This is a genomic window from Nostoc sp., assembly GCF_036917275.1.
Lineage (GTDB): Bacteria > Cyanobacteriota > Cyanobacteriia > Cyanobacteriales > Nostocaceae > Nostoc.
This window is the reverse complement of sequence record NZ_JBALDF010000072.1, coordinates 1-57,671: the sequence shown is the minus strand read 5'-3', so window position 1 is coordinate 57,671 and position 57,671 is coordinate 1. Positions and strand designations below refer to the sequence as shown.

Annotated in this window: 48 protein-coding genes and 3 pseudogenes; 27 read left to right on the top strand and 24 right to left on the bottom strand. The window is 42.9% G+C overall.

The genetic code is table 11. The features are described from left to right. Positions 1-207: 207 nt before the first annotated feature. Positions 208-744 (top strand): P-loop NTPase family protein, encoded by a 537-nt coding sequence (locus V7K35_RS28705; protein ID WP_335083772.1) that lies wholly within the window; start codon positions 208-210, stop codon positions 742-744. Positions 745-797: 53 nt separating this feature from the next. Here V7K35_RS28705 and V7K35_RS28700 read toward each other — a convergent pair whose 3' ends face one another. Together V7K35_RS28700 and V7K35_RS28695 are read right to left on the bottom strand one after the other, a co-directional pair. Further along, on the bottom strand, positions 798-1,352 hold the full coding sequence (locus V7K35_RS28700; protein WP_335083771.1) for a deoxycytidylate deaminase: 555 nt from the start codon (positions 1,350-1,352) through the stop codon (positions 798-800). Next, positions 1,352-2,848: a thymidylate synthase gene (locus V7K35_RS28695; RefSeq protein ID WP_335083769.1), complete on the bottom strand. Its 1,497-nt coding sequence runs from the start codon at positions 2,846-2,848 to the stop codon at positions 1,352-1,354. Before V7K35_RS28695 ends, V7K35_RS28700 begins: the two co-directional genes overlap by 1 nt. A gap of 284 nt (positions 2,849-3,132) precedes the next feature. Here V7K35_RS28695 and V7K35_RS28690 point away from each other — a divergent pair, with 284 nt between their 5' ends. Next, entirely contained in the window at positions 3,133-3,348 is a 216-nt protein-coding gene (locus tag V7K35_RS28690) for a high light inducible protein (protein ID WP_335083767.1), read from the top strand. A gap of 144 nt (positions 3,349-3,492) precedes the next feature. Then, positions 3,493-4,074, top strand: a complete 582-nt coding sequence (locus V7K35_RS28685) for a thioredoxin family protein (RefSeq protein ID WP_335083765.1) — start codon at positions 3,493-3,495, stop codon at positions 4,072-4,074. A 70-nt stretch (positions 4,075-4,144) separates the two neighbouring features. Here V7K35_RS28685 and V7K35_RS28680 read toward each other — a convergent pair whose 3' ends face one another. Then, the gene (locus V7K35_RS28680) at positions 4,145-4,657 is read right to left on the bottom strand and encodes a hypothetical protein (RefSeq protein WP_334792650.1); all 513 of its coding nucleotides are present in this window, start codon (positions 4,655-4,657) and stop codon (positions 4,145-4,147) included. A 1,302-nt stretch (positions 4,658-5,959) separates the two neighbouring features. Here V7K35_RS28680 and V7K35_RS28675 point away from each other — a divergent pair. Both V7K35_RS28675 and V7K35_RS28670 read left to right on the top strand, forming a co-directional pair. Beyond that, positions 5,960-9,424: an efflux RND transporter permease subunit gene (locus tag V7K35_RS28675; RefSeq protein WP_335083763.1), complete on the top strand. Its 3,465-nt coding sequence runs from the start codon at positions 5,960-5,962 to the stop codon at positions 9,422-9,424. Positions 9,425-9,517: 93 nt separating this feature from the next. Continuing rightward, positions 9,518-10,879, top strand: coding sequence for an efflux RND transporter periplasmic adaptor subunit (locus V7K35_RS28670; protein ID WP_335083761.1), 1,362 nt, complete (start codon positions 9,518-9,520; stop codon positions 10,877-10,879). 621 nt (positions 10,880-11,500) lie between these two features. On the opposite strand, the gene V7K35_RS28665 is transcribed toward V7K35_RS28670, so the two are convergent. From V7K35_RS28665 to V7K35_RS28645, 5 genes are all read right to left on the bottom strand, one after another. Continuing rightward, positions 11,501-12,508: an aldo/keto reductase gene (locus V7K35_RS28665; protein WP_335083759.1), complete on the bottom strand. Its 1,008-nt coding sequence runs from the start codon at positions 12,506-12,508 to the stop codon at positions 11,501-11,503. Between the two features lie 140 nt (positions 12,509-12,648). Continuing rightward, entirely contained in the window at positions 12,649-13,485 is an 837-nt protein-coding gene (locus V7K35_RS28660) for an SDR family NAD(P)-dependent oxidoreductase (protein WP_335083757.1), read from the bottom strand. Between the two features lie 65 nt (positions 13,486-13,550). Then, positions 13,551-14,330, bottom strand: a complete 780-nt coding sequence (locus tag V7K35_RS28655; protein ID WP_335083755.1) for a carboxymuconolactone decarboxylase family protein — start codon at positions 14,328-14,330, stop codon at positions 13,551-13,553. A 46-nt stretch (positions 14,331-14,376) separates the two neighbouring features. Further along, the gene (locus tag V7K35_RS28650; RefSeq protein ID WP_335083827.1) at positions 14,377-14,877 is read right to left on the bottom strand and encodes an aldo/keto reductase; all 501 of its coding nucleotides are present in this window, start codon (positions 14,875-14,877) and stop codon (positions 14,377-14,379) included. After that, positions 14,877-15,653 carry an SDR family oxidoreductase gene (locus V7K35_RS28645; protein WP_335083753.1) on the bottom strand — a complete coding sequence of 259 codons (777 nt, stop codon included), beginning with the start codon at positions 15,651-15,653 and terminating at the stop codon, positions 14,877-14,879. The genes V7K35_RS28650 and V7K35_RS28645 overlap by 1 nt, the downstream gene beginning before the upstream one ends. Before the next feature lie 443 nt (positions 15,654-16,096). Here V7K35_RS28645 and V7K35_RS28640 point away from each other — a divergent pair, with 443 nt between their 5' ends. Next, positions 16,097-17,080, top strand: a complete 984-nt coding sequence (locus tag V7K35_RS28640) for an AraC family transcriptional regulator (RefSeq protein ID WP_335083751.1) — start codon at positions 16,097-16,099, stop codon at positions 17,078-17,080. A gap of 120 nt (positions 17,081-17,200) precedes the next feature. Here V7K35_RS28640 and V7K35_RS28635 read toward each other — a convergent pair whose 3' ends face one another. The 4 genes from V7K35_RS28635 to V7K35_RS28620 all read right to left on the bottom strand — a co-directional run bounded on the left by V7K35_RS28635 (position 17,201) and on the right by V7K35_RS28620 (position 20,114). Next, on the bottom strand, positions 17,201-18,169 hold the full coding sequence (locus tag V7K35_RS28635; RefSeq protein ID WP_335083749.1) for a glutathione S-transferase family protein: 969 nt from the start codon (positions 18,167-18,169) through the stop codon (positions 17,201-17,203). A 181-nt stretch (positions 18,170-18,350) separates the two neighbouring features. Continuing rightward, complete coding sequence (gene gatC / locus V7K35_RS28630) at positions 18,351-18,641, bottom strand: Asp-tRNA(Asn)/Glu-tRNA(Gln) amidotransferase subunit GatC (protein ID WP_334798175.1); 291 nt, start codon at positions 18,639-18,641, stop codon at positions 18,351-18,353. 91 nt (positions 18,642-18,732) lie between these two features. Then, positions 18,733-19,254, bottom strand: a complete 522-nt coding sequence (locus V7K35_RS28625) for a photosystem I assembly protein Ycf3 (RefSeq protein WP_298919396.1) — start codon at positions 19,252-19,254, stop codon at positions 18,733-18,735. 158 nt (positions 19,255-19,412) lie between these two features. Continuing rightward, the gene (locus V7K35_RS28620) at positions 19,413-20,114 is read right to left on the bottom strand and encodes an SOS response-associated peptidase (RefSeq protein WP_335083747.1); all 702 of its coding nucleotides are present in this window, start codon (positions 20,112-20,114) and stop codon (positions 19,413-19,415) included. Between the two features lie 200 nt (positions 20,115-20,314). Here V7K35_RS28620 and V7K35_RS28615 point away from each other — a divergent pair, with 200 nt between their 5' ends. The 9 genes and pseudogenes from V7K35_RS28615 (at position 20,315) to V7K35_RS28575 (ending at position 32,128) form a co-directional block, all read left to right on the top strand. Next, positions 20,315-20,941 carry a glutathione S-transferase family protein gene (locus V7K35_RS28615; RefSeq protein ID WP_335083746.1) on the top strand — a complete coding sequence of 209 codons (627 nt, stop codon included), beginning with the start codon at positions 20,315-20,317 and terminating at the stop codon, positions 20,939-20,941. Between the two features lie 57 nt (positions 20,942-20,998). Further along, positions 20,999-21,366: pseudogene (locus tag V7K35_RS28610) on the top strand (IS4 family transposase); the annotation flags it as partial. Between the two features lie 875 nt (positions 21,367-22,241). Beyond that, entirely contained in the window at positions 22,242-24,095 is a 1,854-nt protein-coding gene (locus V7K35_RS28605) for a glycoside hydrolase family 2 protein (protein WP_335083744.1), read from the top strand. Next, entirely contained in the window at positions 24,074-25,174 is a 1,101-nt protein-coding gene (gene galT, locus V7K35_RS28600) for a galactose-1-phosphate uridylyltransferase (protein ID WP_335083742.1), read from the top strand. The genes V7K35_RS28605 and galT overlap by 22 nt, the downstream gene beginning before the upstream one ends. Positions 25,175-25,434: 260 nt before the next feature. Beyond that, entirely contained in the window at positions 25,435-27,240 is a 1,806-nt protein-coding gene (locus V7K35_RS28595; RefSeq protein ID WP_335083740.1) for an AAA family ATPase, read from the top strand. 169 nt (positions 27,241-27,409) lie between these two features. After that, a complete protein-coding gene (locus V7K35_RS28590; RefSeq protein WP_335083738.1) occupies positions 27,410-28,522 on the top strand; it encodes a M24 family metallopeptidase in 1,113 nt (370 codons plus the stop codon). Between the two features lie 5 nt (positions 28,523-28,527). Next, positions 28,528-29,586: a galactokinase gene (galK, locus tag V7K35_RS28585; RefSeq protein ID WP_335083736.1), complete on the top strand. Its 1,059-nt coding sequence runs from the start codon at positions 28,528-28,530 to the stop codon at positions 29,584-29,586. Positions 29,587-29,816: 230 nt separating this feature from the next. Then, positions 29,817-30,626, top strand: a complete 810-nt coding sequence (locus V7K35_RS28580) for a phytanoyl-CoA dioxygenase family protein (RefSeq protein ID WP_335083734.1) — start codon at positions 29,817-29,819, stop codon at positions 30,624-30,626. Positions 30,627-31,111: 485 nt separating this feature from the next. Next, entirely contained in the window at positions 31,112-32,128 is a 1,017-nt protein-coding gene (locus V7K35_RS28575; protein ID WP_335083732.1) for a glycoside hydrolase family 43 protein, read from the top strand. On the opposite strand, the pseudogene V7K35_RS28570 reads toward V7K35_RS28575, so the two are convergent. Then, a pseudogene (locus V7K35_RS28570) lies at positions 32,125-32,292 on the bottom strand (DUF4383 domain-containing protein); the annotation flags it as partial. The gene V7K35_RS28575 and the pseudogene V7K35_RS28570 overlap by 4 nt on opposite strands. Positions 32,293-33,225: 933 nt before the next feature. Here V7K35_RS28570 and glf point away from each other — a divergent pair. The 4 genes and pseudogenes from glf to V7K35_RS29865 all read left to right on the top strand — a co-directional run bounded on the left by glf (position 33,226) and on the right by V7K35_RS29865 (position 38,510). After that, positions 33,226-35,661, top strand: a complete 2,436-nt coding sequence (gene glf / locus V7K35_RS28565; RefSeq protein ID WP_335083731.1) for a UDP-galactopyranose mutase — start codon at positions 33,226-33,228, stop codon at positions 35,659-35,661. 212 nt (positions 35,662-35,873) lie between these two features. Next, entirely contained in the window at positions 35,874-38,081 is a 2,208-nt protein-coding gene (locus V7K35_RS28560; RefSeq protein WP_335083729.1) for a family 1 glycosylhydrolase, read from the top strand. Between the two features lie 107 nt (positions 38,082-38,188). Then, a pseudogene (locus V7K35_RS28555) lies at positions 38,189-38,303 on the top strand (NAD-dependent epimerase/dehydratase family protein); the annotation flags it as partial. A 21-nt stretch (positions 38,304-38,324) separates the two neighbouring features. Further along, a complete protein-coding gene (locus tag V7K35_RS29865; RefSeq protein WP_442939776.1) occupies positions 38,325-38,510 on the top strand; it encodes an ATP-binding cassette domain-containing protein in 186 nt (61 codons plus the stop codon). A gap of 26 nt (positions 38,511-38,536) precedes the next feature. Here the strand turns inward: V7K35_RS29865 and V7K35_RS28550 are convergent, their stop codons facing one another. Further along, positions 38,537-38,821, bottom strand: a complete 285-nt coding sequence (locus V7K35_RS28550) for an ArsR/SmtB family transcription factor (protein ID WP_335083727.1) — start codon at positions 38,819-38,821, stop codon at positions 38,537-38,539. Positions 38,822-39,149: 328 nt separating this feature from the next. On the opposite strand from V7K35_RS28550, the gene V7K35_RS28545 reads away from it, so the two are divergent. Both V7K35_RS28545 and V7K35_RS28540 read left to right on the top strand, forming a co-directional pair. Next, positions 39,150-39,998: a CmcJ/NvfI family oxidoreductase gene (locus V7K35_RS28545; protein ID WP_335083725.1), complete on the top strand. Its 849-nt coding sequence runs from the start codon at positions 39,150-39,152 to the stop codon at positions 39,996-39,998. A gap of 544 nt (positions 39,999-40,542) precedes the next feature. Then, complete coding sequence (locus V7K35_RS28540) at positions 40,543-41,505, top strand: TauD/TfdA dioxygenase family protein (RefSeq protein WP_335083723.1); 963 nt, start codon at positions 40,543-40,545, stop codon at positions 41,503-41,505. Between the two features lie 147 nt (positions 41,506-41,652). Here V7K35_RS28540 and V7K35_RS28535 read toward each other — a convergent pair whose 3' ends face one another. The 3 genes from V7K35_RS28535 to V7K35_RS28525 all read right to left on the bottom strand — a co-directional run bounded on the left by V7K35_RS28535 (position 41,653) and on the right by V7K35_RS28525 (position 43,986). Next, the gene (locus V7K35_RS28535; protein WP_335083721.1) at positions 41,653-42,204 is read right to left on the bottom strand and encodes a DUF2231 domain-containing protein; all 552 of its coding nucleotides are present in this window, start codon (positions 42,202-42,204) and stop codon (positions 41,653-41,655) included. A 34-nt stretch (positions 42,205-42,238) separates the two neighbouring features. Beyond that, positions 42,239-42,982 (bottom strand): LmeA family phospholipid-binding protein, encoded by a 744-nt coding sequence (locus tag V7K35_RS28530; protein ID WP_335083719.1) that lies wholly within the window; start codon positions 42,980-42,982, stop codon positions 42,239-42,241. Between the two features lie 431 nt (positions 42,983-43,413). Continuing rightward, on the bottom strand, positions 43,414-43,986 hold the full coding sequence (locus V7K35_RS28525; RefSeq protein ID WP_335083717.1) for a Uma2 family endonuclease: 573 nt from the start codon (positions 43,984-43,986) through the stop codon (positions 43,414-43,416). A 165-nt stretch (positions 43,987-44,151) separates the two neighbouring features. Between V7K35_RS28525 and V7K35_RS28520 the strand changes: the two genes are divergently transcribed. The 4 genes from V7K35_RS28520 (at position 44,152) to V7K35_RS28505 (ending at position 48,110) form a co-directional block, all read left to right on the top strand. Beyond that, on the top strand, positions 44,152-44,718 hold the full coding sequence (locus V7K35_RS28520) for an HD domain-containing protein (protein WP_335083715.1): 567 nt from the start codon (positions 44,152-44,154) through the stop codon (positions 44,716-44,718). A gap of 578 nt (positions 44,719-45,296) precedes the next feature. After that, positions 45,297-45,833 carry a hypothetical protein gene (locus V7K35_RS28515; protein ID WP_335083713.1) on the top strand — a complete coding sequence of 179 codons (537 nt, stop codon included), beginning with the start codon at positions 45,297-45,299 and terminating at the stop codon, positions 45,831-45,833. Between the two features lie 221 nt (positions 45,834-46,054). Continuing rightward, complete coding sequence (locus tag V7K35_RS28510) at positions 46,055-46,891, top strand: CheR family methyltransferase (RefSeq protein ID WP_335083711.1); 837 nt, start codon at positions 46,055-46,057, stop codon at positions 46,889-46,891. A 439-nt stretch (positions 46,892-47,330) separates the two neighbouring features. Beyond that, the gene (locus tag V7K35_RS28505; protein WP_334793206.1) at positions 47,331-48,110 is read left to right on the top strand and encodes a hypothetical protein; all 780 of its coding nucleotides are present in this window, start codon (positions 47,331-47,333) and stop codon (positions 48,108-48,110) included. Positions 48,111-48,204: 94 nt separating this feature from the next. On the opposite strand, the gene V7K35_RS28500 is transcribed toward V7K35_RS28505, so the two are convergent. From V7K35_RS28500 to V7K35_RS28475, 6 genes are all read right to left on the bottom strand, one after another. Further along, entirely contained in the window at positions 48,205-48,711 is a 507-nt protein-coding gene (locus V7K35_RS28500; protein ID WP_335083709.1) for a DUF1993 domain-containing protein, read from the bottom strand. Between the two features lie 243 nt (positions 48,712-48,954). Beyond that, positions 48,955-49,557, bottom strand: a complete 603-nt coding sequence (locus tag V7K35_RS28495; RefSeq protein ID WP_335083707.1) for a cytochrome c oxidase subunit 3 — start codon at positions 49,555-49,557, stop codon at positions 48,955-48,957. A 92-nt stretch (positions 49,558-49,649) separates the two neighbouring features. Then, complete coding sequence (ctaD, locus tag V7K35_RS28490; protein ID WP_335083705.1) at positions 49,650-51,311, bottom strand: cytochrome c oxidase subunit I; 1,662 nt, start codon at positions 51,309-51,311, stop codon at positions 49,650-49,652. Positions 51,312-51,325: 14 nt separating this feature from the next. Further along, positions 51,326-52,237: a cytochrome c oxidase subunit II gene (locus tag V7K35_RS28485; protein ID WP_335083703.1), complete on the bottom strand. Its 912-nt coding sequence runs from the start codon at positions 52,235-52,237 to the stop codon at positions 51,326-51,328. A 45-nt stretch (positions 52,238-52,282) separates the two neighbouring features. Further along, positions 52,283-52,900 carry a DUF2231 domain-containing protein gene (locus tag V7K35_RS28480; protein ID WP_334793201.1) on the bottom strand — a complete coding sequence of 206 codons (618 nt, stop codon included), beginning with the start codon at positions 52,898-52,900 and terminating at the stop codon, positions 52,283-52,285. After that, the gene (locus V7K35_RS28475; RefSeq protein WP_334793200.1) at positions 52,897-53,397 is read right to left on the bottom strand and encodes a DUF2231 domain-containing protein; all 501 of its coding nucleotides are present in this window, start codon (positions 53,395-53,397) and stop codon (positions 52,897-52,899) included. Before V7K35_RS28475 ends, V7K35_RS28480 begins: the two co-directional genes overlap by 4 nt. 837 nt (positions 53,398-54,234) lie before the next feature. Between V7K35_RS28475 and V7K35_RS28470 the strand changes: the two genes are divergently transcribed. Next, entirely contained in the window at positions 54,235-54,807 is a 573-nt protein-coding gene (locus V7K35_RS28470; protein WP_335083701.1) for a chemotaxis protein CheB, read from the top strand. A gap of 4 nt (positions 54,808-54,811) precedes the next feature. Beyond that, positions 54,812-56,941 (top strand): hybrid sensor histidine kinase/response regulator, encoded by a 2,130-nt coding sequence (locus tag V7K35_RS28465; RefSeq protein ID WP_335083700.1) that lies wholly within the window; start codon positions 54,812-54,814, stop codon positions 56,939-56,941. A 46-nt stretch (positions 56,942-56,987) separates the two neighbouring features. Here V7K35_RS28465 and V7K35_RS28460 read toward each other — a convergent pair whose 3' ends face one another. Further along, a complete protein-coding gene (locus tag V7K35_RS28460; RefSeq protein WP_335083698.1) occupies positions 56,988-57,359 on the bottom strand; it encodes a DUF2237 family protein in 372 nt (123 codons plus the stop codon). Positions 57,360-57,671: the final 312 nt, after the last annotated feature.

Genomic DNA, 57,671 nt, shown 5'->3' with positions numbered 1-57,671 from the left:
GTTCTGAAAACTTGGACGCCTTATACCTCGTTGCAAGCAATCTCGGAAGAAATTTTTCTTTTTCTGCATAAATGAATTCACTCTTCTTGAAAAGAAAGTAGACAAGGGGTTTTTCTTTTTTCCCTAAGTCCCCAAATCTGCCTTCCCAAGAGTCCTCTTCGGTCAGTAGAAAACCTTAATTTATTGTATTTTTTTGAACTTAACCCTATGGTTGCCCAGCTAGAAACTCCAAGTATCAATTCAACCCTTCCCTTACCATATCCAGTTGAAGGACTAGTGCAAGTTTTCACTAGCTCCCATCGCAACTTTTTTACGAGCGTTATGGCTCAATCACTGAGAATAGCGGGACAAGGAACGCCAGTATTAATAGTGCAGTTTCTTAAAGGAGGTATTCGTCAAGGACACGATCGACCCATACAATTAGGGCAAAATTTAGATTGGATTCGCTGTGATTTGCCTCGTTGTATCGATACGCCACATTTAGACGATACGGAAAACGAAGCCTTACAAAAGCTGTGGCAGTATACACAGCACATAGTGGGTGAAAGTAAGTATTCTCTCGTAGTCTTAGATGAGTTAAGTTTAGCGATTAACTTTGGTTTAATTCCGGAAAGTGAAGTTTTAGCCTTTCTGGCAAAACGCCCTCCCCACGTTGATATCATTCTCACAGGGCCAGAGATGCCAAAATCTCTCTTGGATGTGGCAGATCAAATTACAGAGATTCGCCGGAGTTATCGACCCTAGACAATCTCAGGATTTGAGATTTCGGATTTTATAATCTTCAATCAGAGGGTGTGTTAAAGTTCGTGGACACACCTTACTGTTCTAGCAACAGATGTCGGATTGAGGAGAAATTGAGCGGCTTGTTGTGCCGTTACTTGAGATAACTGAATCTGTTTGAGGGTGACTAAACCTTCATTGACAAAGGAATCTCTTACTAATACTTTCTCGCCGCTATTGAAAGAAGTTTCATAAAACACTTCCTTAATCCCTGCGGAGATAATTAATTTCAAACAAGACAGACAAGGTTCTAGGGTAACGTAAATACTTGCACCATCTGTTGAAGTACCATGCTTTGCAGCTTGTGCGATCGCATTTGCTTCCGCATGTATAGCCCTTGAGGGTAAACTTTTGCTAGCATCACAGCTACTTAACCCTGGATAACAGTATCCCTGAGCCGTACAATGGGCGGAACCTGATGGTGAGCCATTGTAACCTGTTGCCACCACCTGCTTATTTTTCACAATCACAGCACCTACTCGAACAGCCAGGCACGTTGAGCGAGTCGCTGCAAGTTTAGCCAACATCAGAAAGTATTCATCCCATGTTGGCCTTTGCTCATCACAAACCATTATTTACTATCCTGAATGTATTTAGCCCCTGTTTTCAAACACTCAGAGGCTCTCTGTAATTCCATACCCAAATATCCAGCATGATCTGCACGTATTGAAGGCGAAGCAGCGCAAATTTCTCTAAGTAATTTCAAGGCATCTTTACCGGAATAGCAACTTACAACCTCACCACTACCGGGAGTTGTTTGTGTAACAACTATTTCCTTTTCTGCAATCTCGACTAAAAAATTTCCCGCAGGATCGTAGTAATCTATTTTTCTACAAATGTTAGCATACTGTTGTTTGATCAGTTGCTCGGCGTTGCTCCAAGTATCATCATATATATGAGCAGACTGACTGATGGTAATAAGTGGCCCCATTTTCAATTCATATTCAGAACGTTTAGCAATTTCATCCCTAATATGTCGTTGCAAAGCCCTCAATCCCATTGCATTTGCAGGCCATGCAGCAAACATATCATTACTTCTAAGAGTTGCAGTTAGTGATAATTCATTATCAACCACTCTCAACCAAATATGATTAAGACAAGGGCTACCACCTTTTTCATGGTCTTTTACATCCCATAAATTCATCACTGCACTAGCAGCATCAATTTCTCCAATTAACTTTTGAATCACCTGGTCAATTTGGTCACGCTCAAACCAAGAACGTAAACGTTGACCATATGTATATTTCAACCCTTCCCTAGAAGGTGCATCATCTAAAATCTGCGAAACATATTCTTTAAGAAAAAAAGGGTCAATTGGCAAATAATTCGGCTCAGGAAAATAAAAGTTAGCAGGCTCATCAGTAACAATTGCCATTAAATCAATTAATTCTTGCCATTGCCCATCATAGCCAGTTGGTCTAATTGTTCCTGTTGTCTTAATCCGATGAATGATTTTTACCCAAGTTTCTGCTATAGTCTTACCCTCAATTCTGTGACCGTATCTCGGGCCCGGTAAGACAGTTGGCTTAACAGTAGGCATGGGAAATTCTATTGGCAAACCCCATGCAGCAAGCGCTTTCTGTTGGACATATGACTTAATTAGACTAACGGCTTCAGAGATGGATTTGGTTTCTTGCTCCTTTACTGAGTCGCGCAGGTGTTCTAAAGCACTAGCTTTCACTTCAAGATCAATATATCCAGCGATAGAAGAGCGAATTACCCAGCAAGGCAACCCAGTATCACAAACACTTTCTTCAAAGCCTTTGCGGAAAAAGTCCAGCAAGCACTGACATGCACCCGCGTTATTGTCTTCCTTCGTAGCGTTGAGAACAACTAAATAGCGGACGTGGGGATTCAACAGCAAATTGCGAATTAGTAAGTTTATCCCTCTTGTAGGTGAGTATAGTTGCCCAATTACAGCATAATCTTCGGGTTGTAGGTGTTTAGCGATCGCCTGCTTCACTGTCCACCCTGTAATCACTGCTGTTTGCCCATGTCCATAGATTAACTGGTTGGGCTTGTGCTGTGCTTGGTAATGAAATTGGGTTACTTGACCCGTTCCTGTCATCGTTGGTTAAAAGTAAAACCTAACTAGTTTAACATCCAATCACAATTAACACTAATTTGGAAAGTTGATTCTTGAGATTGACCTGAGATGCAAGAGAACCACAAGCGATCTGTTTACCAGTTAGTTGAATTTCTCATAAATATTATGAGCGCTCTTTTCCTTGCTACAGCTAGGGTTATGCCTCCCACAGGTACTTACTCTACAACCCGATCACTATTTTTAGTTTACAAATATTAATATTTTTGTTACAGTTATTTACATAAAGAGAAGACAGGGAAAAAACCATGCGTACAAACACTGCTATAATTGACGACCAAGGCAAGCTGAACAACTTTGCGATCGAGCCAAGGGTTTATATAGATGAGCAAGGCGATCGCACTGGCTTCACTCCTTTTGCAGAACTGCTCAACGGTCGTTTAGCAATGATTGGTTTTGTCTCTCTGATAGCATTAGAAGTATTCACAGGACACGGCATCGTTGGTATTTTGACAAGCCTGTAAAAACTGATTCCTGTAACATAACTCTCAATAAATTAAGAGACGGTAAATTTACCGTCTCTTAGATTTATGGAAAACTTAGTGGTAGAGTAAAATATACTGATAGCAAAAGCCGTTAGTTATCAGCGTCGAGTTATCAGGTAAATTATGGTTTTAACTGCTTCAACGATGTTGCCGCTAGGCACGAAAGCACCAGATTTTGATCTACCGGAAGTGGTATCTGGAAAGGCAACTTCACTTTCAACCTTTGCAGATAAAAAAGCGCTGTTGGTAATGTTCATTTGTCGGCATTGCCCATTTGTCAAGCACGTCCAAAAAGAGTTAACGCAGTTAGGAAAAGATTATTTTACAGGTGATTTAGCGATCGTCGCTATCAGTGCTAACGATGCACACAATTATCCAGATGATGCGCCAGAGTCGTTACAAGCATTTGCCACAGAACAAGGGTTTAATTTTACCTTATGCTATGACGAGAGCCAGGAAACGGCAAAGGCTTACACAGCAGCTTGTACGCCTGATTTTTTTGTATTTGATGACCAACGCCAACTTGTTTATCGGGGACAATTAGATGATAGCCGCCCCAGTAATGGTAAACCCGTGACAGGCGCAGATTTACGCGCAGCCATTGAAGCAGTGCTGGCGGGTAAACCTGTTACAAGTGAGCAAAAGCCAAGTGTTGGTTGCAATATTAAATGGAAACCTGGAAACCAACCCAATTATTTTGGTTGAAAGGGACTAGATATTGGGTATTGGGAAATCTTCTTAGTCCCCAGTTTCTAATCCCCAGTCCCCATGACTATCAGTGTTTAATTTCCAAATTCAGTATGTAGCATCCTAATTGAACTTTTTCGGACCATAATTCATATTCCAGACGCAAATGCTCTGGTAAAGGATGTCCGTTGAGAATTAAATTACTAGTAAAATTTCGTAAACGAATTGGATTGTTAGGTTGCAATGATTCAGTTGGCAACCAATAGCGACTAATACCATAAACGCCCTGTTCCCAAAAGTGACGATAACTCACTTGAGCATTACCTTGCATAGTCATGATGACCCGATAAGGGGAAATCTCCAGCCACAAAATTCTGGGACTGTTAGGAGCGTAAGCTTTACTCTTACTTTTGAGAAGTGTGTCCTCTGGACTTAGGACACTCTCTACTTCGCAGCTAATTAAGGGTGGTGCAGTTAATAGCAAATGGAACCGATTAGTATCTTTTTGATACAATGTCCCGGCAGTTTCAACAACAGACCAGATTGGTAAGTCAGTGGAAATAAGCGATAAGCACACGGGCTTGCGGTGATGGGTCAGCATGGGAGCGATAAGGGCTAATAGCTATTGAACAAAGTGAAATGAACACTCTAGCTGTCTAATAGGTCAGGGTAAGAAACTAAATAGTAAAACAAGCTTAATATTAATGAATCCGTTGATTTGTTAAGCTACACAAATCCGGATAGAAACAGGTAGAATGTCAGCTTAGACAGCAAAAACAGTACTTTTCTAGAGACCTAATTCGTAAGTAAAGCTTGTAAATATTCTAAGGCTATAGCCTCAAAACAGTGGGACTCGTTGTAGATGCTAAGAAACCTTCTTAAGGGAGACTTTCGGAGATTGGAGTAAGTTTTATACAGCAAAAAGCGATAGATACTAGTACCGCAAGACGGAAGTCAAAAGTCACTTGTACTGAGCGGAGCCGAAGTAAAAGTGACTCATTCAAAAGAATTATATTCCTTGCTCTTGCGCCATTTTGAATGGTTGGTTTATTTACGCGCCTGCTGTACTAGGCAGGAAGTCACCAGCAGCGACTTTGTTTTTCTCTGCTGAACTTCCAGTATATTCAAAAGCCAGTGTATCCTAATGTCGGCTTCTGTTATAACCGTAGAAACTCACGAAGAAAAACTCATGAAGACCTTTCTCACAAGTTAATTATTCAGCGGTCCTCTTTGGGCTATCTTTACAGGGTCGCATCCAGGTGGCTGGGGATCTTCACCATGCTCTAATGTTGGGCGAGCCGAAGGTGAAACCGAAATTCAGTAACTTCTCTCAGGAACGTGGATTAAATAAAATGCAAAACTTCATCCTGTATCTAGCTTCCCTCTCCAATATATCGGAGAGGGATTGAGGGTGAGGTAAGCTAGGGACATAAATTGTATGTTATTTAATTCTTGTTCCTTAGGAGAAGAACCCCGTAGCACTGCTAGTTGTTTTCAAGCTATGAATGCCAAAATTTCGGAACTTTGGGGCTGAACGAGAATTCACCCAGAAACCAAAAGCTTAACCGAACCCTATTGAAACAACACCTGTTTGTTTAATGTTAAGAAATATTTCGTTAATAGCATCTATGACTGGTGACGTGGATCACAAAGGATAAAACGCGTTACATTTATTTACGATATCTTCAGTACACCTTTATATATCTAATGTTTCATCACTCTAGAAAACGAGAAATCAGATGCCATTTTTAAATATAAGACAAGAAATGGGTTTGAGTTTTTATTTTCTAATACAATGCACAAAATTGTGACTTTTTGACAAAAGCCACTTGTAAGAAGGATTCTAAATTATTCTCTCACAATAGTGATGATAGAGCGTTAAACCTATTTAAAAGGAAATTGCATGTGGATCGTCAAAATTGCTTTACGTCTTCCGTATACATTCGCGATCGCTGCCTTGATGATTGTGATCCTGGGTGTAGTAACGATATTTGGCACAGCGGTTGACATTTTTCCCGCAATCAACATTCCGGTTGTCAGTATAGTTTGGACTTATACTGGTACTACATCTGAGGAAATGGCACAGCGAATCGTGACAATTAGCGAACGCGCCATGACCACAACTGTTGGTGACATCGAACACATTGAGTCTCAATCTTTAAGTGGTGTTAGTGTCGTCAAGGTTTTCTTCCAACCGAGCGTCAATATAGCCTCAGCAGTCGCTCAAATTACCTCTGTCAGCCAAACAATTCTCCGCCCTTTGCCACCGGGGATCACGCCGCCATTCATCATTCAGTACAACGCTTCTAGCGTGCCGATTATCCAGATGAGTGTCAGCAGCAAAAACTTGCCGGAACAAGCGCTCAATGACTTTGCTACCAACTTTGTCCGCACCCAGTTAGCAACAGTGCAAGGGGCGAGTGTACCTTTGCCCTATGGTGGTAAACCTCGGCAAATTATGGTTGATATCGATCCCCAAGCGATGTTGGCTAAAGGCGTTTCTGCCCAAGATGTGACTAATGCTGTCAGCGCTCAAAATCTGGTCTTGCCCGCAGGCAACATGAAGATAGGCGCTCGCGACTTCGCCGTACAAATCAACAATAGTCCAAATGTAGTGGCAGCCCTCAACGATTTGCCAATTAAGCAAGTCAATGGTAATGTGACTTACATTCGTGATGTCGCGCAGGTACGGGATGGCTTTGCCGTGCAAGCCAACATAGTACGTGAAAATGGCAGGCGATCAAGTTTACTTAGTATCCTTAAGAGTGGCAATGCCTCCACTATTGATGTGATTGATCGGGTAAAAAAAGCTTTGCCTCGCATCCAATCCACCTTACCCCCAGGACTGAATTTAGCGTTTTTGTTCGATCAATCTGTATTTGTTAAAGCTTCGATTCAAGGCGTTCTCAAAGAAGGATTGATTGCCGGGTGTCTCACCGCGCTGATGATTTTGATTTTCTTGGGAAGTTGGCGCAGCACTGTCATTGTAGCCGTATCGATTCCCCTCTCGATGCTGGTTTCGATTATTGTGATGAGTCGTTTAGGACAAACTTTCAATATTATGACTTTGGGTGGTTTGTCCTTAGCTGTCGGTATTCTCGTAGATGATGCCACAGTCGAAATTGAAAATATCCACCGAAATCTTGGACAAGGTAAACCAATCAAGCGAGCAATCTTGGATGGAGCGCAGCAAATCGCAACTCCAGCACTTGTCGCAACATTATGTATTTGTATTGTCTTTGTGCCGGTGGTGTTTCTAAGTGGAGTAGCAAAGTATCTGTTTGTCCCCCTAGCGATGGCGGTAGTCTTTGCCATGCTTGCTTCCTATCTGCTATCTCGGACTGTAGTACCGACGATGGCAAATTATTTCCTACCACAGGAAGCGCACTTGCATAGAGAAAGCGAGGATCATAATGGTCATAGCGATCGCCATAATATAGATTCGCCAGTCGAAAACAATAATGGTCGTGACAACCATCATATAAATTCGCCAGTCCAAAACAATAATGGTCATGGCGATCGCCACACCCATTCACCAGTCGAAATCCATGATAGTCGCGACAACCACCATAGCCATTCCTCAGTCCAAAATAATAATGGTCGCGACAACCGCCACCAAACAGAAGAAGCAACAACCAAAACTGCTGTTAAGAAAGATTGGATATGGCGGCTACACGAAAAGTTTAACCGACAATTTGAAAAATTTCGCAGTTGGTACTACGATGTCCTAACCTCAGCATTAAATCACCGCCGCATAGTTTTTGTGCTGTTTGGTGCTTTTATAGTAAGTGCAGGAGTTTTATTGCCGTTCGTCGGTCAAGATTTTTTCCCTGAAGTCGATGGTGGTCAGTTTAGCTTGCATGTTCGAGCCTTGCCTGGTACTCGTTTGGAAGAGACAGAAAGAATTGTCAGCCAAGTCGAAGGCGTTATCCGCCAGACTGTACCGAAAGAAAATCTCTCGAAGATTCTGGATAACATCGGGTTACCCAACAGTGGCATTAACCTTACCTATGGCTACAACGGTGCTACAATTGGGCCAGCTGATGCTGATATTCTTGTGTCGTTAAAAGAATCTGGTTCAACTTTTTCTTACGTCAAGCAACTCCGCCAGAAATTGAAAGCGACATTTCCCAACTACACCTTCTTTTTTGAACCGGCTGATATTGTTACTCAAATTCTAAATTTCGGTTTGCCTGCTGCTGTTGACGTGCAAATATCTGGGCCTCTGCAAAACTCAAAGGCCAACTTTAAAATTGCCAAAGAAATCGAAGCAAAGATGACGCTCGTTCCTGGCGCTGTAGATGTACACATGCAGCAAGTTGTCGATGCTCCAGAGTTACGTCTTGATGTAGATCGCACTGAGGCTCAACAACTGGGTATGACTCAGCGTGATGTTGCCAATAGCGTTCTTACTTCTTTAAGTTCAAGCGGTCAAGCTGCAATTAATCAATGGCTCGATCCCAAAAAAGGCGTAAGTTACACCCTTGCTGTACAAGTTCCCCAATACAAAATTGACTCTATTGACAGCCTGAAAAATATGCCAGTTGGCAATGGTCAAACTGCACCCCAACTTTTAGGTAATTTAGCTAGTGTCAAACGCGACACAGTGATGCAAGTTGTGAATCACTACAACATTCAGCCAGTTTTCGATATCTACGCTAACTCCTCCGATCGCGATCTGGGGGGAGTTGCCCACGATGTAGATCGAATCATCGCTGATTATAAGAAAAAATTACCTCACGGTAGTCAGATTAATGTCCGCGGGCAAGTGCAAACAATGAACTCTTCCTTTCTGGGACTTGGTTTCGGACTTGTGTTTGCAATTGTGCTGGTTTACTGCTTAATGGTGGTGAACTTCCAATCTTGGCTCGATCCCCTGATTATTATGATGGCGTTGCCAAGTGCTTTAGCTGGTATTGTCTGGATGCTGTTTGTCACCCGCACCACTTTTAGCGTTCCTTCGTTAATGGGTGCAATTATGAGTATAGGTGTGGCGACATCAAACAGTATTCTACTGATTACTTTTGCTAATGACCAGCGTCTGGAAGGTGAAAATGCCTATAAAGCAGCGCAAGCGGCGGGTCACACGCGGTTGCGTCCTGTGTTGATGACTGCCTTAGCCATGCTCATTGGTATGGTGCCAATGTCCCTCGGTCTTGGTGAAGGTGGTGAGCAGAATGCACCCTTGGGTCGCGCTGTAATTGGCGGCTTGTCAGCTGCAACAGTTGCTACTCTCATCTTTGTACCTGTTGTATACAGCATGTTACGGCGTAAACAACCTCGTCCTATTGATCAGGATGATGACGATTTAAATTTCTCAGATCCACAGACTGCATATTCCTTGTCATCATCCCAAGGCAAGGAGTAAGCAATTTCATTGTTCAAAATTGCCAAAGCCAATGATGGTAATGACTCTAGCTGCTGAATTGATGCAAATTAGATAATATGGGACAGCTTACCTATGGATTCTCAGCCTCCATCTCCTGATTTAGAACAACAAACGACTTCTAGAAAACAAAGGCGCGGCATCGGTCGAATTGGTTGGTCTGTAATTGGTGCTGTTTTTTTTGGTAGCCTACTAGCCATAGGTATTCTGCCTCGGTTAAGCCAAAGGTCAGAATTAAAAGCAGCAGTCAAGGAAGCAAGCACCGTACCCTCAGTCAACGTTATCACTCCCCGTCGCGCTGCTGCTACTACCAATTTGGAACTACCTGGCAGTGTTGTAGCCCTTAACCAAACGACCATCTACGCTCGCAGTACTGGGTATTTGCGGCGGTGGTACGCAGACATTGGCGATCGCGTCCAGGCTGGTCAATTATTAGCAGAGATTGATTCACCAGACATAGATCAGCAAGTTTTGCAAGCGAAGGCAGAGTTAGTACAAGCACAAGCTAACGTCCTTCAAAGTCGTGCTAGTTTAGCTAAAGGTGTTTCTGATTTGAAGCAAGCCCAGGCTAATCTATTGATTGCACGTCAGAGTTGGCAGCGCTGGAGTGTTCTTGTCAAGCAAGGTGCAGTGCCTCAACAAGATGCAGATACAAGATATGCCACATATCAGGCTAATCTTGCCAACGTTGAGGCAGCAAAAAATACTGTCAGTTCTGACTCTGCTAACGTTAAAGCAGCACAAGCTAACGTTTATGCAAGTCAAGCAAACTTCCAGCGTAATACCATATTGCAGTCTTATAAGAAAGTCACTGCTCCCTTCGCAGGGGTGATTACCGCACGTAACGTAAATACAGGTGTTTTAATTTCAGCAGGTAGTGGCAACAGCAATACTAGTAGTAACACCAGTACCAGCAACACCAACAGTAGCAATACCAGCCTTTATACTATTGCTGCTTATGACAAGCTAAATGTGAATGTGAATGTTCCACAGAGTTTATCACCGTCATTTCAAACTGGTCAAACAGCAGAAATTACAGTTAAAGAGTTACCACAACGAGCGTTTACGGGTAAAGTAGTGCGTACTAGCAACGCTATAGATCCAAATACTCGCACTTTGCTGACACAATTAGAAGTGGAGAATTACAACGCGACGCTGCGACCTGGGATGTATGCCACTGTTAAATTTGCCATTAACCGCACTAATACTCCCTTTGTTGTGCCAGATAGTGCCTTAGTCGTTAACGCTGGAGGTACGCAGGTAGCAACTCTAACCAAAGACCGAACAGTACATTATCAAAAAGTTGTCGTTGGGCGAGATTATGGTACTGAAGTCGAAATTACATCAGGTCTAACAGGAAATGAATCGCTGATTGCCACTCCTACGGTTGATGAGACAGAGGGTTTGCGCGTGCAACCAATTGCACAAACAAAGTAGACTCAATGTGATCAATTTAACTGACTTTTCACGTCATGTGGAAAAGCTAAGGAATAAGAATTAAATAACTAGGACTTACGCACTGTACAAAGTAACCATAATATGGATTACGGTTTTTGGTTGTTTCAGGCGCTTCGCATAACCCCAATCTATTCACTTCCTTTGCGATCGCTGGGTGCTAAACATAGCTGAAATACTCAAATTGCGTATAGTACTTATGTACGATGCGTAAGTCCTAATAACATACAATTTATGTCCCCGACTTACCTCACCCTCAATCCCTCTCCGATATATTGGAGAGGGAAGCAAGATAGAGGATGAAGTTTTGCATTTTATTTAATCTACGTTCCTAAGGCGAAACCTAACCCCCCAGCCCCCTTTCCTACTAAGGAATCTACCGTGTACAGACAAGTCCTAAAAAACCTAGTTTTGTAGGGTAAAGCCTCTCCTCTTTTAGGCTAGCGTGTATACACAAGTCTTTTAGAGTTGCTAGATAACGTAGGGTGTGCATTGGCATTGTCAGCCGATACAATCGCATTGCAGATTTAAAAATACTCGTGTGTACACCGTAAATCTTTATACCGGGAAGAAATGTAAACGAGAGAACATATTTTTCGCCGCTTAACGACCAGTCATTTGCTCTAGCTTTTCGGGGTATCTAGCCCCTTGCACCGTGATCTTTGAGGCGGCGTCATCAATGTCACGCAGATCGTCGGGCGTGAGTTCGACTGAGACTGCCCCGATGTTTTCGTCCAAGCGATGCAACTTTGTGGTACCCGGAATCGGCACGATCCACGGCTTCTGAGCAAGCAGCCAGGCGATCGCGATCTGAGCAGGTGTCGCCTGCTTCTGTTCTGCAATGCTGCCGAGCAGATCAATCAAAGCCTGATTCGCCTTGAGAGCCTCCTTAGTGAAGCGAGGCAGGGTGCTGCGGAAGTCGGAGCTGTCGAAGGTTGTGCTTTCGTCCATCTTGCCAGTGAGAAAGCCCTTGCCCAGAGGGCTATACGGGACAAAGCCGATTCCGAGTTCCTCAAGGGTGGGTATCACTTCCTTTTCAGGAGTCCTCGTCCACAGCGAGTATTCGCTCTGGAGAGCAGTGATCGGCACAACCGCGTGCGCGCGACGAATCGTTTGCACTCCTGCTTCAGAGAGTCCAAAGTGCTTAACCTTACCTGACTGAATCAGTTCCTTCACCGCTCCTGCCACGTCTTCGATTGGCACGTTCGGGTCAACCCGGTGCTGATAGAGTAGGTCTATTGTCTCGATCTTGAGGCGCTTGAGCGACCCCTCCACGGCTTCCTTGATATGCTCCGGTCGGCTATTTAGTCCTGGCGCACCCTTCATGCCACGGGGATCAGAATTAGGACTCAGGTCGAATCCGAATTTGGTGGCGATCGCCACTTGCCCACGGAAGGGAGCGAGGGCTTCGCCCACAAGCTCTTCGTTCAATAACGGGCCGTAGACCTCGGCGGTGTCAAAGAATGTGATGCCGCGATCAACGGCGGCCCGGAGAAGAGCGGTCATCTCCTGCGTGTCTTTGGGCGGGCCATAAGAAAAGCTCATTCCCATGCAGCCAAGTCCGATAGCCGAGACTTCCAGATTACTGTTTCCAAGTTTACGCTTCTGCATTTTTTGAACTCCTGTCTTTGAATTAAAAGTGAATTAAAGGTTGAACTGTCTTACTCCAAGATCAGGTCTGGTCTTGCCGTCGAGCTGTTCTTGAATGGCGATGTGCATTATGCGTGGATTTGATGATGCTTGCGCGATCGCTAAAACGAACCGTCTGTTGATTTGGATAGCTCTTCATGGGCGCGCGTCTCCTGTAGCCGTTCCTCGACAGCCGGGGTGATCATAGCGAGGGCATCGCTGCCGGCAACAAACAGCTTTGGCGGGTTATCCATCCCAGCGATTTTGACCAGAGCATCGCCCAACTTTTCCGGATCGCCCTGCTGTGTGCCGTTGTAGGCCGACCACGTTTCCTGGACGTTGCCCTCGGCGGCATAGTCTTCGATGGCGTTGCTGGGCCATTTGACATTCCGATCGTCCAGAAGATCCGTGCGGAAGAAACCTGGTTCGACCACCGTGATCTTGATCCCGAATTGCTCGACCTCGGTTGCCACCGACAGCGAGAGTCCTTCGACCGCGAACTTCGTCGCAGCATAGGCGGCGCAGTGCTTCAGTCCGACCACGCCAGCAACGGAGCTGATGTTGATGATGTGACCCGATCGCTGCTGACGCATAATCGGCAGCACCGTACGCATAACGTACACCACACCATAGAAGTTGGTAGCGAACTGGCGTTCGATGTCGTTCGTGGTCATCTCCTCAAAATTACCAAGCAGGCTGTAGCCCGCATTGTTAACCAAAACGTCGATGCGACCGAACTGCTTCACCGCCTCATCGACGGCTGTTTTCGCCTGTACCTCATCGGAAACGTCCAATTGGACAAATGCAAGATTCTCGCTAGTAACGTCGCGCAGCGCATTACGCACTTTGTCAAGGTTTCTTCCGGTCGCAACTACACGATCGCCGGAGTGCAATGCCGCCTTGACGGTTCCGGTGCCAATACCGCTACCAGCGCCTGTAATAAACCAAACTTTACTCATAATTATTTTCCTTTTACTCGAACTTAATCAAGCCCTGTATTGTTCATTGCTCGTTATCATCGCTATTACTCCGTCGCCACTTCATTCAGGCATTTCAACGCATTCAGTGTTCGGGGATATCCCACCCAAGGCAACAATTGTGTAATCAGATCCAGTAATATCTCTTTGCCGTTGCCGATATTCAGGTTGCCTTGAATATGCCCCTTGATCTGCGATTCAACCCCGCCCAAAGCTATGAGGATAGACAGTGTGATCAGTTCCCTTAGTTTGATGTCTACGCCATTGCGGGTGTAATAATCGCCAAAGCAATTGGCAGACAGAAACCTTTGAATGTGCAGCTGGTCTTTGGGCGATCGCTCATACATTTGATCGATCGTCTCGCCGAACACAGCTTTCTGTATTGCCAGCCCTTTGTCGTAGCGTGTTTCCGGGTTGGTGGTCGATTGCCCTTCTAAAGGTAATTGAATGCCCTTACTCGACATCACTTCATTAGTGGCATGAACGAAGTCAAATGCTTTCGCCATACCCACGTAAGGTATCGACTGATACAGAATCTCTTTGATTTCAATCGGCGTAATGCCGACATTGAGTGCAGCATCCACCATCACCCTGTATTCGCTTACTGCCTGACTGCCGATGATAGATGCCAGAATCAGCATGACCCTTGTCTTAGTATCCAGCTTGCTCTCAGCAACTACTTGATCGAAGGCGAAGTTGTCAAAGAGTTCGATCAGTTCAGGGTCGGTTACTTTCAAAGTCGATTTGTGGTTTGGAAACAGTTCTTCATGGTTTTTATGTGCCGCTTCACTTATGCTCACAGAGTCCTGCTGCTGTGTATTTGTCATCCGCACCTCCTTATTTGGGTTAAAGTTCTATGGTCGGCGATTCCGTCTATAATCCCGTGCGCTTTTCCAACTCTGCTGGATAGCGATCGCCTTCCACTGTAATTTGCGCCAATGCCTCGTCGATGCTCTTTAATTCGTCCTGCGTCAGTTCGATATCTGCTGCCGCAATGTTTTCTTCTAGGCGGCTCAATTTGGTCGTGCCGGGAATGGTTTGTACACCCGCTTCTGAAAGCCCCCAGTGTTTGATTTTGCCTTCACCGATCAAGTCTTTGATGGTTCCGGCTACGTCTTCGATCGGCACTTGAGTATCCACACGGTGCTGGTAGTACAAATCAATCACGTCGGTCTTTAAGCGCTTGAGCGAACCTTTTATGGATTCCCTGATTCCTGATGGATGACTATCCTGCACCTGTTTGCCGTCTTTTAATTTGATACCGAACTTCGTGGCAATGACGACGCGATCGCGGTAGGGTTTGAGCGCTTTGCCCACCAATTCTTCATTAGTGAATGGCCCATACATTTCGGCTGTATCAAAGGTGACGAACATCACTGCACCGTTTGGCCGCCGTCGATGACCAGGGCGTGCCCAACGACGAAGGCAGCCGCGTCCGAGCACAGCCAGAGGACTGCCGCAGCAATCTCCTCAGGCTTGCCCACCCGTCCGATCGGCTCCTCCGCAATCACCTTCGCGCGCCCTTCGTCCGTGCCGCCGGTGAAGCGACCCATCATTGGGGTGTCGATGTAGCCGGGACAGACGGCGTTGACGCGGATGTTCTGCGCGGCGTAGTCGAGGGCCGCCGCCTTGGTCAGTCCGATCACGCCATGTTTCGCGGCAGTGTACGCGGGGCTGCCCTTGATGCCGATGATTCCCGCACCCGAGGACGTATTGACGATCGCGCCGCGTCCCTGCTTGAGGATCAGCGGGATCTCGTGCTTCATGCACAGGAAAACGCCGCGGAGGTTGATGTCGAGAATCCGGTTCCACTCTTCCTCATCGTACTCCGCGGTCGGAGCCGCCTTCCTCGGCTCGATGCCCGCGTTGTTGAAGGCGAAGTCCAGCCGCCCGAAAGCCTCAACGGTCTTGTCTAGCGCAGCCTTCACGTCCTCAGCCCGCGTTACATCGCACCTGACGGCGAACGCCCGACCGCCGAGTTCCTCGATCATGCGTGCCGTTTCTTGATTGCTCGGTTCTGAAACATCAGCAACCACAACGCTGGCACCCTCACGGGCAAACGCCAGTGCCGTAGCTCGACCGATGCCGCTCGCTGCTCCGGTCACAAACGCAACTTTTCCTGTATAGTTTCCATTCTCGTTCGTCGTCATTTATTTACTCCTTGAATTTTTCACCTAACAAGGTCTTAAAACCACTGGATGCGGAGATCAGTTGGAATATTGCTCGTCGCTGACCTTTTCCATCCAGTCCTTTGGCGGAAGGCTATGAGCCACTTCTTTTGATGTCCATTTCCTTAATTACTTCACTTAGTGCCACTTGGGTGGTTGCCCCAATCGTAGAGATTGAGCACTTATCACTTCTCTATCAATAGGGATGAATTTTTTAAGCAGCAAGGTTAGCTTTGATGGCATTTTTGTTGTCAGTAGGTGAGTCTCTTACCCAATCAAAATTGAGTTTTCTCTTAAATAAAAATCTAGAATGCTTACAATAAGTCGAAATCATTTTTCATTGCTTTAGCTTCATCTTAGGCATTTTGGAGGATAAGGAATAAAACGATCGTCTAAAATCGTTGTACAATCCTGCAAACTTAGAAATGAACGCTGCTAAAACGAGTGAAAAGTTGGATATCGATTTAATGAACGACCCGCAGGCAAAGCGCGAGGCAGACAGAGCGCAAGCCCACAGAGACGAACTGACTGAACGGATTGCCCAGGCTATTCATCATGATGGAACAATTGAGCCGCTCAAAGGTTTGCATTTCAACCGCTCCTCCTCGCCTTCAGAATGCCTTCATAGTGTCTCTATTCCTGCCTTTTGTGCGATCGCTCAGGGTAGTAAAGAAGTTCTTTTGGGCAGCGATCGCTATCAATACGACCCGATGCATTATCTGCTTGCTACGGTTGAACTGCCGATTGTCAGCCAAATTCTTGAAGCATCCAAGGCGCAACCATACCTTAGTCTTCGCCTCGATCTCGACCCCACCCTCGTTGGCTCAGTGATGGTCGAGGCCGGGTATCCCTCATCGCGCAGACGTGCTGATGTGAAAGCGATCGACGTAAGTCCGTTGAATGCAAATCTTTTGGACGCTGTGGTGCGGCTTGTCAGGCTTCTAGATTCCCCTGCTGAAGCTCATGTTCTCGCACCACTGATTAAGCGGGAAATTATTTACCGACTCCTGATGGGAGAGCAAGGTAATCGGCTGCGTCATATTGCAGTTCTGGGTGGCTACACTTACCACATCGCCAGAGCCGTCGAGCGACTTCGTAAAGACTTTAAGGAGCCGATCAAGATTGAAAGCATCGCCCGAGAGCTTTCAATGAGTGTCTCGGGCTTTCACCATCACTTCAAGTCTGTCACTGCAATGAGTCCCTTGCAGTTCCAGAAGCAACTGCGGCTCCAGGAGGCTCGCCGTCTGATGCTGGGGGAAAATCTTGACGCTACCAGTGCTGCCTACCGAGTGGGGTACGACGATGCCTCGCACTTCAACCGGGAGTACAAGCGGCTCTTTGGTGCCCCACCGATGCGCGATGTAGAGCGGCTGCGAGAAGCTGCTAGGGAGACTGCTAGTTCAATATGATCTCCTCAAGACGTCCTAATCTTGCCAGAAATCGCTAAAACATTGTGGAGACATGTATGTAATACTCGTGAAGCGATGACCCGACAAGCGAACAAAACAGTTAAAGGTCAGCAGTGTTAATCAAGCAAATATTTTATCCCGGTTATGGGGTGCATCAAAATCAATCAGTGGGCCTTTGGGGACGATGCGAGTTGGGTTAACTTGGGGATGGCTTTTGTAATAATGTCGTTTGATGTGGTCAAGATTGCAAGTCTCTTTGACTCCTGGCAGTTGGTAAAGTTCTTTAAGATAATTCCACAGATTCGGATAATCTACAATCCTGCGTAAGTTGCATTTGAAATGTACATAATAAACTACATCGAAACGAAACAGAGTAGTGAATATACACCAGTCCGCCTCAGTAATTTCATTTCCGCAAAGATAGCGTTGATTTCCCAATACTTTTTCCCAGGAATCAAGAGCCGTGAATAATTCCGTTACCGCTTCATCATAAGCTGACTGAGTGGTAGCAAATCCCGCCCGGTAGACACCGTTATTTATTGGTTGATAAATTGTATCAATCGTCTCGTCAATTACTTTTTGTAAATGTTCGGGATAAAAGTTAATATTTTGTTTAGCAAAAGCATTGAATTCTGTATCAAACATGCGAATGATTTCACGGGATTCATTATTGACAATTGTCCCATTTTGGATATCCCATAAAACTGGAACTGTTACCCTGCCGCTATAGTTGGGGTCAGCCTTCAGATAAAGTTGCCAAAGATACTGAGTACCGTTGACTGTATCGGGAATAGACCCCGGTTCATCACCAAATTCCCAGCTATTTTGATCAATTTCTGCTGCAACGACCGATAACCCAATGACATCTTGGAGTCCTTTCAATTGGCGGAGAATGGCGGTGCGACACGCCCAAGGGCAAGCCCAAGAAATATACAGATGATAGCGCCCTGCTTCAGCTTTCAAACCACTAGAACCATCAGCTGTAATGTGGTTGCGGAAAGTTGTTGATGGACGGATAAATTTACCTTCTGAGTCTTCTTGATCTCTTTGAGATACCCACTGACCATTCTTAAGAATTCCCAAACCCATAATTATCTCCTTAGTACAGTTTTGCGTAAAAGCGTAATGTTTTTAAACGCAGAGGGACGCAAAGTAAACGCAAAGTGACGCAGAGTTTTGCCTAATTTATTTCGCTACGAATTAATGAAATGTTGTACTTAGTTATTAGTCAAGAGTCAAGAATATAAAATTCTGGACTTTTGACTTTTTACTATTCAGCGTTGAGGATTTTTGGTACTTTGAAAAATTCACCTTCCTGTTCCGGCGCACTGTTGAGAATACTTTCCCGGTCTGGATAGGGTTGCAATTCATCCTCCCGTGTAATATTGCTGACATCGATTGCCCGTGTTGTTGGGGGTACATTACTGACATCAAGTTCATTCAACTGTTCAATATAATCCAGAATACTTCCTAACTGGGTAGTGAATTGTTCCTCTTCTTCTGGAGTCAATTCTAAACGAGCAAGATTAGCTACTTTATGAACTTGTTCTTGGTCAATCATATTTTTTTAGTTAGGAGTTGGGAGAGACGCGATTAATCGCGTCTGTACAGGAGTTAGGAGTGAATGATTCATAATTCCTAACTCATTATTTTTAGAAGAATACGTCAATTTGCGATCGCTTAGTGGTTTTCAGCCAGTTTTGGGCTTCGATGTAATTATTGGGAGCCATGCGAATAGCTCGAATCCAATAGTCTGCTGCTTGATCAAACAGTGCTTCGCCAGCCTCGTTATCTCCAGCTTCTTTCTCCCTTTCGCCTTGGTAGTGATAAATCACGGCGATGTTGTTCAAGGCTTGGGGCATACGTGGGTTTAACTCAATTGCCTGGTGATACAGTTCTAAAGCTTTTTTGTGGTCGCCATTGCTGGCATAAATTAGCCCCATATTGTAAAGAATATAGCCGCGATCGTTGGTGTCTTCCTCTAGTGTTAGAGCTTCTTCATAGTATTCTAATGCTTCAGCATATTCCCCTTCTGCTTGGGCTGACATACCATCTCGATAATAAACAAACGCTTCTTTAGCTTTTTTGTTGGTTGGCAGGATTTTCAGGATGATATCTGCCATTACTGTAAAGGATTTGTCAACAAAATTATCGTTTTTTTGTGTTCTTGGCATATTTGTCTCTGGGGATTGGGGATTGGGTATTAGGGATTGGGGACTGGGGACTGGGGACTAAGGCATAGGACATTGGTCAACAATCAATAGTTTTATCTGCCCTCTTCCTCTGCTTCCCCTACTCCCTTATCTCCTCAATCCCCTAGTACACTCAATAGCTAATTTAACTGATTTGCGGTGGCATTCTTCTCACTGAGGGGTATGATACATTCCGGATTATTATGCCGAGCGTTGTTTACCAAGGTGCTAACTGGATAGGCAGTCATTGCTGGCGCTGGATAGGGACGCAATAGTTGCTGTAGGGTTTGGGGCGTTTGCACCTGCAAATCTAGCCATAAATCGTAATCTTGTGGCTCCAAAATCACTGGCATCCGCTCGTGGATAGGTTGGAGTAATTCGTTAGCTACCGTTGTCAAAATTGTACAAGAGATTATTTCTTCGTCAGCAGGCGACCGCCATTTCTCCCACAAACCTGCAAAGGCGAAGGGTTGCCCATCTTGAAGGCGAAAATAAAACGGCTGTTTTTTGCCTTGTTGGCGTTGCCACTCATAAAAGCCATCAGCTAGCACTAAACAGCGTCTGTGCTTAAAAGCCGAACGAAAAGCGGGTTTTTCGGCAACAGTTTCTCCCCTAGCGTTAATCAGCTTTGCCCCCATTCCTGCATCTTTCGCCCATGACGGAATTAAGCCCCAATGCAACTGCTTAAATTCACGCTTTTCGCTTTCGGGATTTTGTAACACTGTTGCCACCATTTGCGTAGGTGCAATGTTATATTCGGCTGCTAAATCGGGAACTGAATCGACATGGAAAACTTGAGATAATCCTGCTGCTGACTGCTTTAGAGTAAATCTTCCACACATACTTTTATTCTCAATCCCTAACTAAATTAAACATCTCAATCTAGAAATAAATAATATTTTTTTTTATTTTTTCGGATAATTTTATGTAGTACGCTCAGATGCTAAATCTAAAAAAAATTATCCGGTTTTTGGAAAATCTTTTGGTAAGATATTGTATTTTGAACCTTCACTTATCAACATATTACTAACTGTATTTTAACATGAAACTACTGCGCCTGTACGATTTTTTACCATCTGGCAATGGTTATAAGATACGTCTTTTATTGACACAATTAGGTATGCCTTTTGAGAGAATAGAGCTTAATATCTTGAAAGGCGAGACTCAAACACCAGAATTTTTAAGTAAAAATCCTAACGGTAAGATACCTCTTCTGGAAATTGAGCCAGGGAAATATTTGGCAGAATCAAATGCCATATTGGTGTATCTGAGTGAAGGTACAGAGTTTCTACCATATGACCGCTTTTTACGAGCGCAGGTGCTGCAATGGCTATGTTTTGAACAATATAGCCATGAGCCTTTTATTGCTATATCAAGATTTTGGATTTCTATTTTAGGTAAAACTGAAGAATATAGTGAAGCTATTAAGCAAAAACGTGAACCGGGTTATACAGCACTTAGCCTGATGGATAAATATTTAACTTTTCACATTTTTTTTGTAGGAGAGTGTTACACCATTGCTGATATTGCCTTGTTCGCTTACACTCATGTAGCTGATGAAGGTGGGTTTGATTTGACACAATTTCCTGCTATTCAAGCTTGGATAGAAAGAGTCAAAGCTCAACCAAGGTATATCAGTATTACACAGCAGAAAAATTCGGTTTTGTGAGCTTCTGTCTCTAGATTATTGGCTCTAGTAGAGGATGTACTGGGTACAATATAACAATTACCTCCTTACGTTGTGGCAGATTTATATCGCTGAAGATGGAGAGTTGAATCTCGCTTTTTACACAGTCAAACGCCTGCTGGGGCTATCTTATTTATGGACTGGTTCTATTAATGGTGTGTTCGCGCAGCGTCTCCCTTTGGGAGAAGTTACAAGTGTGGGCAACTTGGCTCTTTTATGCCATATTAGTTGACTTGGGAGATGCGGTAGCTGATGAATTATCTTTGCCATTTGACCGCATTTCTTTGGAAATGATTTTTCGAGGTTTGTACCATTTCAGCGTTGCCTACGATAAAGGTAACGCCGATGACCCCATTAGGTACTTTGCTGCAAAAGAAAATCAAGATTTAGGAGTTGTCAAAGCGCTGTGAAAAGCAGTCTCCAAGCTTGATTTATCCCCTTTTCCCGCACCCTCTTGACAAATGTGCAATCATTCTAACCTCTCACCAATGGGGCAGAACAAATCCCAGAGTAGTCAAAAAACCTCGTTCAAAGTTTCCAGCGAGAATTCCAATCCACAGAGGAACAGGTACTAAACGTCAACCAGACACTTTTTTATTCTCAATACTGCTTAATTCTTAACCGAGAAGTATTGCTTCGGGAGGTGCTGGCTGGGTTCTCTTTTAGGCAAAGTTTGTCTTACCGTAAGTTTCTGTACGATTGCTACCAGAACCCCACTTACTTGATCTCACCAACCATTTATGCAAATCAATTGCACTTGCACTGGCAAACTTGACTTTATCTTCAGAATTGGCGTGGTTGCAGGCAAAAATGCTATCTATCTAGCAATATTCAATGGATGGTTCCGTTATTCCCTTATATAACCTGATTTTAGTGATTTTTCTTTTGTTTGCTAATGCTTATTGACTAATAAATGATTTTAAAACATTTACTTAAACAATTTATATAAATAAAATTTTTATGACAACCACTTTATTGTGTGGCAGATTTATGATAGTTATTAGCCACCTAAATTTAATGCTTTTTTTTAGATAATCTGGCAAAGGTTAGTAATGTATATGCCATAATGTCACGAGCTAGGGGTATATAAACTTATTCCTATACTTCAACACGTAAGTGGGGAAGGTATCGGTATTGGCTACGAAAAAATATAATGCTACTAGGTCGAACCGATCAATGAATGATCGGGTCAAAACTCGTGCTATATACCGAAATCCAATATTTGGGTCTGGATTTAATCTATAGCAGGGGTTGATTGAGTTATGGATAGGGAGGAAATTTGATGAAATTGTTAGATATAAAAAATTCTGAGGTTAAATTAGCCTCTAAAACTGATAATAACTTTGTGGACTTAACTGCAACACACCCCCGACCATTGTTAAAGCGATCGCACTGGCTAAATTTAAATGGTGAGTGGAAGTTCGCTTTTGACGATGAAGGGCAATGTGTTCAACCAGGCGATATCCAGGCGTGGAGTGATCATATACAAGTTCCCTTCGCTCCCGAATCTATCAAAAGTGGTATTGGTGATACAGGTTTTCATCCAAACTGCTGGTATGAGCGAGAATTTGAAACGCCTGAAGGTGAGGGCAGATTATTACTGCACTTTGGGGCTGTGGATTATCGCGCCCGTGTATGGGTCAATGGTCAATACATGGTAGAGCATGAGGGGGGACATACTCCTTTCACGCTGGATATTACCACAGTTTTGAATCAGAGTGGCATAACTAAAGTAACAGTCTGGGCCCAGGATGATCCTTGTGACCTTGCTAAACCTAGAGGAAAGCAGGATTGGCAATTGGAACCGCACAGTATTTGGTATCCTCGCACCAGTGGTATTTGGCAAACAGTCTGGATTGAGCGTGTGGGTAGAACTTACATCGATCACATCCGGTGGAGTCCCGATTTCGAGCGGTGGGAAGTTGGTTGTTATGCTGCGATCGCAGGTGATGCCCTTGATGGTATCCAAATCAAGGTAAAACTGAGCATTGGCAATACCGTGCTGGCAAACGATACATACGAAGTGTTTAACGGAGAAATTGGCCGTCGGATCTCCCTTTCCGATCCAGGTATCGACGACTACCGCAACGAATTACTGTGGAGTCCAGAAAAGCCCACTCTAATGGATGCCCATATTGAACTTTGGCATAACAATCAACTCTTGGATCAAGCCAAATCCTACACAGCAATGAGGACTGTGGGGATACAGCGCGATCGCTTTATGCTCAATGGTCGTCCTTATTATTTGCGCTTAGTTTTGGATCAAGGCTACTGGCCCGATTCGCTAATGACAGCACCGGACGATGGGGCATTGCGGCGCGATGTCGAACTCGCCAAAGCAATGGGTTTTAACGGAGTCCGTAAGCACCAGAAAATTGAAGACCCACGATTTTTATATTGGGCAGATGTGCTGGGGTTGTTAGTATGGGAGGAGATGCCCAGTGCATATCGTTTCACACCTAAAGCAGTGGAACGCACGACGCGAGAGTGGGCTGAGGTGATTAGGCGAGATATCAGCCACCCCTGTATCGTAGCTTGGGTAACGTTTAATGAATCTTGGGGAGTTCCGAATCTGGTTGAAACTGCGGCTCACCGAAACTACGTCTTGGCAATGTTTCACTTAACTAAAACTCTCGATCCGAGCCGCCCAGTGATTGCCAACGATGGCTGGGAAAGTACAGATACAGATATTCTGGCTATTCATGACTACGACACCCACCCACAACGATTAGGTCTTCGCTATGGCCCAGAAGTGAAGCTATCAGATTTGTTTGATCGGAAGCGTCCTGGAGGGCGCATCTTGACACTGGATAACTTTCCGCATCAGGGACAGCCAGTAATGCTGACTGAGTTTGGTGGTATTGCCTATGCTCCTGTTGATAACCCCGATGCAGATAAAGCTTGGGGATATGAGCGTTGCTCCAATATTTCCGAGCTAGAAATGAAATACGCTTCTCTGCTTCTAACGATTAATGATATCGAGCTATTTAGCGGATTCTGTTACACCCAATTAACAGATACTTTCCAAGAAGCTAACGGTTTATTATATGGCGATCGCACGCCGAAATTTCCCATTGAGGCGATCCGCGCTGCGACCCTTTCAGGACAAGGATTATGTACTCCCACAAGCTGTTAAAGCCGGATGGTCGCCCACTGACCTTATACAGTCGATACCCGATTGCCGAGAATATCATCGCCACTAGCCCTAGTAATGAACCAGTGCAGGCAAATCCCCACCTGCGCTGGCATCCTTTACGCGGCGAATGGGTTGCTTATGCTTCTCACCGTCAAGGGCGGACTTTCATGCCGCCCCCAGAATATAACCCCCTCGCACCCACTACTAAACCGGAGTTTCCTACAGAACTTCCCCAAGGTAAATATGATGTAGCGGTATTTGATAATCGCTTTCCCTCAATGGCTCAAGCAGCACATGATCCGCCGGAGTGTATTGTGGAAACGTTACCAGCTAATGGAGCGTGTGAAGTGGTGGTTTTTACTCAAAATTCCCAAGCTTCCCTTAGTTCTCTGGAATTGGAACATCTAGATTTGCTCTTAGAAGTGTGGGGCGATCGCACCCGCGAACTAGGATTAAATCCCCAAATTCAGTACGTGCTGCCCTTTGAAAATAAGGGTGTAGAGGTAGGTGTAACATTGCACCATCCCCACGGGCAAATTTACGCTTATCCTTTTATACCCCCTGTTCCGGCACGGATGCTGTCAATGCAGCAGGAGTATTATGAAAAACATCGGCGGGGTTTACTGCAAGACTTGATTCAGAAGGAGATTGCAGCCGATCAACGGATTATTTATCAAGATGAGTATGCGATCGCATTTGTCCCGGTATGCGCTCGTTACCCCTATGAAGTCTGGATTGCACCAAAAGAGCCAGTTAGCACTTTTATGGATCTTACCCCTGAACAACGTTGGGGACTCGCCAAAGCGTTAAAAACTGTCACTCTCAAGTATGACGGTTTGTGGAATCGCCCGTTTCCTTACTTGATGGCTTGGTTCCAAGCACCAACTGACGGTTTAGCGCATCCCGAAGCGCATTTACACGCCGAGTTTTTTCCACCATATCGGACAAGCGAAAGGTTAAAGTATCTGGCGGGAACCGAACTCGCAGCCGGGATGTTTGCCAATGATGCTTTACCGGAGGAGAAAGCGAAAGAGTTACAGGCTGTGGCTGTAGATATTGAAATGCTGATTGCCGCATAAAGAGAAAATAGGTAAACCAAAACAAGCGCATCCGTCACGAGATGCGCTTATTGTTTAGAAAAAATCAAAATTAAAATCTACGCAGATTAGTTTGACGGTAGAAAATCCAACATTCTCGAAGTTGTTGGGTTGCGACTGTTTACACCAACCTGCGATTTTTTTACCTACGTTTTACTGGCGATTTGCAATACCTCTACAAGCCGCCAAAATATGTGTTACCCTCAAAATTCAGTATAAATACGACTTATAAGAAAAATAATATGTATTTAAAGAAAGTTTTACTTGAAAATGTAGGCCCTATAAACTATTTAGATATTGATTTACCCTTCAATGAAAGTTCTCAACCCAAGCCTGTCATTATTGTAGGTGAAAATGGCTCAGGAAAAAGTATTTTTATTTCCTATATTGTTAATGGTATTCTAGCTGCTCAGCAAGAAATTTTTGATAATTGTGAAGTGCAAAAAGGTAAAGTTTATAAGTATCGAAGTCCGCATTATATTAAAATTGGCTCAACATATTCTTTCGGCAAAATAGAGTTTGAAGAAGAGTTAACTTACTTTGAATGGCAACTTAATCGAGCAAGGAAAGAAATTGAAGCTCAAGATGGAATAACATCAATTTATAAAGAGTGGAATCAAATACCTGAAAATGATAATAGTTTTTTCTTTACAAACTTTGACATCCAAATAGAAAAATTAAAATATACATATAATAAAAATAGCCTCCTTTACTTTCCGCCTAACAGGTTTGAAGAACCTGCATGGCTGAATTGGGATAATTTAAATGCTAAAGCAAGTTTTTCACATATTAAACAAGTAAAAGGCTTTTTAAACCGACAAATCATTAACTACGCGCCACTCCAAAGTAATCAAAATTGGTTTTTTGATCTCATATTTGATAGAAATGTCTTAGAAATTCAAATAACTCCTCAAATAGTAAATACACAACTTGGTTCATCCATATGGAATGTCATTACAGGATACGAAGGCGATAGTACAAATATATATAACTCAATTTTATTAATTTTGAAAAAAATTTTTCAAAAAGAAGGTAATCTCAGATTTGGTATTGGAGGAAAGAATGACCGAAATGTTTCGTTGATAAATGATGATAAATTATTAGTTCCCAATATATTCCAGCTTTCTACTGGAGAAACTGCACTAATAAACCTCTTCTTAACAATCTTACGTGATTATGATTTATGTGATTCAACTAAATTTGAGAGTCTTGATAAAATTCGTGGTTTAGTCATTATTGATGAGATTGACATACATCTTCATTCATTACACCAAAGAAATATTCTCCCAGAACTTATTAGTTTATTCCCAGGGATTCAGTTCATTATTACTTCACACTCTCCTCTATTCATACTTGGACTGGAGGAAAAACTAGGAAATGATGGTTTTATGATTATCCAGCTACCAAAAGGTATAGAAATTACACCAGAGCAATTTAGTGAGTTTGAAAAAGCATATTCTTATTTTAAGAATACAAAAAAATCTAATGAAGATATACAAGCAGAAATCGAAAAATCACATAAAACCATTTTATTTATAGAAGGTGATTACGATATTAAATATTTAACAAAAGCGGCTAATTTGCTTGGAAAAAATGAAGTTTTAGATAAATTAAATCTAAAAGATTCTGAAGGCTATGGAAATATTGATAATGTCTGGAAGCATTTTAATACTAAGCTTGCTGAGGTTACTTCCCAAAAAATAATTTTACTTTATGACTGTGATATTTCTAAAAAAGCAGAACAAAAGGGAAGCGTATTTCGTAGAACAATGCTTTTTTTAGATACAAATCCTATAAAAAAAGGAATTGAAAATCTTTTTGATGTTACAACCTTAAAAAAGGCCTTAGCAGTAAAGCCAGCTTTCATTGATATAACCTCAGAATATACAAAAACTGAAAGAGGTACAACTGTCACTGTTCAAGAAAAGTGGGAAGTAAACAAAGATGAGAAAAAAAATCTTTGCAGTTGGTTATGTGCTAACGGTACACGAGAAGATTTCTATAATTTTATAGATGTATTTAAAATAATCGAAGAAATATTAAACTAATCTGCTAAAAAATAACATCATTAAATTTGACATTAGTTAATTGTAATTTACACTAATTTATATTAAGTATTATTAATCTGTAACAAGCAACGTCAGTTCAATCCCTCAGACAGACGCAGACAAACCTAGATAAATTTGATAATCATCTGTATCTATCTGTGTTTTTCCTATGAACGAGGAAGTCTCCAATAAGCTAGAGTTAATTAGGCAAACCTTGCATGAAACTGAAGTACAAGGCGTGCGTTTGCGTGGTACAGACTGGTTTGCCTGGGCGACGGCTGGCGCTTCTAATACCGTGCTGCTGAGTGCTGAAACTGGTGTAGCAGAAGTATTAGTAACTACTGACGAGGCTTGGGTATTGACAGATGAAATTGAAGCCCAGCGTCTTAAGGATGAAGAACTGCCTGCTAATTTTAAGTTGCATGTCAACCCTTGGGCTGATGCTGCTGCCCGTGAGTCTTTTGTTCGTGATGTAACTGGCGATGGGAAAGTAATTACCGATGTCTGCGACAACGCGAAGCGCGAACGCCCCATCTCCAATTTAGAAAAGCCGTTACCCCCAACTCTGCAAAATCATAAACGGGTAATGATGTCAAGTGAATTAGAGCGATATCGTCAAGTCGGGCAAAAAGCTAGTCAGGCAATGACAGAGGTACTCAAAGTTGCCAAGCCAACTTGGACAGAATATCAATTAGCGGGTGCGGGTGCTGAGGCGTTATGGGCGAAAGGGTTGCATCCAGCGCTGACACTGGTAGCGGGTGAAAGACGTTTGCCCTTATACCGTCATGCTACACCTACCGGAGAACAGATTGGACAGCAAGCAATGCTGGTGTTTTGCGCTAGAGGTTACGGTTTGTATGCAAATCTGACTCGATTTGTTTGTTTTGGTAAGCTCTCAGACGAACGGGCTGAATTGCATTCTCATGTGCGTGAAGTAGAAGCAGTAATTTTGAATTTGTGCCAACCCGGAACCACTCTTGATGCAGTTTATCACGCGATCGCTCAGGCTTATGAGCAGCATGGATTTCCCAATGCCATCCGCGAACATCACCAAGGAGGAACCACTGGATATTTATCACGAGAAATTGTCGCCAATCCAACTACTACTGATACTTTGACAGAAGGCATTGCTGTTGCTTGGAATCCCAGTTTAGCAGGCGCAAAGGTTGAAGATACTTTTGTGATTCTCAAGGATGGAAAGTTGGAAAATCTGACTTTTGATGCAAATTTTCCTAATGTTGAGGTAGAAGGAAGGTTACGCCCTGTACCTTTGTACAATTAAAAATTATGGATTTTCAACAAGTATTCGGTAAACCACCTGAAACTCAAGCCAGTGCGCCGGGAAGAGTAAATTTACTAGGCGAACATACCGACTATAACGATGGCTTCGTTCTGCCAACTGCGATTCCTCAATCCACCACGGTACAGTTAGGTTTGAGTAGCGATAGTCAGCATCACTTTTATTCGGAAAATTTAAACGAGCAAGTGAGCATTTCAGATATCAATCATACCCCGTCTGGATTCGCCAGTTATATTTTTGGCTGTATTGAACTTTTGCAAAAACCGGGATACACAATACCATCGCTTTGTGTGTACGTCAATTCATCGGTTCCGATGGGTTCGGGTTTATCTAGTAGCGCGGCTTTGGAAGTGGCAACCCTTCGGGCATTACGCCAACTTCTGAAGCTTCCCATTGATGATGTTGAAATCGCCCAATTTGCCCAGCAAGCAGAAATTCAATATGCTGGCGTGCAATGCGGCATCATGGATCAGATGGCTTCTAGCTTGGCTGATACTGAACATATCTTATTTTTAGATACTCGGACTTTAGAACGTCGGGTGATGCCTTTGCCTGAGAAAGCGGAGATTTTGGTTATTGATAGCGGTGTACCCCGCACACTTGCAAGTAGTGGTTATAACCAGCGCCGAGCGGAGTGTGAGGAGGCGGCGCGATCGCTAGGAGTTAAGGCACTACGAGATATTACTGATGCTAAAGTAACAGAAAAACTCCCCGAACCTCTCCGGCGGCGTGCTCGTCATGTGATTACAGAAAATAACCGCGTCTTAGAAGTATTGCAGGGAGTATCATCTGAGCGCTTTGGCGAATTGATGAACGCATCCCACGCCAGTTTGAGAGACGATTACGAAGTGTCTGTACCTGCACTGGATACATTGGTAGAGATTTTGCAGAAAACAGAAGGAGTGTATGGTGCAAGACTTACGGGTGCTGGTTTTGGCGGTGCAAGTGTAGCTTTGGTTAAATCAGATCAGAGTAAAGGTATTGCAACTCATGTTCTTGAACAATATAAGCAAGCAGGTTACACCGGACAAATTTTGGTTCCTTAGATTGGTATAAGCCAGTAATTTTAAAAATAGTGCGCTACTATCGACAAGCAATAAAAAAATATCCTAGAAGTCTTTAATACCACTCTAGTTATAGCAACAGCCAAGGTGGTTAGGACATTAACAAATGATAAAACTTAGACACAAAAAGGCTTTTCACCCATTCCCCAGTCCCTAGTCCCCAGTCCCTAGTCCCCAGTCCCTTGCTATATAAGTTGAAGAGGATAAAAAAGATGGTTCAAAGTATAGGCGGTATAGCGAAATATTCAGCTACCGACCTAGACCGATTTGCTCAAGAACTGAATAAAGACGGAATTTGTGTCATTCATGGTGTTTTTGAGCAAAAATTAATTGATGAGTGGACACAAGCTTTTGAAAAGTTATTTTATGAGCGTCAAAATCAACCAGGTGGGTTGGCTCCCCGTGAAATTTCCCGCTACTATCTGACCTTACCTTGGATTTATCCATTCGCTAATGAATTGGTTTTTGCCAACCCAGTGATTATGGGTGTCCTAGAGCGCGTGTTTTTTCAAGAATACGTGATGGTTCAGTTAGGGGTTGATGTCCCATTCCAGGGTTCAGATTATCAGGAAATCCATCGGGATTTTCGCCCGTTGTTTAATGATCGCATAGTAACCCCACTTTACGCCCTAGCAGTCAACTTTCCCCTAGTGGAAGTAACCGCAGAAAACGGCCCGTTCCAAATGGCGCGTGGTACTCATGTCTTACCGCGAGAAGAGGGATTAGAAAAGGTTGCTAGTGGTGAAATTCCGATGGAATCCTTTTATATGCAGCCAGGTGATGTGATGGTGCGATCGCCTTTAGCACTGCATCGGGGTTCCCCAAATCGGACAAACCAGCCAAGACCGATGGTAGTTATGGGCTATGCGATGCATTGGTTGCATACGCCAAAGGTAGATTTGACTCTCCCAAAAGACTACTATGAAAGCCTGCCAGAAAAGCTAAAGCAGATGCTACGGTGTCAGCTGGTAGAAAGCTTACCTAAGAACAAAGTCGAAACTTACGTGAATTTTAAATACTAGTCGTCTATCGCATTAAGTCTAATAGGTGAATCAAATTTCAATTTCCCTTCTTCATTTGCGTCCTTTGCGGTTCGTTCTCTTATCTCTCAATAATGGGACAGACCACTAGCAATACGGTGCGGGTTTTGATCCCCCCGCCTACGGCGACCCCCTTAAAAAAGGGGTAAAAGAGGCTTGAAAGCCCCCCTTTTTAAGCTACCGTGTATACACAGATCTATTTTCCCCTTGTATCCTAGAACTACCCCCCTTAATCCCCCCTTATAAAGGGGGGAAAAAGAAATCTAGTTCCCTCCCCTTTATAAGGGGAGGGTTAGGGTGGGGTAAAACCAGAGTTCAAACCCAAATTCCAAGCTATTTCAGACTTGTGTATACACCGTAGCTTTTTAAGGGGGGTTGGGGGGATCTTCAAAATATGAAAACGTTAACCGAACCGTATTAAGACCACTAGTAGAAGAAGGACTTTTGTCATTCTATAGATAATTAAGATGCAAACCTATATTAATCCAGTCTACAAAGGTTATTTTGCCGATCCTTTTGTTTGGCAACACGAAGGGGTATATTATGCAATCGGCACAGGCGCAGCAGAAGCAGAAGGAACGGTAGATGAAATACCGGATGCACCAAATATTAACTCGAATAACAAATCGCGTGTCTTTCCTCTGTTACGCTCTTTCGACTTTGTGAATTGGGATTATGTTGGTAACGCACTACAACGGCCAGACTCCGCCCTTGGCGATAATTTCTGGGCCCCCGAAGTTGCTTACTACGATCGCCAGTTTTATCTCTACTATTCTGTGGGACATGAAGACAAGAATCATCAGTTACGTGTGGCTACAAGCGATACTCCGTTAGGGCCTTATCAAGATGTTGGTGAGCCACTTGTAGATCCAAAATCTTGTCCTTTTGCGATCGATCCGCACCCCTTCCAGGATGACGATGGACAATGGTATTTGTTTTACGCCCGTGACTTTCTGGATACATCGGATGGAGTGCGTGCTGGCACAGCGTTGTTTGTAGATCGTCTCCAAACCATGACTAAGCTTGCTGGTGAAGGGAAAGTGGTTTTACGTGCGCGATCCGATTGGCAACGGTTTTTAGCCAACCGTTTAATGTACGGTGAAATTTATGATTGGCATACTTTAGAAGGCCCTTGCGTTCGTAAGCATAAAGGTAAATACTACTGCTTTTATAGTGGTGGACGCTGGGAAACTGAGAACTACGGCGTAGATTATGGAATTGCTGACAACGTGATGGGGCCTTACTCTGATGCAGGTAACGAAACTGGGCCACGGGTGCTAAAGTCTGTTCCTAATTTTGTTAGAGGACCGGGACATAACTCTATCGTTATTGGGCCAGATCGTAAGAGTGAGTATGTTGTCTATCATGCTTGGACACAAAACATGGATATGCGGCAAATCTGCTTAGATATGCTGATCTGGAAACCAGAAGAACCATGTTGCAATGGCCCTACCTGGACACCGCAGACTATCAGCAACGATTAAAGATTTTGCGATACATTAACACCGCTCACTTTAGCTGGTATAAGAATGCCATAGTAGCCAGCTGCGATCGCTGCTAATGCATTAAGCAAAACATTAGCGCCGAACAATGGCATTAAGCCGAAAAATGTCTTACTCAAAGGCAACAATCCGATGAGCGCCAGCAAGGCTTAGAGGTGTGACTGATTTGGGTTTAAAGCTTTTTTTTGCATTTAAATTAAGATTAAGTTTGAGTTTTTATACCTAATATAAGCTTATAATTAATTGAACAAATTAAATCTTTCAGAGTAAAAAGCTTCCAGCATTACCTACCTATTTATTTGAAAACTCTGAGATAGAAAAACGCGATCGCTTCTAATGATGGAGCGATCGCGTGAGGTTTATAAATTGAATTACAACCAATGTTACACACAGCCGAAAGGCTCTTAACCTACCCAAGGTTGAGAGAACAGATATATCATCAGGGTGAAAATTATAATACTTGTTTCTAATAAACCAACAATAAAACAAATTACTTCATTTACTATCGCTTATAAAATAATTGTTACAGCAATATGTATTCAACGTAACAAACTAATATATTTTTTATAAAAAAGAATACTGTTAAATACTTAAAAATTAATCAATTTATATATACTATTAGGGTAAAATATTTAATATGAATAAAAAAGTCAGGTAATAAATAAGCTGATTTTATTAATTTTAATATTAATCATAATTGTTTTAATGATCTTATGTACGAAACCGAACAGACAAGCATAAATATACTTATATAAATTATAAGTATCAAAAAACACCTTACATGAATTAGTACTTAGTTTTAAATTTTAGATATTCATAAAAATATAGTGCTTAGGACTTAATAAAAAAACTAACTTTATATTTATTTGGGTAGATGAAAAAATTAGATATAAAACAGTACTTTCTTATTAATACAACCAAGTATTGATTATACCGATTCGATATTGAAAAGCAGCAAAATATGTTGCAAGCTTTTGCATGAAAGTAAGCTTGGTGCTGCCTTACAAAGAATGCCTTACAAAGAAAAGGTATTAGCGTTTAGCTAGTCAAAATTAATAATTTAAATAATGAGACGAACTATGACAAGTGAAAAATCTCAAGTCAAAAACAACGGTGTCAGCAATGTTATTTCGCCGAAGCAGCGTAAAACAAAGCGATCGCAGTTAGCCCAAACGCAATCATTGAGTTCGTCACAGTTGAATTTAACTTCGTCTAACAAAAAAGTTCAATCAACAGAAGCCTTTAAAGACACACCTGATATAGTTTGCTTATCTCATTTGCGTTGGAATTTCGTCTATCAAAGACCACAACATCTTCTTAGTCGCTGCGCCCACGGAAAGCGAGTGTTCTTTATTGAGGAGCCAATTTTCTCTGAAGAACCCTTGGCAAACTTAGATGTAAACGAAGATTCTAATGGAGTAGTTGTGGTTGTGCCACACCTGCCACAAGGTTTAAGTGAAGAAGCAATAAATGCAGATTTACAAGTATTAATAGATAGTTTGTTTGCAGAGCATAATATCAAGAAGTACATTTGTTGGTATTACACACCAATGGCGATCGCGTTTACCCGCCACTTGCAACCCCAAGCTGTAGTGTATGATTGCATGGATGAATTGTCTGCATTCCAAGGAGCATCACCTACTTTAAAGAATTACGAAGCCGAATTATTCAGCCGTGCAGACTTAGTATTTACAGGTGGACAAAGCCTTTACGAAAGTAAGGTGAACCAGCACCCCAACGTTTATGCCTTTCCTAGCAGTGTAGATGTCGCCCACTTTGGACAGGCGAGAAATATTCCAGAACCAGAAGATCAAGCTCATATTCCTCATCCTCGTCTTGGTTTCTTTGGCGTAATTGATGAACGGATGGATATTGAACTGCTTGCTGGAATTGCCGAAGCACGTCCCGACTGGCATTTAGTAATTATTGGGCCAGTTGTCAAAATCGATCCCGCAACTCTGCCACAGCATGAAAATATTCATTATCTCGGTGGCAGAGATTATAAACAACTACCTGCCTATTTAGCAGGCTGGGATTTAGCAATGTTGCCGTTTGCGCGTAACGAGTCAACACGCTTTATTAGCCCCACCAAAACCCCAGAATATCTTGCCGCAGGTATACCTGTAGTATCTACCTCAATTCGAGATGTAGTGCGTCCTTATGGAGAGTCGAAACTGGTGCGAATTGCAGATACAGTTTCTGAGTTCGTTACTGCCGCAGAACAAGCAATGCAAGAAGACACCCCAGCCTCAGAATGGTTGAGTCGAGTAGATGTCTTTTTAGAAAAGATTTCTTGGGATCGGACTTGGGCATCAATGATGAAGCTGATTGACTCTGCGATCGCAGCCCGTGATGGTGAAGACAAAGCTAACTCCACAGGTGCGGCTGGTAAACAAGCACCAAATATCATTACTAGAGATTTTGTCTTCGATTACTTGGTTGTCGGCGCTGGTTTTTCTGGTAGCGTCATTGCAGAACGTTTGGCAACTCAAGGTAAAAAAGTGCTGGTTGTAGACAAGCGCAACCACATAGGCGGCAATGCCTACGATCATTACAACGATGATGGCATTCTTGTACACAAATACGGCCCCCACATCTTTCACACCAATTCCCGCGAAGTCTTTGAATACCTCTCACGCTTTACTCAGTGGCGGTCTTACGAACATCGTGTCCTTGCCAGTGTAGACGGGCAACTTGTTCCGATTCCAATCAACCTCGACACCATCAACAAGCTGTATGGGATGAATCTCAATTCATTTGAGGTGGAAGAGTTTTATAAATCCCTTGCTGAACCAGTAGAAAATATCCGCACTAGTGAAGATGTGGTGGTAAGCAAAGTTGGTCGAGTACTGTATGAAAAGTTTTTCCGAAATTATACGCGCAAACAATGGGGACTCGACCCATCGGAACTTGATAAATCAGTAATTGCCAGAATTCCCACACGAACCAATCGTGACGATCGCTATTTTACCGATAGTTACCAGGCAATGCCACTGCATGGCTTTACCCGGATGTTCGACAATATGCTCAATCATCCGAACATCAAGGTAATGCTCAACACTGATTATCAAGAAATCCAAAAAGCTATACCTTGCCGCGAGATGGTTTACTCCGGGCCGGTTGACGAATACTTTGATTATCGCTACGGCAAACTACCATACCGCTCCCTTGATTTCAAACATGAGACGCATAACACGACTGTGTTTCAAAAAGCGCCAGTAATTAACTATCCCAATGAACAGCTTTATACTCGTGTGACAGAGTTTAAATACTTAACTGGTCAGGAACACTCGAAAACGAGTATTGTTTACGAGTTTCCCAAAGCCGAGGGAGATCCTTATTATCCCGTACCGCGTCCTGAGAATCAGGAAATTTACAAGAAATACAAGGTGCTGGCTGATGAAACTCCAGGAATCTATTTTGTCGGACGATTAGCGACCTACAAGTACTACAACATGGATCAATGTGTTGCTCAGGCTTTGTCTGTTTATAAGCAAATCGCGGTTAAGGCTTAAGTAATTCGTAATTCACGCCGAATTACCTCCCTTAATCCCCCCGATGTATTGGGGGGAAACCGGAAATCTAGTTCCCTCCCCTTTATAAGGGGAGGGTTAGGGTGGGGTAAAATCTTGGTTAATCAAACCGTCCGCAACGCACTGGCTCCCCTACAAAACTACAAAACTCAAAAAGAACGCATCAAATAAAATATCAGCTTGAGTTGTAAATTATGGCTTCTGCTTTCAACTCGACACTTAACAGCAACAAAGCACAACTTCCCCTAGAAGTTTGGGCTGGTATCGAGTGTACGGTTAATCGTGTGGGTGAAGAGTATTTCGATCAGTTAGAACGCAATGGTCATGCAACTCGCTTAGACGATCTAGATTTATTCGCTGAACTTGGCATACACGCCATCCGCTATCCAATACTTTGGGAGCGAATAGCACCTAACGGTTTGGAGAATGCTGATTGGTCGTGGGCGGATGAACGGCTGGGGCGCTTGCGCGAACTCGGCATCTGTCCAATTGTGGGATTAGTGCATCATGGCAGTGGGCCGCGTGATACCAGCTTGGTAGATCCAGAATTTCCTGAAAAACTAGCGGTGTTTGCTCGTGCGGTTGCAAAACGCTATCCTTGGGTTACACATTACACACCCATCAACGAGCCACTGACAACAGCACGATTTAGTGGGATGTATGGTCACTGGTATCCTCACGGACGGGACGATTTAACTTTTGCCCGTGCTTTGTTAGGAGAGTGTAAAGCGATCGCTCTTTCGATGCAAGCAATTCGGGAAGTCAACCCCAATGCTCAACTGGTACAAACTGAGGATTTGGGTAAAACTTATAGTACATCGAGATTAGTATATCAAGCAGAATTTGAAAACGAGCGTCGTTGGTTGAGTCTTGATTTATTGTGTGGTTTAGTTTCCCCAACTCGTCCTATGTGGGGTTACTTGCGCGACTGTGGGATCAGCGAGGCTGAACTTGAGACATTTTTACAAAATACCTGTCCGCCTGACATCATCGGCATTAACCATTATGTGACCAGCGATCGCTTCTTGGATGAAAACACAGAAAATTATCCAGCTTGGACACATGGCGGTAATGGGCAGGACAAGTATGCAGATGTAGATGCGGTGCGAGTTTGTTCTGAGGGTTTGGCAGGGCCACGTTCATTGCTACTAGAAGCATGGGAACGCTACAATCTGCCACTTGCTGTGACTGAAGTACACGTTAACTGTACTCGTGAGGAACAACTACGTTGGCTTTATGAGGTGTGGAATGCGGCACAGGAAGTACGACATGAGGGTGTGGATGTCCGTGCTATCACTGTATGGTCGCTTCTGGGTACTTACGATTGGAATAGCTTAGTAACTCGTTGGGTAGGTTACTACGAGTCAGGCGTATTTGATTTGCGCTCATCACGTCCCAGACAAACAGCGATCGCTAAAATGGTACAGGATTTAGCCACTGGGCATAAACCCAATCATCCACTACTTGATACACCAGGATGGTGGCATCGACAAGAGCGCCTATTATACCCAGCAGTCAGTTGTGGCGTATCTTTCCCATATCCCCCGTTTTCCTCCCCTACTTCCAACCGTCCCCTGGCGATCGTGGGAGCCACAGGAACACTAGGCAAGGCTTTTGCTCGGTTGTGTGAAGTGCGAGGAATTTCATATCGCCTGCTAAGACGGCAAGATATGGACATTGCCAATCCTGCTTCCGTCAATAAAGTACTTACCGAGTTGCAACCGTGGGCAGTTGTGAATGCTGCGGGATACGTGCGGGTGGACGATGCAGAACGCGAACCCGATATTTGTTTAAAGGTAAACGCTGAAGGGGCAGCGATTTTAGCTGCTGCTTGCGCTCAACATCATGTGGGGCTGCTAACTTTCTCTTCAGATTTGGTATTCGATGGTGCTGAGTCTAATCCTTATGTCGAAACTGATACCGTTGCGCCCCTCAATATATATGGATGCAGCAAAGTTTTGGCAGAAAAGCTGGTATTGCAGGCTCATCCGGCATCACTAGTGATTCGCACCAGCGCATTTTTCGGCCCGTGGGATGATTACAACTTTGTCACGATCGCTCTACGTCAACTTAGTGCTGGTAATACTTTTGTCGCAGCCGAAGATGCGATCGTTTCCCCCACATACATACCCGATCTTGTCCATACCGGCCTTGATTTATTAATTGATGGCGAAAAAGGTTTGTGGCATTTGGCTAATAAAAGTGCGATCGCTTGGTCTGACTTAGCCCGATTAGCAGCTAAAAAAGCAGGTGTAAGTGTCAGCAATCTAGTTGCTTGTCCTACACAAGAACTTGGTTGGATTGCTACTCGCCCAGCTTACAGCGTTCTTGGTAGTGATCGCGGTGAATTAATGCCACACCTTGACAGTGCAATTTCTCGCTACTTGGAAGAAAGAAATTAGTAGTCTAGCTGGCAATCTAATTTTAAGGGGAGCAGGGGAGGCAGAATTAAATTATTGATTAATTCCCAATACCCCATGCGCCATTCGCAATTTCCCATCGCAAAATTATGTCAACTATTTTAGTAACGGGAGGAGCCGGATACATTGGCTCCCATGCTATATTAGCTCTGAAAAATGCAGGTTTATGAAGTAATCGTTTTAGATAATCTGTCGAACGGACATTGAGAACTTGTAGAAGAAGTTTTGCAGGTAAAATTGATTGTTGGAGAAGATGTTAGCTTTACTGTGAACCCAAAAGAAAAGTTTGTAATTATTGGGTCATCGGGTTGTAAAAAGAGTAGCCTTCTAAAAGCGATCGCTGGTTTTCAGCCTATCAAATCTATGTCAATAGCAATACACTCAATTGTCCTTGAGCACAACCAAAGTTAAGAGCCAATATTGGTATACAATACTATTCATCTAATAAGACTATTTAAACTCTCTAAAGTACTATTGAGAACAGCACGATCAATTGAGTAGTATCTTGTTTGCCCTTTTTTGTAATTCTTTGCCAAACCTGCTTCCGTCAAAACTTTCAAGTGGTGACAAGAAAGAGATAAGCTAATACCCAGCTGCTCGGCAATTTCTGAACAGCTGATTTCGTCAGTATTCAACAGTAAATCTACTAGGCGCAGGCGTGTTGCATCTGAAAGAGCCGTGAAGATTTTAGCGCGGCTTTCGTAATTTATTTTCTCAATCATCCCCATATCATAGCAGGATTTGGCATTCTACTCAAATAGTCAAACAATCATTTGACTATTTTGTAAAAATTCTGTTATGTTAGTTACTGCAATGGTTAAATAAGTATTTAACTATAATTATCTAGTACTGAAGATTCCTGACGAGATACGACGTTAACAAATATCAACAGCTACTTTAAGTTCTACTTTTACAACATGCCTCAGCTATTTTGTAAGTTTGCTGACGCCGTTAAATGTAATTGCGATCAATTGCTGGATATTGAGCGTGAATTGCACTCCAACTCGACGGGATCTTATCTGTCTGAACTTCTGAACAAGGATGTAAGCAATGAGCACAGACAATCGTTTTTTCTCTGACCTAAAACAAGTTGAGGCAGAACTGACCTACCTCACCCCGATGGCAGAAAAGCCTTTCATCTATGCCTACGAACCCCCAGTAGGGGTTCCCCGCTCCAACGGAAAGTACGAGACACACAAAGTGCCAATCCATAATGCACGGGAAATTTCAGATAAAGTATCCTTAGAGCGCCAAGGCTTCGACTTTGCTGCACATGAAAGTAAAGTCACTGATTTCTATGATGAAGATGAGATCCGCAACGTCTATTATCCTGAAGCCAAGCAATTATTGAAAGAGGTGACAGGTGCAACTGAAGTACTAATATTCGATCACACTCTTCGTAACGCTCAACGTTCGCAGTCGGGCGAGAACGAAATCAGGGAACCCGTCAAGCGCGTACATAATGACTTTACAGCCAAATCTGGCTATACTCGTGCACGCAAGGTATTGGCAGAGCAGGGGATAGATAATATTGATCAAGTCGTGCAAAAAAGGTTTGCATTGATTAACATTTGGCGACCTATTGCACCAGTCCAGGAGTCACCATTGGCAGTGTGCGACGCTCTGAGTATCGTACCTACAGACCTTATAGCTACTGATCTTTTGTACCCCAATTACGCTGGCGAAACTTACGCAATAACCTATAACCCATCACATCAATGGTTTTATTTTCCACAAATGCAACAAGACGAAGCGCTATTTATTAAGTGCTTTGACTCCAAAGAAGATGGACGGGCCAGGTTTGCCGGTCATACTGGGTTTGATGACCCCACTAGCCCAGCGGATGCTCCACCTCGTCAGAGCATTGAGTTAAGGACAATAGTTTTCTACCCCGAATAGATTCATCAGATAATGACACCAATGGTCGATCTTTTTAGCTGCGTTTGAGTCTTTATCCAAATTGCACTAAATAAAAGCCCAAAGGCTTGTGTCACCTTGTTCCCAGAGGGCTGCTGCCTCTAGTCAAGTCCCTGACTGGTTAAAAGCCTACAAGCTCCTAACCAGTCAGAGCAAGGGCTGTATCTAAACTTACTGGTATTCGTCTTTATCCTAAATGTGACCGCACACAGGACAGACATAAAGGCGGTTTTTTGATAGCATCTTTTGACGATGCAGGTATCAGAGCTAATACCCGCATCGTCACAAAATGCCTCAAATTATTTGTGGGACAGAACCATTTTATTTCTGGGCATTTATGAGCCTCTGTTGTTCCGGCAGTCTAAAAATACAATAATTAATACTACGGTAAATATATCAAGATATAGTACGATGCTTTAAGATGCGATCGCTTCCTTTAGAATTTTGCTTGCACTTGATAGCAAAATTCCAAAAGAAACAGACGAGTGCAAACACCATCCTATGGATCAAACTCTGGAGAATCTACATGGGCTACAAACATATCGAAGTCAAACAAGTAGCTGGTTTCATCGGTGCCGAAATCAGTAACGTAGACCTTTCCCATCCTCTGAATGATGATCAAGTCAAAGAAATTCGTAAAGCACTATTGAAGTGGAAAGTTGTGTTCTTTCGTGGACAAAACATTGATCATGCTGCCCAAGTTGAATTCACATCTCGTTTCGGTGAAGTGACTTTCGCCCATCCACTCGGAGAGCCTGAACCAGTTCCGGGATTTCCGCAACTTAAACCCGTAGACCGGAGGCTCTATGAGAAGCAGTATGGTTTTCGCACTGGAGGCCCCTGGCACACAGACGTAACAGCCGCTATCAACCCGCCAGCAGCGTCAATTTTGCGTGCGGTTAATGTCCCTAGCTTTGGTGGTGACACCCAGTGGAGTAATTTAGTTGCAGCTTATGAGGGTCTGTCAGCACCTCTACGGGCGCTAGCAGACACATTGAAAGCTGAACATCGCTTTAATGGGAGTGGGTATCTGCCTCGCAACAGCAAGTTCGCCGAGCGTATTGCTGTCAATCCACTAGTCTCAATCCACCCAGTAGTAAGGGTTCATCCTGAGACTGGTGAGCGTGCGTTGTTCATTAACCCTGGCTTCACCTCACACATTGTTGATGTGTCATCACAAGAGAGCAAGCTGCTGCTTGAGTTGTTCTTTAACCAAATCACTAAGCCTGCTTACACCACCCGTTTCCGTTGGAACAACGGTGATATTGCCTTCTGGGACAACCGTGCCACCGTGCATTTGGCTCCTCAAGATTTAGATCATTTGGATGTCGAGCGTCTCCTATATCGCACCACCATCACTGGCGATGTTCCAGTTGGGGTTGATGGTTTCCGCTCAGAAGTGGTTCAAGGTGAGGCGTTCAGTTCAGAAGTACCAACCGTCTTCAAGCAAAAAGCCCAGAAGTTGGAAACACAATCAGTGCTTTCATAATTTACAAACTACTAAACTGGGCTGCTTGTATCTGACGCAGCCCAGTATAAAATTAGAGCAGATAACTACTTAAGTAAATCTAATTACCATTAGAGTAGGGAACTTCCAAATAAAAAAATATCCCATTACTTAAAGACAAGGAAGAGTTTACGGATATCTTCTGCTACCTGCACCCACAACACCGATTTTGTGGCGATAGGAAAGTTCGGCACCGAACCAACCGGAAATACTAACTAGCGTACCGACAATCAGCGAGAGAACCAGTCCCCAAGGTAGTATTCGGGATTCAGCGTCGCCCAAGCGCAGGAGGAAGTTGACTAGACTTAAAACTATTAGAGAAACGTTAAGTATTAAATGCGCCCAACCTGCGCTGCGCTTGCGAACTCGTTCAATTCTAAAAAAGTCACTGAGGCCGATCGCTGATGCAAGGACACCTCCGGCTAATCCTAGTCCGATTAACCATAGTGAAGCTTTAGCCCAGAAGAAATCACTAGTTAACCAGTAGCCGATGTCGCTTCCCAAGGCGGCGGCTAAAAAGGCGATGGGAAAGGTCACACTCAGAGGATGTAGAGGATGTCCTGCGATCGCAACTGTGCTGGGTACGCCGCTATCAAGATACTCACTGTCGTTACTTTCAATAACTGGTGGAATATTTGGGAAAGGTGTTGAACTTGTTTGGGTTGTTTCTGTAGTTTCCATTATTTATTAGTATCCTGAATTTATTAGCGTTCTATTATTGCTCAGAAGGGATTTGTTCAATATAAGCTTCAGCTTGTAGAGTTAGTTTACCTAATTCTACTTTTAATTGTTTAACTTGCAAGCTTATTCCTTCTAAATCAAAGTTACTCAAATTTAAAAGTTCACTAGTTTGATCTACCAAAGCTTTTGTCAACTCTGGCGATATTTCCTCAGTTTTGCCATATTCGACATTTTCGAGAGAAACAGTTTTTCCATTAGCGCTAATCTGGGGAACTGCGGAAAAAGCAACTTGCTGATTTTCACCTGTTTCTACCAATTTGATAGTGGCATTTATTGCTACTTTCCCATCACCGAGTAGTTGAAAATCTACATGTTGAGGCTGAATAGTTGTCAATTGCCCATTAACATGGATTTTTTGACTTTGCAGTTGCGATCGCACATATTCTGAGTTGAAGGCGCGATTAATATCAACCTCGGTTAATACAACTTCTGCCTTAGCTTCAGTAGGTTTAGTGAGTTCAATTTTGCCAAAAGCCACACTCAAAGGATTAATGGCAACATTAGTCATCTGCATTTTCAAGTCTTCCATGCGAAGGTCTTTCTGCATTACCAAACCTTCACCTTCTATCGTGACTGCATCCACCTCTCCCTGAACTAGTTTCAGTGGATCTGTTTTGATATTTACATCTAAATTTTCTACTTCATCTAATTGGCTAGATAATCCTATTTCTACCGCTTTATTTAGCGCCTGCTCTCCTAATCCAGGACTGTCTGCCATTATTAAATTAGCTCCTGCTTTAAATAGTATTTTCTGTAATTACTTTAAAATAATTAACATCAAACTTTTATCTATCTGACGGTGGAATCTAGATTTTAATGCTGTCTATCTAAAAGGATAATTATATTATTTATAATCAAAAACTTTGCTTTTATATACAGAGTTTTTTAGGCGTAGATATAGAACGTTTGATTATCCGATATCACTCAAAAGAAAGATTGAATATATAGAACTTAATAGTTATATTGTTTATTTTGCTAAAATCTATTTAATAAAAAAATTTGCAAAAGATAAAATCATATTTTTCTTTGGCGCGGCACATCATTATATCAAGTGGGTAGGCGTAGCCAGCACTTCTCTACAAGACGCTGCGCGTAGCTTGCTTTCACGAAGTGGTACGACAAGCTCAGTGACCACCGCAGGCATAGCTTTTACAATAATTTTTTCAAAGGTAACATAAACCCCGGCACAACATCTTCACCGCTTAATATTGCTGTAGCCGGATATTGAGTTATTGATCCATCCTGGCGATAAACTAAAGCTTGTTGATTGTTTCTATCAATTAACCATCCTAATTTAACACCATTAGCAATATATTCTTCCATCTTAGCTTTGAGTTTTGCCAAACTATCATTTTTAGAACGAATTTCAATTACAAAGTCGGGTGCTAAATTAATAAATTTGTCTTCTTCATCCCAACCTTCTGGTAAACGTCCTTTAGCTACAAAAGCAGCATCAGGTGCTCTGACAGCAGTATTTGCTAATCTAAAACCAGTACTTGGCCCAAAAACTTCACCTAAATCCTGACTTTCTACCCAATTCAATAAATAGGCTCCGGCTTTTATTTCTCGATTACCAGAAATTCCACCAGTTGGGGGCATAGTTTCTAATGTTCCATTAGCATTACGTTCAAACCGCAATTCTGGGTTTTGCAAACTCATCAGCATTAATTCTTCATCAGTGACAGTATACAAAGACTGCACCGTTATTTTTTCGCTGGTCATGATGATTTCATAGCAAGCTTGATAGATATCTCAATTTTAAGCTGAGATTCAATTACTTCTATACTCCTCTCCTGTGCATTCTCTGTGTTTGGAGCGGTTTGTTATAAAATTGACATTAGCAGCAGTGCAATATCTGATTATAAGCTGTTTTATTCTTTCAAAACAATGCTCTCAGAACGTTTTACCGCAGCCCTCACCTACGCTACCCAACTGCACGCTAACCAAGTTCGTAAAGGTTCAGGTGTTCCCTACGTTGCCCATTTATTAGGTGTCACCAGTATTGCTTTAGAATACGGAGCAAATGAAGATGAAGCGATCGCAGCCCTCTTACACGATGCGATCGAAGACCAAGGTGGGGCCGCAACACGGGAAGAAATTCGCCGCCGCTTTGGTAACAATGTAACGGCAATTGTAGATGCTTGTACTGACGCTGATACAACTCCAAAACCCCCTTGGCGACAGCGCAAGGAGGCATACATTGCTCATATTCCTACCGCTTCTCCATCAGTACTACTCGTGTCATTAGCAGATAAACTTTACAACGCCCAGTCTATTCTCAAAGATTATCGCGTTTTGGGCGAATCAGTTTGGGAACGTTTTCAGGGGGGTAAAGAAGGTACTCTTTGGTATTATCGGGCGCTTGTGGATGCCTTCAGGAAGACTGGAACCACTATAATTATTGAGGAATTAGAACGCGTCGTTGCAGAAATTGAGGTATTAGCATCTAAATAAAGAATTTATTTACCAGAAGTAGATAAAAGATTCATAGGGAACTAGACAAATAGCTTTTTTACCTTGAACAGCAAGAAGGCTCATAGTGTCAGTAGGTAGGCGGGAAAATTTATAAACATCTCATTACGTTGGCGTAAGCCTTCCTGTAGGGTACGGAACAAAGTGAAGTGAAGCAATCACAAAGGCTTCAATTTTTTTGCATTTCATTATATAGTTAGGTTTATTTGTACCTACTCATCTGAAAAACCAGTGTTGAGATGAAATTGCGAGTCAAGAGTTTGGTCTCAACCAAATTCGAGTCAAACGATAACTTATAAAGACTACAATGACCAGACGAACAAAATATTTGTCTAAAAGCCAAAATCATCGGGACGTAAAAAATCTATGATGATAGAGGTAATTTCTAATGAATTGGAAAGCTAACACTATACCGTAAGGTCAGTATAAGTAATTTACAGACATAATATAGTCATGTCTCTCACGAACAAATTTTCGCTTTTAGGTTCTTTCTCTAGATAAAAAATCTTTCTCTCGGTAGATAGGTGTACTTACATTATTATGGCTGCTATGTTACCAATATGACAATAATAAGACAAAACGCTTTAAATACAACTGTAAGTCCTTCAGTAAGTCCTCCAGAAACATTGGCAGAAAAGTATCTTGAAGCAGAGCGGATGCACGATGTTCAGCTTTTACTGCAAAACTTGATCAACAGTGAAGAAGCCACTGTGAAACTAATTCTGGATTGTCTGTATGACGTTGGTTCAGTCAATTTGATTAATCAAAAGCTTGGCTTGAAACCTCTAAACAGGGTAATGAAATTAATTGCCCGAATGTCCAAACCACTTTTCAAAACCTTGGCTCTAAATTGGTTTAAGAAAAACTGTCCCCAACTGATTACTAATTGGCTACACACGCAAGTTACTTTTGAAAAGACCCGAAATAGACCCCAAAAAGTAGCTGTTGAAGTTGCAGAACTTCAACCATATCCGATACCACATACAGAAAATATGAGCCAAGAAATTAAAAATCTGCGCCAGCAAGTCCGATGGCTAGTTGGAATTTCAATAATAGCGATCGCTGTTTTAGGAGTAACAGCCGCTAGGTTAAACTGAAACTCATAGCTACCATTGGGAGCAAATTTAATAGATCCAGCAAGCTATTTTAGGTGTAAAATTCACTTCGGTTATGAAAACCCTACCAGCCCAGAATGTGAATGATTTATGCTCCATGAGGTTTTTTGGGAAACAGTTGTTTTGCTAACTTCAAGCAACTTAACTCGTTGTATTACCAGTATATTTAAATAGCTGGTTCAGCATATAGGCTAATTCGTACTATGGCTTTGCCCAAACCTACTTTGGAGGACATCGAAATACATCTGCTTTTGGAAGGGATGTATCAGTACTACGGTTATGACTTCCGCGATTATGCTCTTTCCTCACTTAAGCGCCGCATTCACAGCTTCATGGAAGTAGAAGGTTTACCTAATATTTCTGCCTTGCAAGAGCGATTACTTCACAACCGTACTTATTTGGAACGGTTTTTGCTTGGTCTGACGGTGAATGTAACATCAATGTTTCGTGATCCCAGCTTTTATAACACATTCAGAAATCAAGTTATCCCCTTCTTGCAAACCTATCCATTTATTCGGATTTGGCACGCTGGATGCTCGACTGGTGAAGAAGTCTATTCAATGGCAATTCTACTGCAAGAAGAAGGACTTTATCACCGTTGCCGCATATATGCCACTGATACTAATGAGAAGGTATTACAAAGTGCAAAAAGTGGTATTTTTTCCCTAAAACTGATGCAGGAATATACCCAACTTTACCTGAAAGCAGGCGGTAAGAAGTCATTTTCAGAATATTATACAGCAGCTTATGATAACGCTATTTTCCGAGCATCATTAAGAGAAAATATTGTCTTTGCCCAACATAATTTAGCAACTGACAGTTCTTTTAATGAGTTTAATGTCATCCTTTGTCGTAACGTTCTCATCTATTTTAATCAGGTACTTCAAAAGCGGGTACACGAACTATTTTATAATAGCCTTTGCACCTTTGGCATCTTGGGTTTAGGAAAACAAGAATCCATCAGGTTTACCTCTTATGAACACCACTATGAAGAGATAGTCAAAGGGGATAAACTATATAAGAAAATAGCTGGTGCTTAAAATCCAGGCTGTTTAAACCACTAGAGAAACGTGATTTTATGTGAGTTCAACAAACATCTCCCTGCCTTGAACTTTAGTTCAAGTCTGGACAGTCTTTGCGTAGTAAAATCTCTTAGAGGATGTTTGAAAAGTATTATTGCTATAGCAATCCCAAATCATTTGTGAAAATTATATATCTTTTTCTTCTTTCTTCTCTTTGCGTCCAAGCGTTCTTCTTTATGAGACGCTACGCGTTGGTGTTGGCGGAGTCTCTCTAAGAGTTGGCTGTTTACGGCACGCTGGGGCGATAGCGTAGCGTTAGCGAGTCATCGAGCGTCATAGCCCGTCGTAGCATCGCTGTCAAAAGACAGTCTGTCAAACATTTTTAATTGTGTTCAGAAGATAGACTTAGCGATCGCTTAAGGTAAATTACACATTAGAGTCTTAAAGGAGATTGTCGATGCAACTTCTCGAATGTCCTCCTGTTGCAGTCATTGCTGGAGAAAATGCAGTTCACGTTTCTCAACTACCTTCGATATGGCAAGAGATTGCTAGAGGAACCACGAGTGTCGGACTTTCCCATCCCCAAAGCTATGTTGAGATGGCACAGTTGTTCCTATACAAATTAGAGCATGGTGATGTTGACTTGTTTAGCGATCGCCCCCAACTGGCTCACTTGATACCCTCATTTTCCCAGCTATTTGCACAACTAGCATGGGAAACCCTTGACTTTTTTGGGCAAGACTTTCTCAAACACAGCTATCCAAATTTTGCAGAAATTCTCCGTGATGTGGAATCAAAAGGGACAAAGTATGCTGATGAAGTAAAAGTGGCTCGCATTGGTATAGATTTATTCAACGAGTTTGGTTATGAACTACCTGCCAGCTTCTATCATGTGCATCTAGCACCAATTTACCGCGATCATGTTTTTGAAGAACGCGCCTTACGGTTTGATCAGCGCGATATTGAACACAAACGTGCTTGGGATGCCATACTCCATGCAGGTAAGGTGTTTGCTATCCAGATGAAGGTGCAAAGTATTGCTTCCAAATACGGTTTTACTTATCAACACGGCTGCGGTTGTAACTCTCACCTATCTTCCATTGATGTATCTCATGGGGCGTTTGAATATGAATTAAGTCCTGAAAAGCGTCAGCGATGGATTCGGAGTTTCATCTGGACTGCTTGGTATGAGTATGCCTTCTTTGCGATCGTGCCAAATACGAGTTATTTAGTTTGAAAAAGAAGTAGACTGGATTGGGAAAATAGATAAAGCGAATTAAATCAGCATTCAGGCAAATCGAGAAAGCAATTTGCCTGAATGCTTTTTAATTTTAAGGCTGACCAAGAAAGTCTTGTTTACCAAGTTCTACACCGCAGTGCCTAAGAATGTCATATGCTGTTGTGACATGGAAATAAAGGTTTGGTAAAACAAAATATAGGAGAAATTGCATTCCTTGAAAATCAAGACTGTTGCTACCTATTTTAAGGGTAATTGTTCTCTCCTCTGAACCGTCAATCTGCTCAGGTTTAAATGTATTTAAATGAGAGATAGTTTGATTAATGCGGTCAATAAGTTGAGGAAATGTAGTTTCATTGTCCTCAAACTGAGGTGGTTCTGTCCCTGCTAGTCGTGCTGCACCTCTATTTACTATGTCAGAGGCAATTTGCACTTGTTTTGATAATGGAAACATATCTGGGGATAAACGACTATTGATCAACACAGAAGGATCTATTTTTTTAGTTTCAGCGTATGTAGCACCTTTTTCCAGAATACTTACAAGGTTATTCAGTGTGCGAATAGACACGGGTATTGAAGCTTGGTACATTGAAATGGTCATTGATTATTTATCCTGAAAAAGTTTAATGAAAGGCACAAACAAAAGCATGACTAAAGTCATAGTTCAAGCATACACAATATAAAAATTTCAGTAAGTCATTTTTTATGTGTAGATTAATCGGCTACCTTGGTAATCTCATCAGATTAGATGAGTTGCTGAGAATCAAAGATACATACAGATTCATCTGTGTGTATCTTTGATTCTAAATATCTTTAGACCGTATTCTCACCAGAAGTCTAATGTTTACTGCCAAACATAGATAAGGACAAACAAAATAATCCAGATGACATCGACGAAGTGCCAAAACAACGAAGTTGCGTTGACGCCGTAGTGACCTGTGTCGTAGTTGCCAGGAATGAAAGAACGTACCAAAATTATCAACTGCAACAGAATACCTGTGAAAACGTGTAAACCGTGGAAACCTGTTAATAAGTAAAACGTCCCACCAAATACCCCGGAGGTGAAGCCAAACTCTAGGTGGCTCCATTCGATCGCTTGTCCAGCCAAAAAGTAAGTTCCCATCGCCATTGTTGCCAAGAGAAACAGGCGAAATTTCACTAAGTCATGGCGTTGAAGGGCGCGTTCGGCGAAGTAAATCACGAAGCTACTGGCAACAAGAATTACTGTGTTAATTGTCGGATCTTTTACTTCTAGCCCAGAAACACCAGTTGGTAGCCAGTTAGGAGTTGTTGTTTTGTAGATGATATATCCGGCGAAAAAACTCAAGAAAATGACGCTTTCTGAGAGGAGGAAGACGATGAAGCCAAACATTTTGTTGCCTTCTTCGTCGTGGGTATGTTCTGCGATTGTGTGGTGCGATTCAGGGGTATTTATATAAGTGTCCATTTTGGTTTTAGTTTGAGGGGAATTTGAAACGCAAAGGAACACAAAGGGAAGCGCAGAGGGACGCGGAGGGTTTTTGCGTCTTCCCCTTGGGATTATTCTGGGAGGTTGGCTGTTAAGGGTTCTGATTTGCCGTAGCCGTAGGGTTCGGAGATGATGATGGGGATTTCTTCAAAGTTTTCTACTGGGGGGGGTGAAGAAACTAACCACTCTAGTCCGATTGCTCGCCAAGGATTATTGGGTGCTTTCTCGCCTTGCATCCAAGAAATCACCATGTTGAAAATGAAAGGTAAGGTGGATATTCCTAATAGAAATCCGCCCAGGCTAGCGATGACATTCCAGAATTGATACTCTGGGGCGTAGGAAGCAACTCGGCGTAACATTCCTTGCAATCCTAAGGGGTGCATGGGCAAAAAGTTGAGGTTGGTGCCGATGAAAGCTAACCAGAAGTGGATTTTACCCCAGCTTTCGGAGTACATCCGCCCAGTCATCTTGGGGAACCAGTGGTAGATGGCAGCATACAAGCCCATCGTCACGGTACCGTAGAGGACGTAATGGAAGTGTCCTACCACAAAGTAGGTATTGTTAACGTGGACATCAACTGGCACGGAGGAAAGCATAATGCCTGTGATGCCGGCGAAGACAAACATTACTAACGCACCTAGAGCGAACAGCATTGGTGTGTGCAGTCGCAGTTTACCTCCCCAGATGGTCGCCACCCAAGCAAATACTTTAATACCAGTGGGTACAGACACGCACATTGTTGTCATCATGAAAATCAACCGCATCAAGCCTGAGGTACCGCTGACGTACATATGATGTACCCAAACAATACCGCTGACTAGTGCAATCAAGATGGATGAAATGGCAACTACTTTGTAACCAAATAGAGGTTTACGTGAATAAACCGGGAAGATTTCTGAGAAAATCGCAAACACAGGCAAAATAATCACGTAAACAGCGGGGTGGGAGTAGAACCAGAAGTAATGCTGAAACATTACTGGATTCCCACCTTTGGCTGGGTCAAAAAAGCTAGTGCCAACTGTAAGGTCGAGTAGCAGCATTACTGCCCCCGCCGTCAATGCAGGTAGTCCGAATAGTTGGATAATCTGGGCGCTAAATACTCCCCAGACAAACAAGGGCATCCGAAAGAAGCCCATTCCTGGGGCCCGCATCTTGACGATTGTGGTAACAAAGTTTACTGCCCCCATAATTGAGGATACGCCGGATATTGCCACCGCTAAGAGCCAGATAACTTGACCATTAATTAAGTTACCCGTAGGATTTTGGAGACTGACGGGCGGGTAAGACCACCAACCAGCTTGGGCTGGGCCACCAGGGACGAAGAAACTACCCATCATCAAAATCCCAACTACTGGTACCATCCAAAAGGCAAGGGCGTTGAGGCGGGGAAATGCCATATCTCGCGCCCCAATCATCAGGGGCACTAAATAATTAGCAAAACCAACCAGTGAGGGAAATGTCCACAAAAACAGCATCACAGTGCCGTGCATGGTAAACATGCCGTTGTAGACAGTGCGATCTACTAAATCTGATTCGGGTGTTAGCAGTTCTCCCCGCATCACCATCGCAAAAATACCGCCGACGAGAAAGAAAAAGAATGAGGTAACGAGATACTGGATACCAATTACTTTATGGTCAGTACTAAAGCTGAAGTATTCTTTCCAGTTACTTGGAGATTCGTGGTTAGGCTTTTCATTAGGGAAAATGATGCCTTCAATAGGAACATTAGTCATCGGTTACTTTCCTTTCAACCAGGTGAATTGACTAGAGGAGGTGCAGCAGGTGGAACTGTGATCCAACCAGTTTGGACTGATTGATTGGATGTTTGAGCATACTCAGAAGCTGCCTGATTATTTGCTAGGGATGGCTTTTGGGTTGCAGCTTGGGCCAGCCACTGCTGATAATCTTCAGGAGATTCGACGACTACATTCGCCTGCATCGTCGCAAAGTATGTGCCACTGTATTGGGAATCGGTCAATCGGTATTGACCAGGGCGGATAGGAGTAAATTCAAAGTCGAGCGGATGGTTGGGAATAATATCCTGCTTGAGGCGAAATGCAGGTATATAGAAGCCGTGGAGAACGTCTTGCGATCGCAGCGCTAAACGCACCCGGCGATCGCTCGGTAAATGCAATTCGGTACTGGTAATATCTCTCTCTGGGTAATGAAAAACCCACGCCCACTGTTTGGCTAGTACGTCGATTTTCTCAACGGGTTGTGCTAAAGCGTTAGCTGATACATCTTTTGCTGCTACTGCCAATGGATTATGCAGGTGAACTAATTCTGATGGGCCTTGAATCCCCATTTGCTCATAGACTTGGTAGCTGTAGCCCGCAATCCAAAACACTAAAAGAATTGGGATCGCTGTCCAGACAACTTCTAAGGTGACATTGCCATGAATTGAGGGGCCGTCGGTGAAATCATCTTTGACTGCCCGATGGAAGATAACAGAATACATCAGAGTACTTGTCACTCCCAAAAAGATGAAGGCACCGAGGGTTACTAAGAAGCTAATCAAATCATCAATTAATTGAGATTCGGCTGCTGCTTGGGGAGGAAGCCAAAAGTAAGCCTGCTTGCCGATCCAGAGACTACTAACAGTCACTGCGATCGCGCCTGTAAGCAGCGTCAAAATATTTAAAATCTTCTGGATTTTCATGGTCTTTGGTTATTGAGCATGGGCAAATGACTAATGACTAACAACTCATTTGAGCGTTGTGTTGAGGTCTTGGCCTAATCGCAGCAAACTATCTGCTGTATTGTGTATGCCAAATTCGGTAGCCATTTGCGCCCCTAATGTGCCGTGGACGTACATAATCAACATGATTGCTATACCTGCGAACAGATAGATCCATTGCACTTCTCTATCTGTCTGTTTATATTCTTGTTTGCCCCAAACGAAGCGTTGCCATCCTCTCCAGATGGTCATACCAACAATCAGCGCTAATAACAACACACCACCCACACCATGCCAAAGCATAGTTTCCATTGCCTGCAATCCCCAGGCACTTTTCATATCAGCTGGTGGTGTTGCCAACAGCATTTCGTAAAAGCCTGCTCCCACCGTGAAAAATGTAATGATGCTGGCAGCTAGCATGTTGTACCAGCCAACATCAAATAAGTTGTCACGTTCCACAGTAATTGCCAAAAATTTGAAGACCCATTTTTGGAAGGGGAACAGAACACCAACGATATCAAAGGTCATCCCAATAATGAACAAACCTATGGTCAGATGAACTAAGTTGGGATGAATGGGAATTGTGTAAGGTAATCCGTTTGCGCCTAGAGAGCCGCTCAATTGGTCAATCAATTCTGAGTTCATCGCAACAGACCATCCTTTAATGCTTCCACAACTGGCACTGTATGCAATCCATACACCCAAACAAGTTCATCTCCGAGATATACCTGCAAGCCAACTATCAAAGTCAAAATTAGTCCGGCTCCCAGATAATAAATTGGTACTTTTTGCGGGTTACGGGCACGAATTACATAGCGCCAAGCTGTAATCGCCGTGATTATTCCTGAAAGCGACCAACCAATCAGTGTATGCAAATTCAGTACTGATTTAGCTAGGCTGTAAGGTTGTGCTAAACCCGCTTCAAACTGACCAAAAATGATTGCAACGAAGATGGCGATCGTTGCAACTAACATATTCCACCAACTCACCTCAAAAAGACTGGCTTTCCCAGTAAAATAGCCAATTACGTCAAAGAAAAAGGAAAACAACACCATCGCTATTACGAAGTGGACAACGATGGGATGAATCGTATCTGGATAGGGTAAATTGTGGTCGTTCAAAGATGTCAAATATTCAAGCATTGTCTTCTCCTGGACATATCTACCGCACTTTGGTCAATCAATTTTGGGTAATGGAATTGCCAATTTTGGATTACCGATAGCACAGCCTCAACTCTTGGAAAGGCTATACCAAAGAGTTATCGAGCGTCTTTTAGATTTATTCCGCACCTGACGGAGCATAAACTAGAAGACCCTAATCCAAAATCTAAAACCGTTCGACTGAGCAAAGCCGAAGTCCAAAATCTAAAATCTAAAACCGCTAATCAAACTTCAATGATTGATGGATATTCACTAATATCACCACAAGTATCCATCCATAAATGACCAAAATATGTTCAATATGTGCGCGGTGCGATACGCTTAATCATATCTTAGCTTTTTGTAAACAAATCTAGTAAACTTGCCTACGACGAATAACTTTTTTGTGATTAATTTCCTCATGCTAATAGTCTGCAACAGCAATTTTTGATGTAGCTAAACCAAATCGCTGTCGTTTGTTGATTTGCTTAACTTATCTTTTAGCTTAAGTAAATTTTTATGAATTGTCAAAACAATAATAATTAAAGTTTTAAATGTTAGTTATTTACCAAAAAAGTTTTCCATAATGTATCGACTTTGGCATTAAATAATATTTAAAAAAGCCTATTCGTAATATTTTTCTGTGAAGTATTTCACAATGATAAAATTTTTAATTGTAATGCAAATAGCAAAAACATATAATTTTGAGTAGTTGGTATAAAAGCGAATCAAGGTAAGTTAGTAGCTGTAGTGGAACTGGAGAATGCTAAAAGGATTTTATGAGCCATCAAATCACACTAAGATTGAAACCCACATTCTACAGGTGTGAGGACTAAACAAGTGTCGTTTAAAATTGTGGTAATTGGTACTTCTTTGGGCGGATTATCAGCATTAAAAATTATCCTGGGGAACTTACCAGCAGACTTCCTAGTGCCGATCGCGATCGTGCAACACCGTCACAAGGAGTCTAACAACACACTCCAGGAGTTATTACAAGAATCTAGTTCGTTGCCGATTCGAGAAGTGGAAGACAAAAACGAAATACTACCAGGACATATTTACCTAGCTCCAGCAGATTATCACTTGCTGGTTGAACTAGATCACTTTGCTCTTTCGACTGATGAGCCTGTTTCCTATGCCAGACCATCTATCGATGTGCTGTTTGAGTCAGCAGCCGATGTCTACACGCAGCAAGTTATTGGTGTAATATTGACAGGGGCAAATCAAGATGGTATGCAAGGTCTTAAGAAAATAAAAGCGCGGGGAGGACTTACTATTGTACAAGAACCTACCACAGCGGAGAGCGACGTTATGCCAGAAGCAGCAATTTCTGCTGTTGCAGTAGACTGGATTTTGACACTCTCAGACATTGCTTCTCAAATGGTCAAGCTTTGTCACTCTATACGGAAATAAACCCATGCAGATGGAACCCAAAGTAAACATCCTCCTAGTGGATGATAAACTAGAAAATTTGCTGGCACTAGAGGCAATCCTAGAAAAACTGGGAGAGAATCTTGTGAGAGCTACTTCTGGGGAAGAAGCTTTGAGGTGTCTGCTAAATCAAGACTATGCGGTAATTTTGCTAGATGTGCAAATGCCAGGGATGGATGGTTTTGAAACTGCTACCTTGATTCGCAATCGGGGGCGATCGCGTCACACTCCAATTATTTTTCTTACCGCCTTTAGCAGCAGCGACCAAATGCTGTTTAAAGGCTATGCCTTGGGTGCAGTTGATTATTTGCTCAAACCGTTAGACCCGAATATTTTGACTTCTAAAGTCACAGCGTTCGTAGAACTATTTAAGAAAACAGAAGCCGTCAAGCAACAAGCAGCGCAGCTGGTAGCTGTGAATGCCGAACTTAGGCAAAGTGAAGAACGATTGCGATCGCTGAGTACCTGTTCACCCGTTGGCATTTTTGAAATTGATACTGAAGGAGGCTGTAGGTATACTAATCCTCGCTATCAGACAATTTGTGGCTTGAAAGCGGCAGAGAGTTTAGAAAAGAGATGGCTAGAATCTGTTTATCCAGAAGATAGAGAACGAGCCGTTACCAGTTGGTCTGACTACATTCGTGAAGGTCGTAACTATTCTGAAGAGTTTCGCTTTCAAACTGCTCAAGGCATCGTCCGTTGGGTACAGGTTCGCTCATCACCGATGCTTTCCGGTCAAGGAGAATTGCTAGGATATGTAGGCACTCTCGAAGATATTACTGAAGGCAAGCAAGCAGAAGAAGTCCGCGCTCAAGTAATTCGAGAACAGACGGCAAGACAGGAAGCAGAAGCAGCAAATCGGATGAAAGATGAGTTTCTCGCCGTTCTCTCTCACGAACTCCGTACACCCCTAACCTCGATGCTGGGTTGGTCAAAAATCCTCCGCTCTAAAAAACTTGATGAAAAAGCCACTTCCCGCGCCTTAGAGGCAATTGAACGTAATGCGATGTCTCAGATGCAACTAATTGAGGATATTTTAGATGTATCCCGGATTATCCGTGGTCAGTTGCGATTAAATGTATCTGCTGTGAATCTGATTTCAGTGATGGAGGCAGCCCTAGAGGCAGTGCGTCCCTTAGCAGAAGTAAAAGATATTAAGTTAAATACTGTCCTCGATACTTCGGTAGGCTCAGTTTATGGCGATCCAGCCCGGTTACAGCAAGTTGTCTGGAACTTACTAACTAATGCTATTAAGTTTACCCCTAAGGGTGGCAGGGTAGAAGTTAGGCTATCTGCCTATTTTGGATCTTTGATTTCAGATTTTGGATTGGGATCTGATGGTGAAAATTTAGACTCTTCAAACAATGATGAAAGCAGTAATCCAGAATCCAAAATTCAAAATTCAAAATCTCAGTACGCCCAAATTCAAGTTATCGATACGGGGATTGGCATCAGTTCGGAGTTTTTACCCAAAGTATTTGAGCGTTTCCGGCAAGCAGACAGCACCACAACCCGATCGCATAATGGACTAGGACTAGGACTAGCGATCGTCCGTCATCTAGTGGAGTTGCATAAAGGTACAATCTTTGCCCAAAGTCCAGGCATAGGAGAAGGAGCAACCTTTACTGTAAGACTGCCACTGCTACAAAACAATAGGGCTAATAGGGTAAATAGAGAAGCCACAGGAGAAATTTCTTCCCCTGTGGCTTCTGTGCCCTTGGCTGGATTAAGAGTTTTAGTTGTAGATGATCAAGCAGATACCCGTAACTTTCTCAGTTTTATGTTTGAGGAGTATGGGGCGATCGCCACTGCCGTAGCATCAGTTGATGAAGCGCTAACAGTAATTGAACAAGCAAAAGCAGATATCTTGATTAGCGATATTGGCATGTCAGAGCAAGATGGTTATACGCTGATTCGGAAACTGCGCTCTTTAGAACCAGAAAAAGGTGGACGGATCCCGGCGATCGCTTTAACAGCGTACACGCGAGAGGAAGACCGCTTAGAAGCGCTAAAAGCAGGGTTTCAGCAGCATTTATCTAAGCCAATTGACCCAATTAAATTGATTGCTATGGTTGTCAATGTATTGAAACTACCTTTGGAAGTTCCAGTGAGTTGATTTTGAACTGGGGAGTTAGGAGTACTGAGTACGATGGAATGCCCAATCAAGAAGAAGTTAGGGCATGTTTTTTCAGTTCATCTAGGGAAACCATTTCTAAAGCTCTAGCATGGGTTGCAGAGAGGATGACGGGTGGAGCAACGCCAGCTTCGAGAGCTTCTTGCCAGCGAGAAGCACACAAACACCAGCGATCGCCAGGCTTCAGTCCAGGAAAATTAGAATCAGGAACAGGTGTGCTCAGGTCGTTCCCCCGCGATTTGGTGAACTCCAGAAATTCGGATGTCACTTCAGCACATACGACGTGCGACCCGAAATCTTGACCACTTGTGCGACAAAAACCGTCGCGGTAAAACCCGGTCACGGGAGAAGTGCAGCAGACATCTAGGTTTCCACCGATTACGTTTTTAGCTTCTGTCATCGTTAATTCGTTGCACTTGATTTTTCACTTCGATATAAGCTTATCTTGACACTTTCCTAGTTGAATTAAAATCGCTATCTCTGATTAATTCGGAAAAGCAGGGAATTCTAGAATCACTACTCATACATATAGAGAGCTTCGGCGTATCCTGACCTTGTTGCTTACCTTTAAATAAGTAAAGCTGATAGAACCTATCAGCTTTACAAAAGCAAGATAATTAATTAAAAATTGTAAAGCAGTGTAAAGTAGTTACACAGGCAAAAACAAAACCGTCTGATTCATAAATAACTAACCGCACTTATAAAACAATGA

Excerpts from the sequence above, each read along its gene's own strand:
- ctaD (WP_335083705.1), bottom strand. The coding sequence starts at position 51,311 with ATGACTAATGTTCCTATTGAAGGCATCATTTTCCCTAATGAAAAGCCT.
- V7K35_RS28605 (WP_335083744.1), top strand. The coding sequence starts at position 22,242 with ATGAAATTGTTAGATATAAAAAATTCTGAGGTTAAATTAGCCTCTAAA.
- V7K35_RS28620 (WP_335083747.1), bottom strand. The coding sequence starts at position 20,114 with ATGTGTGGAAGATTTACTCTAAAGCAGTCAGCAGCAGGATTATCTCAA.
- V7K35_RS28680 (WP_334792650.1), bottom strand. The coding sequence starts at position 4,657 with ATGCTGACCCATCACCGCAAGCCCGTGTGCTTATCGCTTATTTCCACT.
- V7K35_RS28535 (WP_335083721.1), bottom strand. The coding sequence starts at position 42,204 with ATGGAAACTACAGAAACAACCCAAACAAGTTCAACACCTTTCCCAAAT.
- galT (WP_335083742.1), top strand. The coding sequence starts at position 24,074 with ATGTACTCCCACAAGCTGTTAAAGCCGGATGGTCGCCCACTGACCTTA.
- V7K35_RS28650 (WP_335083827.1), bottom strand. The coding sequence starts at position 14,877 with ATGTTCGTCACCTTTGATACAGCCGAAATGTATGGGCCATTCACTAAT.
- V7K35_RS28695 (WP_335083769.1), bottom strand. The coding sequence starts at position 2,848 with ATGACAGGAACGGGTCAAGTAACCCAATTTCATTACCAAGCACAGCAC.
- V7K35_RS28665 (WP_335083759.1), bottom strand. The coding sequence starts at position 12,508 with ATGCAGAAGCGTAAACTTGGAAACAGTAATCTGGAAGTCTCGGCTATC.
- V7K35_RS28645 (WP_335083753.1), bottom strand. The coding sequence starts at position 15,653 with ATGACGACGAACGAGAATGGAAACTATACAGGAAAAGTTGCGTTTGTG.
- V7K35_RS28505 (WP_334793206.1), top strand. The coding sequence starts at position 47,331 with ATGCAACTTCTCGAATGTCCTCCTGTTGCAGTCATTGCTGGAGAAAAT.
- V7K35_RS28625 (WP_298919396.1), bottom strand. The coding sequence starts at position 19,254 with ATGCCAAGAACACAAAAAAACGATAATTTTGTTGACAAATCCTTTACA.
- V7K35_RS28545 (WP_335083725.1), top strand. The coding sequence starts at position 39,150 with ATGAGCACAGACAATCGTTTTTTCTCTGACCTAAAACAAGTTGAGGCA.
- V7K35_RS28670 (WP_335083761.1), top strand. The coding sequence starts at position 9,518 with ATGGATTCTCAGCCTCCATCTCCTGATTTAGAACAACAAACGACTTCT.
- V7K35_RS28655 (WP_335083755.1), bottom strand. The coding sequence starts at position 14,330 with ATGACAAATACACAGCAGCAGGACTCTGTGAGCATAAGTGAAGCGGCA.
- V7K35_RS28495 (WP_335083707.1), bottom strand. The coding sequence starts at position 49,557 with ATGGACACTTATATAAATACCCCTGAATCGCACCACACAATCGCAGAA.
- V7K35_RS28510 (WP_335083711.1), top strand. The coding sequence starts at position 46,055 with ATGGCTTTGCCCAAACCTACTTTGGAGGACATCGAAATACATCTGCTT.
- V7K35_RS28635 (WP_335083749.1), bottom strand. The coding sequence starts at position 18,169 with ATGGGTTTGGGAATTCTTAAGAATGGTCAGTGGGTATCTCAAAGAGAT.
- V7K35_RS28525 (WP_335083717.1), bottom strand. The coding sequence starts at position 43,986 with ATGACCAGCGAAAAAATAACGGTGCAGTCTTTGTATACTGTCACTGAT.
- V7K35_RS28615 (WP_335083746.1), top strand. The coding sequence starts at position 20,315 with ATGAAACTACTGCGCCTGTACGATTTTTTACCATCTGGCAATGGTTAT.
- V7K35_RS28530 (WP_335083719.1), bottom strand. The coding sequence starts at position 42,982 with ATGGCAGACAGTCCTGGATTAGGAGAGCAGGCGCTAAATAAAGCGGTA.
- galK (WP_335083736.1), top strand. The coding sequence starts at position 28,528 with ATGGATTTTCAACAAGTATTCGGTAAACCACCTGAAACTCAAGCCAGT.
- V7K35_RS28640 (WP_335083751.1), top strand. The coding sequence starts at position 16,097 with ATGAACGCTGCTAAAACGAGTGAAAAGTTGGATATCGATTTAATGAAC.
- V7K35_RS28575 (WP_335083732.1), top strand. The coding sequence starts at position 31,112 with ATGCAAACCTATATTAATCCAGTCTACAAAGGTTATTTTGCCGATCCT.
- V7K35_RS28705 (WP_335083772.1), top strand. The coding sequence starts at position 208 with ATGGTTGCCCAGCTAGAAACTCCAAGTATCAATTCAACCCTTCCCTTA.
- V7K35_RS28460 (WP_335083698.1), bottom strand. The coding sequence starts at position 57,359 with ATGACAGAAGCTAAAAACGTAATCGGTGGAAACCTAGATGTCTGCTGC.
- V7K35_RS28590 (WP_335083738.1), top strand. The coding sequence starts at position 27,410 with ATGAACGAGGAAGTCTCCAATAAGCTAGAGTTAATTAGGCAAACCTTG.
- V7K35_RS28465 (WP_335083700.1), top strand. The coding sequence starts at position 54,812 with ATGCAGATGGAACCCAAAGTAAACATCCTCCTAGTGGATGATAAACTA.
- V7K35_RS28580 (WP_335083734.1), top strand. The coding sequence starts at position 29,817 with ATGGTTCAAAGTATAGGCGGTATAGCGAAATATTCAGCTACCGACCTA.
- V7K35_RS28540 (WP_335083723.1), top strand. The coding sequence starts at position 40,543 with ATGGGCTACAAACATATCGAAGTCAAACAAGTAGCTGGTTTCATCGGT.
- V7K35_RS28560 (WP_335083729.1), top strand. The coding sequence starts at position 35,874 with ATGGCTTCTGCTTTCAACTCGACACTTAACAGCAACAAAGCACAACTT.
- V7K35_RS28500 (WP_335083709.1), bottom strand. The coding sequence starts at position 48,711 with ATGACCATTTCAATGTACCAAGCTTCAATACCCGTGTCTATTCGCACA.
- V7K35_RS28480 (WP_334793201.1), bottom strand. The coding sequence starts at position 52,900 with ATGAACTCAGAATTGATTGACCAATTGAGCGGCTCTCTAGGCGCAAAC.
- V7K35_RS28485 (WP_335083703.1), bottom strand. The coding sequence starts at position 52,237 with ATGAAAATCCAGAAGATTTTAAATATTTTGACGCTGCTTACAGGCGCG.
- V7K35_RS28660 (WP_335083757.1), bottom strand. The coding sequence starts at position 13,485 with ATGAGTAAAGTTTGGTTTATTACAGGCGCTGGTAGCGGTATTGGCACC.
- glf (WP_335083731.1), top strand. The coding sequence starts at position 33,226 with ATGACAAGTGAAAAATCTCAAGTCAAAAACAACGGTGTCAGCAATGTT.
- V7K35_RS28700 (WP_335083771.1), bottom strand. The coding sequence starts at position 1,352 with ATGGTTTGTGATGAGCAAAGGCCAACATGGGATGAATACTTTCTGATG.
- V7K35_RS28595 (WP_335083740.1), top strand. The coding sequence starts at position 25,435 with ATGTATTTAAAGAAAGTTTTACTTGAAAATGTAGGCCCTATAAACTAT.
- V7K35_RS28685 (WP_335083765.1), top strand. The coding sequence starts at position 3,493 with ATGGTTTTAACTGCTTCAACGATGTTGCCGCTAGGCACGAAAGCACCA.
- V7K35_RS28690 (WP_335083767.1), top strand. The coding sequence starts at position 3,133 with ATGCGTACAAACACTGCTATAATTGACGACCAAGGCAAGCTGAACAAC.
- V7K35_RS28475 (WP_334793200.1), bottom strand. The coding sequence starts at position 53,397 with ATGCTTGAATATTTGACATCTTTGAACGACCACAATTTACCCTATCCA.
- V7K35_RS28515 (WP_335083713.1), top strand. The coding sequence starts at position 45,297 with ATGACAATAATAAGACAAAACGCTTTAAATACAACTGTAAGTCCTTCA.
- V7K35_RS28520 (WP_335083715.1), top strand. The coding sequence starts at position 44,152 with ATGCTCTCAGAACGTTTTACCGCAGCCCTCACCTACGCTACCCAACTG.
- V7K35_RS28550 (WP_335083727.1), bottom strand. The coding sequence starts at position 38,821 with ATGATTGAGAAAATAAATTACGAAAGCCGCGCTAAAATCTTCACGGCT.
- gatC (WP_334798175.1), bottom strand. The coding sequence starts at position 18,641 with ATGATTGACCAAGAACAAGTTCATAAAGTAGCTAATCTTGCTCGTTTA.
- V7K35_RS28675 (WP_335083763.1), top strand. The coding sequence starts at position 5,960 with ATGTGGATCGTCAAAATTGCTTTACGTCTTCCGTATACATTCGCGATC.